Genomic DNA, 57,671 nt, shown 5'->3' with positions numbered 1-57,671 from the left:
GCCGGTGTGCATCCACCCGTCGCGGATCGCCTCGGCGGTGCGTTCGGGATCATTCCAGTAGCCGAGCATCACCGAATAGCCCTTGGTGCACAGTTCGCCGGCGTGCCCGCGGGGTACGACCTTGCCGGTAGCCGGATCGACGACCTTGACCTCGAGATGGGGCAGGACCTGGCCGATCGTGCCTACTCGCACTTCAATGGGATCATCAGTCGCGGTCTGGAAGCTGACGGGGCTGGTTTCGGTCATGCCGTAGGCAATCCCGATGTCCTGCATGTGCATGCGCGCCATGACCTTGCGCATCACTTCCACCGGGCAGGGTGATCCGGCCATGATTCCGGTGCGTAGGCTGCCGAGATCGAAGCGGGAGAACTCGGGATGCTCGAGTTCGGCGATGAACATCGTCGGTACGCCATGCAGCCCCGTGCATCGCTCGGCCTCGACAGTTTCCAGTACCGCCAGCGGTTCGAAGCCCGATGACGGGTAGATCATTGTCGCGCCATGAACGAGGCAGGCCAGATTGCCCAACACCATCCCGAAGCAGTGGTACAGCGGAACCGGGATGCACAAGCGGTCCCCTTCGCGCAGGCCCATGCCAAGGCCTACGAAATAGCCGTTGTTGAGTACGTTGCGATGGGAAAGTGTGGCTCCCTTGGGCGAGCCGGTCGTCCCGCTGGTAAATTGTATGTTGATCGGATCGCGCGGACTTTGGGTGGCCGGCAGGGCCTGCAAAATTTCGTGAGATCTTTCCGTGGCCATAGCCGCGACATGGTTGAAATCGAGCCAGCCGGTTCGCGCGCCTCCCCCGATCTTGATGACGAGAGCCAGATCCGGCACCAGTTCGGAGCGAAACCTGCCATCGTCATGCACGTCGCCCAGCGTTTCCACCATGGCCACGTAGTCGCTGGTCTTGAAGGAACTGGCGCAGATGAGCGCCCTGACCCCCACCTTGCGCAGGGTATATTCCAGTTCCGACGCCCGGTAGGCCGGGTTGATGTTGACCTGGATCATCCCGGCCCGGGCGGTCGCGAACTGGGCGATGGCCCATTCGGCGCAGTTGGGCGCCCAGACGGCCACCCGATCGCCCGGCAGAATCCCGAGAGCCAGCAGTCCTGCGGCAAAGTCGTCAGACATGGCGAGCAATTCGCTCCAGGTCAGCCTGATGCCTTGGTGGCGGGAAACCAGCGCTTCATGACCTGGCCACTTGCGCGCGGCGCTTTCGAGCGCCTCTCCGATCGTGAGGTCAAGCAGGGGCGGATCGACGGGGCCGATCAGTTGGCTCAAGGATGGATCGTTCATTGTGGTACCTGAAGCTCATGGAAACTGTGGATGCGAAGAGCGGGCGGAAGCGGCGCGGCTCGCCCCACGCCATGGTGCGCTAGGCCGACGGGTTCAGTCCCCTTCCCATTGCTCCGGGACGTGCCGATGGCGGACGGCCGAGCGCTGTTTCTCCAGCACGCTCGGGCCGGTGCGGAGTCCACCGAACCGTTCGGCAGACCTGGAAAGGCGCTGCTCCATGGCCTTGAGAATGTCGGGGTGAAGGGATGCGACGCTATATTGCTCGCCGGGACGGGTCATGTCGTAGAGCTGGGGATAGCCGCGATGCTCCAGCAGGATAAAGTAATCCTGGTACATATCCGCGTTTACGTATTTCCATTGTTGGGTGCGGATGCCGACCACTTCCTCGCCTTGGAACAGGACGAGTTCGTCGTGGGGCGATCGGGCACCGTGGAGGAGGACGCCGCTGAGGTCCCTGCCATCGAGTTCGTTCGCCGGAAGCGGTAGTCCGCCCAGAGCGCAGAAGGTGGGGAGGATATCGATACCCATCGCGATCGCGTCGGACCGCCGCCTGGCGGGAATGTGCCGTGGCCACCGTGCGATGAACGGCACTCGGTAACCGCCGTCGAACCCGGCCCCGCCCTTGCGCTGGCGCAGCCCGCCGGTCGATCCTTCGAACCAGGGGCCATTGTCCGAGCTGAAGATGATCAGCGTGTCCTGATCAATTCCGAGCGCCTTGAGCTTCTTCATCAGCCTGCCGACGATGGCATCGATCTCCATCACCGTGTCACCATAGGCACCGGCATTCGCGGATCCATTCTGGAAACCGGGCGCGGGATAGTTCGGCAGGTGCGGTGAACTCAGGGCGAGCTCGAGGAAGAAAGGCCTGTTCGCCTGCTCCTCGATGAATTTTTCCGCGCGGGCATAGAACATCTGCTGCAGGCGCGGGTAGTCCGGCTCCCATTCGCTGCGCGCGCCGCTGCGGTCGAACTCGTAGACCCTTAGGGGCTGGATGTCGTGGCTATAGGGTATGCCGTAGAACAGGTCGAAGCCGTAGTTGGTCGGTGCCCAGGATGGATTGTTGCAGCCCAAATGCCATTTGCCGATTAGGGCAGAGGTGTAGGCGGGCTTGAGCGCGCGCGCGATCGTGATTTCCGTTAGCGGCATCACGTTCGTGTCGGTGGCGTTGAGCACTCGCGACATGCCGGACCTGATCGGATAACGCCCGGTCAGCAGGCCCGCCCGCGATGGAGTGCAGACATTCGCCGGGGCATAGTAGTCGGTGAGCGTGAGCCCTTCCTTGGCCATGCGATCCAGATTGGGCGTGGGAATCTCCCGCCCGCCCATGGGGCCGATGTCGCCGTAGCCCAGGTCGTCGCAGTAGATGACCACGAAATTCGGCGAACGTCGCGCAGGAGGCATTGCGTAGCCGGTGGCTGCGCTCATCGCCGCGAGACTTGCCGCCATGAATTGTCTCCGGTCCATTTTCGTCCTTCCCTTGGCAGTCGCTGGCCGTGACGCCCGGTTGGCTAAGGAAGCTCCACGGCTCACGCCGGCTGGTATCGGAGACATCCAACGTCGCAGTCTGGCGCAGGCAGGTGCCGTCGCCAAGTGCAGCAGAGACGCATCGGGTTTGTGATATCTTGCTGACCGAGACGGCAGTGGCGACGTATGGCGGATCGTAGAAAGCGTAATCAGCAAAAGGGCCTGAGGCCGCCGAGTACCAAGCGGACGAGATCAGCCTGTCCGCGAGTGCCAGTCTCTGCATAAATCTTGTTGGAATATTCGCGGGCGGTTCCGGTTGTGAGGCGGAGCCGCTTCCGCGCCTCGATGATCTTGTCTCCTGGGTTGTGGCAGTACATCCACCTCAACGACATTCCCATCGTCCCGCTCTATCTCGCCGACAAGCGCCCGACGGTGGAGCGCGACGGCATGCTGCTGATGGTCGATGACGATCTCTTCCCGTTGCAGCCTGGCGAGGAACCGGTGATGCGCTCGATCCGCTTCCGCACGCTCGGCTGCTGCCCGCTGACCGGCGCCGTGGAGAGCGAGGCGAAGACGCTGCCCGAAGTGATCCAGGAAACGCTGCTGACCACCACTTCCGAGCGGCAGGGCCGGGCGATCGACAAGGACGCCGGCGGGGCCGGGATGGAAGTGAAGAAGGTCTCACCCGAAGAAGCCGCTCGCCTGATCGTCGACAAGCTGCTGGGAGACGCCTGATGACACTGTCTGACGGCGATCTTGCGGCGCACCTCGCGGATCAGGCGGGCAGGATTCTGCTCCAGGTTCGCGCCTCGGGCATGTTCAGCGGCAAGTCGCTGGGGAAGGTCGGGGACCAGACCGCGAACCAGTTTCTCGTCCATGCGCTGCGCGAGCAGCGCATGGATGACGGGCTGCTCTCCGAAAAGGAAAAGGACAACGCGGCAAGGACCGGGTGTGGATCGTCGATCCGGTCGACGGCACCCGAGAATATGGTGAGGAGCGCACCGACTGGGCAGTTCATGTCGCGATGGCGGTGAACGGTGCGCCGGTGCTGGGTGCCGTGGCGCTGCCCGGCCTCGACCTGGTGCTGCGGTCCGACCAGCCGGGCGAGGTGCCGCCTGCCCCGGAAGTGCTCCGCATGGTCGTCAGCCGCACTCGCCCTGCACCCGAGGCGACCGGCGTTGCCGAGAAGATCGGTGCCGAACTGGTGCCGATGGGCTCGGCCGGAGCCAAGGCGATGGCGATCCTGCGCGGCGAAGCGGATATCTACCTGCATTCGGGCGGCCAGTACGAATGGGACAGTTGCGCCCCGGCAGCGGTGGCGCTGGGCTGGGGGCTTCACGCCAGCCGCATCGATGGCAGCACGCTGGTCTACAACCAGACCGATGTCTACATGCCGGACCTGCTGATCTGCCGCCCGGAGCACGCCGAAATGGTACTGGCCGTGGCGGCAGCGATCACCGCCTGACTAAATTCAGCTCGCAGGAAAGCGAAAGCGATCGGCTATCCCCAAGACGTGCTGGCGCATGATCTGGGCCGCACGTTTTGGCTCGTGCCTGGAAACCGCGTCAAACAGTTCCTCGTGCTCATCGTGGGCGATGCGCAGCCGCTCCCCGAAGATGGGGCGTTTGATCATTGCGACGTAGAAGTCGCTCCTGTCACGCTGTGCTTCAACCACTTCCGCTACGGTGGGTGAACGGGCAATGCGGTGCAATTCGGAATGAAAGCGATTGTTGAGGACGCGATAAAGTCGGCCAAGTTCTTCGGCAGAACATTTCTCCTCACGCAGCTGGCCAATTTGCGCCGATACGATCCGCAAGGCAATGAGGTCGTTGGGCTCTGCCCGTTCGGCTGCGAGTTCGGCGAGAATGGCTTCCCCTTCCGCGAAGATACGATAGAAATCGATTGCGTCCGTTATATCGTATCGCCGGGCGCGGCAGCCTACTTGTGGGACAATGGTCACCAGCCCTTCCACTGACAGGCGCTTTAGAGCCCCCATGACCGGTTGCCGGCTGACTCCCAGCAGCTTGCTGATCTCTTCGATCGGGATCCAGGTGTCAGGATCGTAGCGGCCCTCGAGCAGCTGATCCTTGATGAAGCCATAAACGTGATCTGAAAGCGGTGCCTTCACAGACGTATTGCCAAGTATCATGCGGTTGCCGGCCATGATGTCCCCATATCATTGTTCGTAATGCAGGAATACGCTGGAGCGCATTGATCGGCGCAGGCGCAAGCGACGGATCACATCGCGATGCCCGTTGCCCTCCAGCGGGCGTTCCAGGGACTGAGTTGTTCGGCCTCATCTACCGCGTACGCGGACGTAGCCATCGCCGAACGGCGCATCGCGATTCGCAAGAGCGACTTTCAGGCCGTGTTCGGCCATGTCGCTCTTGAACTGGGTACGACGCGGTCCCTTGGAGAGATGGGCCCTTGCGTCCATTTCCGCAGCGACCCGTTGCATTGTGCGGGCACCCATCTGTTCGAGTGCGAGATTGATCACGCGTTTGTGAACCGATAGCAACTCGTTGTCGATCGCACCGATCCGGCGGGCCAGCGCCATGGCTTCGACGTCGAGATCTTCCGCAGGGACGCAATCCAGCGCCAGGCCAATCTTGACAGCATCAGCGCCTGTCATCTTGTCGCCGGTCATCAGGAGGCGCTTCGCCCACTGCGGACCAACGTGATATAGCCACATGTTGCTGGGCGGCGTGCCATTGGCGCGAGTTGCGGGAAAGCCGATACGGGCGGTTTCCGAGACGATGACCATGTCGCAGGCAAGCGCGAGGTCCGTGCCGCCGGCCAGGCAGTTGCCCTGAACCTTGGCAATAACCGGCTTGTGCATGTCAAAGATTATGTTGGTCAACTTTTGAGACTGTTCCAGATTCCACACGTCGTCATCATGGCAGCTGATAACGCTGCGATATGTGACGAGCGGCTGGTGTGGATCGTTTTGAGCGGCGGCATCGGCGGTGCGCCCCGCGTAAGTGCCGTCCAGGTCGTAGCCAGCGCAGAAGTCCTTCCCCGCGCCGGAGAGCAGCACGCAATTTACGTCAACCCGGTCATCCGCCTCGAGCAGCGCGTCGTGCATTTCTTGGAGCATGGCGGGGCTGAGGGCATTGCGTTTGTCCGGGCGGTTAAGCCTGACCAGCGCCACATTGTCCACGACCTCGAACTCGACAAATTTCGGCTCGCGGAGCCATTTTCCGCGGTAATTCTGAGTCATGTGATTTCTCCTGGAGGGGAAGGGGCATATGAGGCACGGTTCATGGCAGAATGCATTCGCGTTAAGAGTTTGCTCAATTTACGGCGGGCTGGTTTTGGGTCGTGCGAGCCAGGGACCGATGGAGCGCCCGCCCGCCGTCACGGTTCATAAACGGAAAGCCACCTCGATCCCGTATGTCCGCGGCTCACCGAAAGTGGCGGCGCTGTAGCCTGGACCGCCGCCGGGGTTTATGTCGTTGATGACCGGGCCGTTGCTGACCAGCGAGATGACGCCTTGCATGTAATAGGTGTTTGTCAGGTTGTTCGCGAAGACCGCAAGGCTTAGGCCTGTGTCTGAGATGTTGGACAGGGCCAGCCGCGCGTTAAGCAGACCATACCCCTTCTGAACGGCTATCGCATCGTATTCGTCGAGCGGGACGGAACTGCGGTAGGTGCCGTTGACGTTAGCCGACAGGTCGCCGAACCCCTTAAGGCTCGCGGCATACGTGATCGCGCCGCCAAGCTGGTGACGCGGCACACCCTGCATCGGGTATGCGCCGGTGCCTCCCTTCACCACCTTGTTGCGGGCGTAGGAATAATAGGCGTTCATGGACAGGCCGCTATCAAATGCAAGGTTCGCCTCGATTTCGCCGCCGTAATCGTGCTGGACGGCTGTGTTGGTGATGATCGTCGCTACCGAACCGTTGTTGATCACGGTTGTCGATTTCTGAACGTCGCTATAGTTCTGATAATAGACCGCTGCGCTCGTGTTCAATCGTGCACCATCCAGATCGAGGCGGTTCTTGATGCCGACCTCATACTCTCGCACCTTCTGGTTGAAACGGGCTGAAGGTCAGGTCGTCCTGAGCGCGCAAGCTGAAGCCACCCGCACGATAGCCTTGGCGGACCGAGGCATAGGCGGTGATGTCGGACCCGGGTTCATATTGGACCGTGGCGTCCCACGTCACGGAGTTGTTCTTGAGTACGCGGCTCTGGGCGCAGGATGACAGTGGCAGGGCACCGAAGGTGCCATATGCGCAAAAGCCGGTGCCAAAGCCCGGAATGGCGAGATCGGCGTAATACGGACGTACCGTCGCTTTGCGCCGATCATCGTTGTAGCGGATGCCACCGGAAAGCTTGACCGTATCGCTTAGCGAATAAGTTCCCGCGCCGTAGAAGGCATAGCTGCGGGCGACGCCGTGCCCGATGTTCGTCAGCCGGTAGGCTGACGCGGGAAGGGTCAGGAAATAGCCGGCGGTGCTGGGCGACGACTCAAGGTAGGGAGAGGCGAACCCGATCGAGGTCAACTGCGGGAACGTGCTCTGTATCGTGCCGTCGTCGCCGGATTCGCGAAAGAAGTACCCCCCGAGCGTAAGCTGGAAGCCCGAGCCAAAGGGCGTTCCCTGCATTTGGAACTCTTCGCTGACGTCTTTGGTTTTCGACAGTTGAATCGGCAAGATGAATGCGGCGGAACTACCATCGTAGTCGCCGTGGTTGACGTAATCGATCTTTCGGTATCCGAAGATGTTCTTGAAGGTGACGGGGCCGGCCGTGAACGTCGTCTTGTTCGTGATTCCCCAGTTCGTGATTCGCATGTACGGTGCCCCTGGATTGCCGTCCAGTGGTCCAAAGCCTACGTAGCCGTAATTGACCAAGCGTCTGCCCAAGGCCGCGTCACGAGCGAGGATTTCCGGCAGGTTTTGCAGCGGTTGGCCGGCCGCGATCGGGAAGAATCCCGAGTCGGTGGCACCGATCTGGCTGCCGATGACCGTGGGTGAGTTGTTTAGCGGATCGATGCTGGTGTAGCCGATCAGCTTGGCACCCGAGCCGTGCTCGTCCTCCTTCAGATAGTCGAACACCGTGTAGCTCGTGAAATTGGGCAGCTTTATTTCGATCGATGGCCGGAAGGCGTAATAATGCTGGTCGTCATAGTCCCGGCCGGTGCTGATGTCCTTGGTGAAGCCGTCGCGGTCGCGGTACTTCCCCGCGACGCGGAAGGCGAGGACGTCGGGGATGAGCGGGACGTTCACGGCACCATAGACATCCTTCAAGTTGTAGCTGCCGTATTGCAGCGCGCCCTCGACACGGAAGCTGCCGAGGTCAGGATGGTTGGGCTCGACCAGGACTGCGCCGCCTGTCATGTTGCGACCAAACAGGGTGCCTTGCACACCCTTCAGCACTTGAATGTTCTGAATGTCATAGAATGCCGTGCCGAAGCCATAGGTCCGAGGCATTACAACTTCGGCGAAATAGGCACCAACCGGGGGATCGGTCAGCAGTTGCGCTTCGTTCGTGCGCTGTCCGCGAATGGCGTAGGACACGCTGCTGCGACTTGGGGTGTTGGTGGTTATCGCCAGCGACGGCACCTGGCCTTGGAGATCGTAGGCATCCCGAACTCCACGGGTGGCCAGCGCGGTGCCACCAAGGGCGGTGATCGCGATCGGCACGTCCTGAAGGTTCTCATTCCTGCGGCGGGCTGTCACGATGATGTCGCCGCGCTCGGGGGCCTCTTGCGCTGAAACCGAGCCATCCTGTTCGGACTGGTTCGCTGCCGGGGTCTGCGCATTGGCCGGTGACGCCATGGTGATGAGAGTGACTATGCTCAGTGGCGTGGCTCGGCGAGACATGGACGAAATTCCTTCCTCAACGTTCTGTTCTATGCCTCCGTTTAAAGTTTCCCGATTGCGAGGGGAACGCTGCCGCTAACGCATCCGCTATCTGATGAGAGCGATAGACTGGGCCGGTCGATGACACGCAAAAGGCCGGCACTGTTGGGTGCCGGCCCTATTTTCGACCATGAGTGGGAAAGTCAGGGGTTGGTTGGGCAGCGCAGCATCTGTGCATTGTTGTTTTTGTCCCGCACTACCAATAGCCGCATTCCAGGGACCGTATATTCGGTGAATTTGGTGAAGTCCTCACGGATGCCCGGATCACGCACGCGAATGAAGGTCTCCGCGCTGACGGCCAGTGTCACTTCTCCGACCACCTCGTTGTCCGCGATTACGGTGAGACTCGTTGGAGTCACCGCCTTCACTACGGCCGAAAAGGCGTTCGGATGCTTGGCCGACTGCACCCGCGTGTCGAAGGTGACACGCAGACGATCGGATCGATTGGGCGTTCCGGCATGCGGCGTGTGCGGGTGTACGACCAGCACGTCGCCTGCCGTGAAGTCGGTGGTGGCCCAGCTGTCAGGTGTGATCACGCCTTCCGGAATGGCAAAGGTCTTCGTGCGGGCAAGGTTATGGAAGAATCCCCGCTTGTGTTCGCCTACCGCGATCATGAGGCCACCCACTTCCCGCGGACAATCGACCAGCGCGGTCCAGACAGGGCGGTAACCTTCGATGCCGGGGCTGTAGAAGCCGTCCTGATGGACAGGGGTTATCGGGCCGTTCGGCGGATAGAGCCGATACTGTACCAGCGGTACCATCGCGGCCGGCTCTCCCAATACCTTAGCCAGAAAATCCTGGTTGCTCGGATCTTCGATCATGCGCCGCGAAATGCCGGAGAAGATCTCGCTGTCTTCCGAAAAGTTCTCCAACGGCTTGCCCGTCCATTTGGCGTCATTGTCCCCCTTGCGGGTGATGCCGAAGCAATCGGCAGCGATCGCGAGCATTTCATCGCGAGCACGTTCTACCGAATGCTGGCTCAGCGCACGGCGAAAAAGCAGGTAACCATGCTCGCCATAGAAGGCGTTGAGTGCCTCGAAATCGTCGAGGAGATGGGTGCAATCCTGCAGGTCTTGCTGCGGGACAATTGCTCGAACATCGATGTCAATCGCGTCCGGGATGTTCAATGCATGCGTAGCCATCGTCGCCTCCGCTCAAATCGGCTGCCGCTCGGCGTGGTCCGCCGCCAGCTTGCCTGTGGGTGCAAATGAATGCTGTGATCCGGAACTTTCCATATGCCAAAGCACCTTCTGTCCGGCACGACTAGCCGCCAGCACAGCGCCCTCCGTCGATGATGTAACTTCCGCCATTGATATGACGCGCCTCATCTGATGCGAGGAACGCTACAAGAGATGCCACTTCCTCGGGTTCTCCAAGACGGCCCTGGGGTGCGCGCGCTTCGAGCATCGCCAGGACCTCCGGCGTGGACCCGTCGAGCAGTGCAGTCCGGATGGTGCCCGGACAGACGATATTGGTGCGAATATTATCCCGGGCGTAGTCCACGGCCGCGGCACGCGTCATCATCAGGACCGCACCCTTGGAAGTGGCATAGGCGCTCGACGTAACCGTGGCACGAAAGCTGCCGACGGACCCGATGTTGACGATCGCGCCACCGCCCTGCGCAAGCATGTGCGGAATGACCGACCGCATCATGAGAAATGCGCCGCGAGCGTTGACGGTCTGAATGGCGTCCCAGTCGGCGACGGGCACCTCATGCAGTTTCCATTTCTCGCGATTGACGATCCCGGCGCTGTTCACCAGCACATCGATCGAGCCGAAATGAGCGACAGCCGCTGTGACGGCTTCTTCAATGGCGCTCTCGCTCGAAACGTCGCACGACAGGGCGATGCCATTGTCCCCCGCGACGGCGCGGACGGCATCGCTGACCTTTTCCTGATCGCGGTCGATGCCGACTACCCGAGCCCCTTCTTGCGCCAGGCGGGTCAGTACTGCGAGCCCAATGCCCGAAGCCGCGCCGGTTACCAGCGCAACTTTGTTATCGAAGCGTTGATTCATCGTATTTCCTTTCGCAGCCGAGCCGGCCGAGGACTGTCGCCCGCAGCATGATCTTGGATGTCAACTGCCAACTGAGGCATCCAAACTGTACTCACTGATATATTCAGCGAAGGCGGCGCGCACATCACTGTCGGAAATGCCGAATTCCCCGGACGAGTAGCTGTGTTTCCCGTGCTTGCCCTGTGGGTTTTGATCCAGCCAATGCTGCATCGCCGTCTCGGTTGCGGCGTTCAGATCGAGACCGTAGTGCGCATAAATCCGGCGGACCGTGCCAAGCGGATCGCGGACCATATCCCGGTAATAGACGTCGAGGCAGCGGCTGGGGTGCCGTTCGCGCGCGGCCGCCATCCGCTTTACTGCGCGGGAATAGACATCGAGACGGATCGGACCGACCTCGTGCTTTTCCCAAAAGTCGGCGCCCCGATAAGTCAGACTGGCCCCAGAGGCGATCGTCTCCACCGGGTGACGGTGGAGGACCACGACGCGAGCGTCGGGGAAGGTGGTCAGCAACGGTTCCATGCCGATCGTGTGCGATGGATTTTTGAGCAGCCAGGTCTTGTTTGGCGTATCGGCCCCCATAAGCCGCAGGTTGTCCTTGTAACGGACGTACGACGGCGTTTCATCGGTTTCGAAGAACCATTGCCGGTATTCCGGCAGCGGTAGCATCGAGATGAACATGTTGCTGATAAAGCTTTGCACCATCACGGTGATGCACTCATCCGCGAGCCCGGCCCCCATTTCGTGCGCGGCGCGCAAGCCCGGGTTTGCCTCGAACAGGGCCTCCAACCGTTCATGGACGGCTTTGTATTGGGGGTGCTGCTCCCACTGGTCCCGCGCGGGCCGCACCAGCGGTGCCTCGCCCACCCAGCGCGGCGTCCACTGGAACTGGGGATCGAGTGACATGAGGAAGTGCAACAGGGTGGTGCCGCTGCGAGGCAGGCCAGTAATGACCAGCGGTGCCGTGACCGGAAGGGCCAGCGTCTCGGGCCTGGCATTCCATCCGGCCTGCGATGCAAGCCTGCCAGCAAGGACATCGACGACCAGCGATGACATCCGCGGGGCGATCTTTTCCAGACGCGAATTTCGGCTTGCGGAATCCAGCAAGACGCCGAGACCCTCGCGATAGTCATCCGTGCCGAAATCGGAGCTGCCGGCCCGCGCGATCGCACGTTCGTGCAACGTATCTTCGTTGATCAGGTCAAGCGCTTTGCTACGGCTTATCAATGCTTCGGCCTTCCATAGTCGTGATTGCGGACAATTACTCACCCAGGGCTATCTGACGGGCGATACCGCCCAGGTCAGAAGATTTGCCCGCCCTTCATGATGACGAGCAGGTTTTCCTTGTCGGCAACGAGATTCGGCTGGACCGTGGGGTCGCCCTTTACCAGCAGGATGTCCGCAAGTGCGCCCTCGCGAATTTCGCCAGCGCCAAGGCCCATCGCCTGGCCGCCGTTGAACGTCGCCGCGCGCAGAGCTTCCACCGGAGAGAAGCCCAGATAATCGATAAAGTGCTGGATATCGTTCGCGTTGGTGCCGTTCGGCATGAAGGCGATGCCGTAGTCGCCGCCAATCAGCATCCGTACCCCGCGCTTACGCAACTCGGTATGCGTTTTGATGTTCGCGGCCATCGCTTCACGCACGATCATTCTCTCGAGCAAGGCTTCGGGAAAGCCGCTGAGGTGCAGGAGGCCATGATACAGCCCGACCGTGGGGGTGATGAAGAGCCGGTCCTTGGCGTCTTCGATCATGTCGAGCGCCTCGTCGTCGCAGAAGTCAGCGTGGTGGATGATGTTAACGCCGCAACGGACCGCACGTTTGACGGATTCGGCAGAGCGGGCATGAGCCACGACCTTCAGCCCCAGTTCGGCGGCTGTTTCACAAGCGATGCGCACCTCTTCCTCGGCCAAGGTGGTGATCCGGCCGTGGGGGCGGGGAAAAAAGTCGTCGCCGGAGATGTTGAGCTTCACCACGTCGACGCCTTCTCGGTAACCGAGTCGGATCGCCTTGCGAACTTCTTCGCGACCGTCGACGACGATGGCTGCCACGGCCCGCTGCTGGTGCATTTGACTCGTGTCGTTCAGGCCGCCTGTGGCGGTGAGCGTGGGAGTGGAGGCCATCAGGCGAGGGCCCGGGATACGGCCGGATTCAATCTCGTTGCGCACGACCGCCTCAGTTCGCAGGCGCGGTGATCCCGCGCCGATCACGCCGGTGAAGCCGGCCTGCAGCATGGTCCGGGCAGAATGCAAGGTGATGAGGATCGCTTCCTCGGGCGGCGTATCTTCGATTTCGGTGGGATAGGTGGTGACCGGAAAGCTCAGGTGGCCGTGGGCTTCGATCAAACCTGGGATGATCGTGGCACCGGCGGCATCGATCTTTTGCGCATCGTCAGCCGTGATCTGTCCATGCGGTGCGATGGCAACAATTCGATCTTCTTCGATCAGGACATCCTGCTGCGACCTGTGGTCATCACGCCCGGTCCATACGTGGCCGCCATGAAAGAGTGTACGTTGGACCTGTGACATTGCCTTCACTCCGCTCAAATGTCGCCGTCGGTCGGATCGAAATGGACGATTTCCTGCAGCTCGATTACGTTGCCAAAAGGGTCCCGGCCATAGATCGTGCGCACGCCCGCCTTGTCCACGGGCTTGCTGTGGAAGGTCATCCCTACAGCCATGAGCCGGGTGTGGACCGCCTCGACGTCAGTCACGTCAAGGCAGATATGGGTATAGCCATGCAGATGGACCGGCCGCTTGGCCGTGTCCGTGTCAGGCGCTTGCTCCGGTGCGGCGAATTCGAACATCTCGATCTTGAAGTCGCCAAATTCGAGGAAAGCGACTTGCGCCTTCGCTCCGTCAAGTCCCAGGATCGTGTCGATGTCCGGGTCCCGGTCGAACCCGCCCCCGCCAAGTTCAGTGAACCCGAGGCCCTCGACATAAAAGCGCCGCCCCACTTCCAGGGAAGGGACAGACATGCCCAAGTGGTGGAGCCGGTTAATCTTTGCCATCGCCTCTCTCCCCAGGCTGCATTGCACTGGCCATGGCCAGCACGGTGACTGAAACAAGGGATGCCGGGCGCCAAGGCCTCGTTTGGATCTCAAAAGGAGCCTCCCGCAAAAGCAGGTGCTCCATTCGGGTCCGACATTCTCTCTTGCGTTATCTTATAACTTGCGGCGCGAGCGGATTGAGTGAATCGGTTCCGCCCGCAAGCACGGTGTCATTTCTCTGCAGGGGAATCCGGCCGAATGCTTGATGATTGTTTGTCGCAAGGCTTTTGCGACAGGTGCATCATCACGCCTGATGCGCGTTCCAATCGATCGCGTCGTCCCCCCGATCGTCGATCAGAAAATCGACAAATGCCCTCACCCGAGGAGCAATCTGGTCCCGGTGAGGAAAAAAGACATGGATGTCGCGAAGGGCTGCTTCGGATTCGATGCGGAAATCCGGCAGCAGCACTTTCAGCATTCCGCTGCGCAGGTGGGATAGGGCGGCGCGAGCATGAACCACGGTGAGCCCCAGGCCGCCAACGGCGGCATGCACTACGCCGTCGATCTGGTCGGAAAGGAATACGCGACCTTGCGGCGAAATGACGATCGGTTGTTCCTCGGGCTTCTTGAAGACCCATACGCCAGCACCCTTGCTGGCCCAACTCACGTTGACGCATTCATGTTCGGCAAGGTCCGAGGGATGCCGCGGAATCCCGTGGCAGGCCAAGTAGGCCGGTGACCCGACGAGGAGTAGGCGCGGCTGACAGACGACCCTCGAGATATAGGCGAGCTGGTCCGGCACACCGTAACAGGTACCGACGTCGAAACCGCCCTCGATCAAAGTCTTGCGGTTGTCATTCAGCCCGATTTCCAACTGAATCTGGGGGTATTGCTCAAGAAATCGCGGTAGGCGGGGCATCACGTAGTGCTTGCCATAACTGTTGGTCAACGAAACCCTCAGCAGGCCTCGTGGCTCGCTGTTCTCGGAATGGAATTCGGTGAGGGCGTGGTCCAGCAACTCGAGCTTGTCCAGCACGAGAGAGGCCAACCGCTGTCCTTCAGCGGTAAGGCTGAACTCAGTCGTCGTGCGGTTGAACAGGCGAACGCCAATCGTGCCTTCGAGCTGGGCAATGGATCGGCTAATCGCACCCGGTGTCAGGCCGAGCTGTCGTGCTGCAGCACTGAAACGCCCTTCTCGGACCACCGCCTGGAAGGTCAGAAGCGCATTCAGATCCCGGTTCTTTGACGGCCGCGTCATTGTATCCTGTCCGATCCGCAGTTCGTCTCCGCCAGGCCTGTGAAGACGATGTGCCGTGCGCAACATCAACGATCGACACATCGCCCGGATAATCGGGAGCGCTGCATATGGGGACGTACCTTCCTTTGATGCGATACACCAGAACCGCTGGATCGCAGGCCCCGCAATCTTGTGCGGTCAGCGAGGGCGGACCGGTTGAACTTGTCTGTGGGATATAGAGTCTCACTCGACGGAACGCTCGTTCTGCCATTCCGACCCGCTGGCCCAGGTTAATCATAAACGCGTCCGGCGCGAAGAAGCGCCTGCCCGACCGCCGCCCCGCCATGGAAACTGAGGCTGAAAACTCTAGCTCAAAACGATCCAGTTTTCAGGTGGCAGAGCATCTGGACCACCCCGGGCAAGAGTTTCCCGGCCAGGGTCACGGTGACGGGCTGGGTGATTGCGGAGCCGGCGCCGATCTTGTCGATCATGCTGCTGATGATGATTTTCGTCGTTATGCCGGTCCGCCAGTTTCACCAATGGCGGTCGTACTGCAGACCTTAGGCCTCGTCGTACTGTGGAGGCACAGGTCAGCTATCCAGGCTGGCCGAGGGATAGCGGCCCATAAGCAGATACGTGAAAGCCGCCAGGCCAAAGCTGCCGGCTGCGATCGTCATGGCGAGATCATAATTGCCAAAATGGTCAAACAGCAAGCCAATGGCGGAAATGCCGAGCGACGCCATAATTCCGATCGTAAGGACGCTAAGGCCGTAGATTGTGGCATAAGTCCGCAAGCCGAAGTAGCGGGCAACCATGTAGGCAACGAGGTCGAGTTCCGCTCCCTGCCCAAGTCCGATGAGCAAGGCTGCAGCGTAGAGGTTCGCGGCGTGGACCTGGTCGGGGAGAAGCAGGAGGCAGCCCGCTGCGGGAAGGATATTGAGGATAAAGGCCACGCCCGGTGCCCAGAACCGATCAACCAGCAGGCCGCTCAACAGGGCGCCGCCCAGTGCGGCCAGGCCAACCAGGCTCACGGCGCCGACACCGGCCGCCGCCGACAGGCCCTTGGCCGCTGCAATTGGCACCATTTGAGACAGAATGGCCACCACCGGCGCATAATTGAGCGCTCCGGCAACACACAGCACCAGGACCTTGGGGCTGCGGAGCATGGCCCACCGGCTCTCCGGCGTGATCGCTGCACCGGCGACGGGCAAGGGCGGTGACTTGGCTGGGACCCATGCCCAGGCGAGGGGCAGGGAGATGAACAGGATCAGTGCGGCAAGAGTGAGATAGCCGCCGACATAGCCCCAGCGGGAAATCGAGAGGAAGACAATCCCGGGCAGCAACGCCCCGGAAAAGGCCAGTCCCGATCGCACGATGGCCAAAGCGGATCCGCGCGTCTTGTGGAAGGCTCCGATTACGATGCGGGAGTAGGTGATGCCCGTCGTCGTCGTGCCGCAGAGGATAAACGCCAGGTAGAGGGCGTAGTACACCCACAATGAACCGCTCATCAGCGTGAACAGGCCATAGCAGATCGAGGTCAGCACGAGGCCGGTGAGCAGGACCGGGCGAACGCCCAGGCGATCTACCAGCCTGCCCAGCATCGGGGCGGCGAAGGCCGACACCAGCCCGGCGTTGCCGGCCAGGGCAATGTCGCCTCGCGACCAGCCGAACGCGTCCTGGAGCGGCTGGACAAACAGGCTCGCCATGGACGCCCAGACCGAATAGCCGAGCGCGCCGCCGATCCAGGCCGCAACCCCCGGCCGCCACGCCACCTTCCACTCCCGCACGATATCCGCGAGATGTCCTTCCGAAGCTTGCGATTGCCCTAACGCTTCACCGGTGTCGATAACCTGTTCTTCCACCGCCGAACTCCTGCAAACGACGTGCGCAGACGTTTGTCCTGGCCACATCTCGGTTCCCGGGCGGGCCAGCCGCCACGTCGCTGTATCTGCGCGTGTGACCGGCGGCAGGGCGTGGTTGCAGGTTGCGCTGAGGGGCACCAACTTCCCCGGTATCATACCCATGTGACGATGGCAGGCAATCAAGCCGGCCAGGCATCACGGATCCGATGATGCGGAATCAGGCTCTTGCGGGCGGGGCAGGCTTACGGTCGAGCATGCGGAATGCCTGTGGCGATTGCCCGAAGCTGCGTCTGAACAGGCTGCGGAAAAAGCCTATGTCGCGATATCCTACGAGATGGGCGATCTGTTCAACCGAGAAGTTGGTGCGCTGCAGCATCGAGCGGGCCGCTTCCATGCGCGCGTCGCGGATGAAGCTGGCCGGTGTGGTGCCGGTGGAACGCTCGAACCTGCGTGAAAGCGTGCGCGAGCTGACGTTGAACCGAGCGGCAATGGCGGCGCTATCGATCTGCTCGTGCATGTGCGCCAGGATCCAGGCGCGCGCTTCGGCCACCAGAATATCGTGATTGGTGCGCGCAGGAAGCATGGGCTCACCCATAATTCCGGCAGCCTCCACGCCGAACGTGCGGCGGTATCTTTCTGCCAGTCCATGCGAATGAAGGCGGGCCGCGAGCGCGACGACAACGGCGAAGATTGAGCTGGGCTCCGCTGCGGTTATGATCCGACCGCTCTCTGCCAGTGCCGCGGCATGGGCCAGCTTCACGCCGGGAAAGCGCACACGAATTAGCCGGCTGTAACGGGGGGGCACGGACACCGGACCCGTGGAGAGCAGTCCTGAAGCGATCAGCCCGGGGACACCCGAGCCGATGGCCGCAAGTCTGGCACCGCCTGCGTACTGCCGAGCCAGCCACTCGTGCCGGAATTGCTGCGCATCCATCCATCGTTGCGGGCTGGCACCCGATGGCAACACGACTGCGGAATGGATTTTGGTCGCCTGCTCGAAGCTCAGCGGGCGGCTCCCTCCGACCGGCGCCGCGCCAACAGCGGGATCGTGCAGGAGTTCGATCTCCAGCGTCACTTTGCCTGATACGCTCGTCAATTCGGCCGTGAGCTGCCGACTCATGGCCGATAAGTCCGCGAACGGAGCCAGCCCGGCCAAGTGGGTATCGGGGTCGCAGAACAGGGCAATGGAAATTGGTGCCGATGGTGTCATGATCACCCGCTTTAATGTCTGAATCACCACTGGTCCAGAACGTCACTGATCGCCACGATGCGGGCAAGAGGAGAGGTATGATGAGCATCGGCGAACATGAGCGGCTGGCGCTCCGGCAGGCATGGCAGAACCATTGCACTGCGCTGAACGCGGTGGTGTCCGATGCGATCGACGGAAAGCTGGGCGATGCGAGGGACGGGAACGAACTGGCCGAATTGGTGCGTTCGATCGGTCGAATTAGTGCGATGAGCCTGCAGCATCGCATGGACTTCAACGATCCGAATTTTCCGCTTTTCTTGCGCCAGATGGATGATCGCTTCCGCTATGGCGGTCCCGATAACAACATCGCCTACTTTCAGGCTTCGCTGAACGGGGGGGCTACATACCGGATTCGCGGCAACAATGGCGGCCGGACGATGAACATCGGGATGTTGTGGGACGAGAATATAACCGCCGATGATGACGGGACTTTCGAGGTTACCGTCTCGGCCAAGGAACAGCCCGGCAACTGGACGCCGATCCCTGCAGATCTCAGGGGTGATACACATATCCCGGAGATTTACCCCGCAGCCGGCAGCTTCAATATTCGCCGGTACGACTGGGACTGGGATAGCGACTTGGCCCCGGGCTGGTTGAGCATCGAACGGGTCGACGAACAGGCGCCGGCTTATCCTGCCGCGCTCGAGGCCGGGCAGTTCGCAGCCCAGATCGAAAATGCCACCCGTCTTTTCAGGGCAGCCGCGCGGTGGTGGAACCAGCGCGCGGCCGATGTGCGTGCGCACAATCCCGTCAACGAGATAACGCCGCCCAGCACGCTCCCGCCCGGCGTGAAGAACTATAAGCCACCGGTCAACGCCGGCCGGCCCTGGCTATTTTACGGGATCGTCTGCCTCGACCTGGGCGATGACGAGGCGATCGTCATCGAGACAGACCTTCCCGATGGTGCCTATTGGAGCTTCACCCTTTACAACATGTGGTGGGAATCCCCGGACATCATGAACCGGCAGACTTCGCTCAACCAGAACCAGACTCACATCGACGCCGACGGCAAGGCGCGGTTCGTCATTTCTGCCAAGGATCCGGGCGTGCCCAACTGGCTGGACAGCGGCGGCCCCCGGCGGGGCTTCCTGCACTACCGCTGGTTCAGACCTGACGTGAAGGTACCGGTTCCGACCTCGCGGTTGGTCAAGTTCGATGACATCGCGGCGGCAATGCCATCCGATCACCCGCGTATCGACCTGGCCGGGCGCAAGGCGATCCTGTCCAAGCGCAGGGAGCAACTGGCCAAGCGCTTCCAGCGCTAGGCTCCCCCGTTACGAAGCATCCAGAATGCGCCCAAGGAGAGAGATGATGAAGCTGGCAATGCAGTGGCGGTGGAGCACCGCAGCGATCATGGTGGCGGCAGGAATTGCTACCCTTTCGTCGCCGAGCCACGCGGCTCCGACCAGAAATGCTTGTGACGTCGCCAAGGAGTACCTGCGCCTTACGGAAATGCAGCAGTATGACCGGATCGGCGATCTGTGGGCCGACGATGCGGTGTTTTATGCGCCCAACGGGCAAACCATACGCGGTCGGCACGCGATCGGCGATTTCTACTCTGCGTTTCTCAAGAAGATTACGCCGGTGAACCGGATCGGCAGCCTGACCTTCGATCGGCGCGCGCGCAGATGTGCGCTAGAAATCGAGACGCGGGTCGTGCGCGGGCCGTCGGGGGAATGGGTGCCGGATGCGAAGGGAGAGTTCGTGGGCACGGTGATTGATCTGTTCACGGTCAACCGGAAGGGCAAGATCACGCGGATGAAGGTTTATCTGGCACCGCTGCCGAAGGACTGAGTGCCTCCTTTCGCCGCTGCTTCGTTTCTACCGCCTTGCCGGTCCTCTCTGGGTTCGGCAAGGCGGGCTGCGTGCCTACAGAAGGCCTTTTTCCTCGGACGTCTGGACGGACGGATCGATCCCGGCCTCGCGCAGCGCTTCGATGATTACCGTGGTGGCCGAAGCGATGGCCGGGAAACCCGCATAGGGCGTCAACTGGACCAGGATTCCTTCGAACTCCGGCATGGTTAGCCCGTTTGCCAGCCCGATCTTGATATGGTTCTTCAACTCTTTCGGCTGGTTTGCCGCAATCAAGGCGCTGATCACGGCGAGGCTCTTGCTTCGACGATCAAGCCCATCATGTTGCCAGGCGTCGCCGAAGGCGTGGGACAGGGCCATGCGCCCGATGTGCGAGCCGAAGCCGTGCGAGAGGGCGGCGCTGCGCATCATATCGGCGAATTTTTCGCCCATCACTTCCGCCGCAAATTGAACGCCGCGCAGTTGCTTGTCGTCAAGGGATTGCACGTTCTCTCTCCTGTCTCCCGGCGAACTCCGCGAAGGACTGAGGCCCGCGTTACACGCGCGATCATCAGGCTGCGCGGTGGCCTCATGTAAACTGCCCCGTGGGTGCCTGCTCGCTTGTTTCGCGTCAATTCCTGTGCGGTCGGCATGGCCCGATCACGTGGTGCCATCAGCAGGGTGATCGATAATGCGATCCCGCGAATAGCCGTGGCGCCTGTCAAGCCACTTGGTTACGGAAATGATGCCGGGAAGGCCTGTCGACGAGGCGCGAATGGCCGCCAGTCCGCCACCCTCTGGCGACCCGCCGTGGCGGCGAAAAAGATCAAGAAGTGGAGCTTTTAGACATGGACGCCAAGAAGATCCTGGTAACGGGTGCCACCGGTGCCCAGGGCGGGGCAGTGGTTGACGCCTTCCTTGCTGCTGGCTGGTCCGTGCGGGCGCTGGTGCGTTCGCCTGATAGCGCCGCGTCCTCGGCCCTGCGCGAGCGCGGCGTCGAACTCGCCAAGGGCGATCTTCTGGATATCGCATCACTGGAAACCGCATGTCGCGGCTGCCATGCAGCGTTTTCGGTGCAGATGCCCGTCGTGAATGAAGTGGAAGGCGCTCGGAACCTGGCCCAGGCGGCGCGCGCCGCTGGCGTTAAGACCATGATTCATACGTCGGTTTCGTCCACCGGATGGCGCGTCGGTCTGTCGCCCGAGAAGGCCAATTTTCTCAAGATGTACTGGGACTGCAAGGAAGGTGCGGAGCAGGTGATGCGGGATGCCGGGTTTGCGTCCTGTACCATTCTCAAGCCCGCGTTTCTGATGGAGAACTTTCTCCTGCCCAAGTCGCCCGGCATGTTCCCTGATCTTGCCAACCGTCAGATCGTGATGGCTCTGGCAACGGACAAGCCGTTCCCGTCGGTGGCGACAAGTGACGTCGGCGCAGCGGCGCTCGCCGCTGCTACGCGGCCGGACGACTTCAATGGCGTGGACGTCGAACTGGCAGGAGATCTGTCCAGCGTCGGCGATTATGCCGAAGTGATCGGCGAGGTTGTAGGAGTGCCGGTCAGCGCACAATTCCTGCCAGCGGACGAAGTGATTGCGCGCGGCCAGGCTGCGGGCTGGGTGGAGAGCCAGCGCTGGTCGGGGGAAGTGGGCTACATCGCGAAGCCGGAACACCAGTTGGCTTTCGGACTGCACCCGACTTCGTTCCGCACTTGGGCGCAAGCTCATGCCGAGGGGCTGCGCCAGGCTACCGGGTCGGAATAGCACGAGCGGCTACCTGTCCGGCCAAGGGCAGCAAGCGACGAGATGACGGCCCGCCCAGTCCGGGTGGCCAGCAAACATTGACGCCTAATACAGGAGTGAAACGGCAATGACTTCCCGCCAGATGGTAACATCGCTGATCCTTGATGCGTTCGGTGGCCACCAAGCCGCCTGGCTTACCGCCCCCCGATCGTCGGCCAACCCGTCTACGGACATCGCCCATTTCGTGGACATCGCCCAGCGCGCTGAGAAGGCAAAACTGGACTTTGTCTTCGTGGCTGATTTTCCCGCGATCCCCGACGGCAGCCTTGAGCAACTGAGCCGTTCGGCTGTGAGTATGAGCGTGCTCGAGCCGGCAACCCTGCTGACAGCGCTCGCCATGTCCACCAAGCATATCGGCGTGCTCGGTACGGCCTCGACCAGCTATTACGAGCCGTACAACGTTGCGCGCCTGTGGGGATCGCTCGATCATATCAGTGGTGGCCGTGCCGGGCTGAATGTGGTTACGACCCGCAGCAGGTCTGCGTCCTTCAATTTCGGCAAGGACGATCTTGACGAGCACGACACGCGCTATGAACGCGCTGACGAATTCGTCGAAGTGCTCAACGGGCTGTGGGACAGCTGGGACGACGATGCCTTCATCCGCGATTACGATGAAGTTCGCTTCTTCGATCCGACCAAGCTCCACACGCTTGACCACAAGGGCAAGTTCTTCAACGTCCGGGGACCGTTGAACCTCTCCCGGTCGGCGCAGGGGCGCCCGGTGATCAGCCAGGCTGGCGGTTCGGAAGCAGGCAAGGAACTGGCTGCCAAGACCGCCGACGTGGTCTTCATCAATGCGCCGACCCTGGAATTCGCTCAGAACTTCTACGCCGACCTGAAGGGCCGGCTGGCCAAGTTCGGCCGCCAGCAGGATGAGTTGAAGATCGTCAGCGGGCTCACCATCGTGACCGGCAGCACGCAAGAAGAGGCCGAGCGGCGCACGGCCGACGTTTCGCGCCATATTCATCCGGAAATCGGTCGGCAGATGATCTCCGGCGTGCTCGACACCGATCTGTCCGACGTGGATTATGACAGCCGGATTCCCCAGTCCAAGATCCTCGACAATGTGAACAAGGGCCAGACCTATTTCGGCCTTATCCGGAAGTTTGTGGAGGAAGGACGAACCCTGCGCGAAATCGCAGCCCATTTCGCCGAGGCCCGCGTGGGCAGCATCGTCAAGGGCACGCCAGAGCAGATCGCCGACAAGATGCAGGCATGGTTCGAGGCGCGCGGATCGGACGGCTTCATGATGCGGGCGATGACCGTACCGGGCAATTTGGATGACATTTGCGAGGAGGTTATCCCAGAACTCCGTCGCCGGGGCCTCGTGCGCACCGAGTACACGGGAGATACCCTGCGCGAAAACCTCGGCCTCGACGTCGCCCCCAGTCGCTATCTCGGGCGGATCGGAGCCTGAAATCAGGTCCGCCGTTCGGCGATGGGTAGTGACGTCTGGTTGGGCAACTACCGGCCTATCGCAGCCGGACCGCAGGGTTCCCCGCGGTCCGGCTTGTCAGAGCCAATCGCTGCCGGGATGCAAGATTGCGGGAGACGGCGTTCATGTTGAAGGTTGACGCCCAAAATGGCCGCCTTGCCGGCAAGATCGCGGTCATTTCAGGAGCGGGATCGCAGGGAGACGGTATCGGGATCGGCAAGGCCGTTTCCCTTCTTTTTGCGCAGCATGGCGCGCGCCTTTGCCTCATCGACATGATCCATGACAGGGCTGAAGACACGCGACGGCGGGTGGCCGAGATCGGCGGGGACGCCTTCATCTGCGCGGGGGACGTCACGGACGACGCCTTTTGCGAGTGCGCGGTCGCGGAGACTGTCAAGCGCTTCGGCCGTGTCGATCTCCTGGTCAACAATGTTGGCATAGTTGGTCCTACAGGCAGGCTTGACGCGCTGGACATGGATTTATGGGATCGCGTCATAGACGTGAATCTCCGGAGCGCGCTGCTCATGGCCCGTCACGCAATTCCGGCCATGCAGGCTGGTGGCAAGGGCGCGATCGTGAACATATCATCGATAGCAGGCATTCGTGCCCATGGTTCGTTGGCTTATGGCCCGTCAAAGGCCGCCCTTAGCCATCTCTCGGCCGAACTGGCCGTTTTGTACGGGCCGGATGGCATCCGGGTTAATGCAGTCGTACCCGGACACATCCACACCCCCATGACCGCCGGGCTCCTTTCGCAAGAGGCACGGGACATCCGGTGCCGCGTCAGTCCGCTCGACAGCGAGGGCGATGGCTGGGATGTGGCTTTTGCAGTCCTGTTTCTTGCGAGTGACGAAGCCCGTTTCGTTACAGGTCAGCAGATCATCGTGGATGGCGGAGTTACCGCGACCGGCCCTATGGTCGCCGTGCAACTCGCAAACCGATGAGGACGCTTTCGGTCCGAGATTGACGCGGCATATCTCCGCTTCTGGAGGCTGGGCCGTATTGGCGAGGGGCCGGCGCAGTCCTGACGGCCAGAGCGTGAGCAGGTGCCCGTTGAGAAAGATCGGGCCGGCGCTGCTGCTTAAATGTGTAGCCGCGCCGGCCCGGTTGGGTGCGCCGATCAGTTCGTGGCCGGATCGTCCTGCACGAATTCGTATAGCGCGCGATGCATGTTGGGGATTTCGCGCTCCTGGATCGGATTGGTTCTTGAACCACTGAACCCGCGCGACTTCATGCCCTTCTGGGTCTGCCCGAAATTCGAGAAGTCCTGGGCCAGAATCTTGCCGAAGCGCGCTTCGGTGTCGACTGTCCAGTCCTCGTAGAATTCCCGCTCCAGCGGCGGCTGTTCGCCGGATCCGTAGCGGACGAGCGACCAGATATCGAAAATGCACTTGTCCGGGTCATCGCCATAGGGACGGGAACGGTAGGCAATCGAGCCGTCCAGCAAGGGCAGGAACACATGGTTTGGGAACATATGCCAGTTCTGGCCCATGTTACCCACTTCCGCGTTGGTCATCTGAGCCAGATCCACGCCCTCGCGGGCTGCTTCCTCGAGATGGAGGCGCGAATGTTCCATGATGACCGTCATCGGATCAGAACCGGCTGGAACCTCCTCGAGCAGGCGCTCGCTGGCCTTGATCGCACGCGGCGAGAACATGGCGTTCAGCGTCTTGTCCATCAGGCCGTAGAATTCCGCGAAAGTTACTCGCAGGTCGTCGGGAATCGGCCGGCCGGTGCGGGGAGCTGGAGCACCGGGAGGGGTGCTCGTTTCGGGCGGGTAGAAATACATGCCGTGCCGTCCGAAGGTGCGGGCGATCGTGTAGTCAGAGCTGTATTCGAGCAACTGGGGATGCGTCGCGGCGATGTGATAGGCTTCATTGAAGCCTTCAAGCGCGGTCTTCCAGTTGCACGGCAGGATGACCGTTTTGTACCAGCGATAGCGCCATTCCTCGAACTTCAGGAAGTCCAGATACTGGGGAATCGGATGAAGGAAATCCGCTAGTGGCTCGGGATTCTCGCTCATGTTGATGAACACGAACCCGCCCCACGTGTCCACGTGAACCTCCTGGAGCCTCAGGTCCTGCTTGCTAAAGGTCGGGCAGCCATCCCAGTCGCTTTCGTCGTGGACCTTCTGCAGTGTGCCGTCGAGGCCCCAGCGCCAGCCATGGTACTTGCAGAACACAAACTTGGTCCGGCCGTGCTTCTGGTCCATCAGGATCCGTCCGCGATGCTGGCACACGTTGTAGAAGGCCTTCAGTTCGCCAGGCGCGCTGCGCAGCAGGAGAATGGACTCGTCGGCGATATCGTAGACGACGAAATCTCCGACATTCTTGAGTTCTTCCTCGCGACACGCGATCTGCCATACGCGCGGCCACAGACGCTCCTTTTCGAGTTCATGGAACTCGCGCGAGAGGAACGGGGCCTTGGGAACGAAATCGTCCCTGATCTCCCCGGCATCGGGGATATCGTGCGCATTAGACATCTGTTCTTGCTCCTCGGACGTTCATCCGTCGGCTATCCGACCACCCAATTGCCGGAGTGCCACGACACATCGGCCGGCGCGCCCTCTCTGTTGGGACTGTGCCGCCGAAACCAGCATCACTCCACCTACACCGCCGCTCCCAGACCTTGGCTCTCAAATTCAGGAAACAGCCCTTTGCGAGTTCATCAACAGTCCGGCCCGGAATGGCCAATCAGCCCTTCCGGACGGGGGCGTCCTTGATGATAGAACCAGTTGCCGTCATCGACGATGTGGGCACGACATATCCGGTCCGGTCGGCAATCTCGGCGAAATGGTCGCGGATATCCTCAATGGTGTGCCCCCGCGAATTCCACCCTTGGGTGAGGCCGAAGAAGATTTCGCTCACGTGCCCGAGACCCACGAGAAAAGCCCGACCCGTCGGTTCGCAATCCGCGTGGGAAAGGTAACCCACCATCGGTGCCACATATTCGGGGCGCGCGCGGTCGTCGAACCAGCGGTTGAACTCTTCGTCAGTCGTGAATCCGGCAAACAGGCGCGTTGAACCCAAGGGGCACAGCGCATTGACCTTGATCCCGAACGCCTCGCCGTCCAGGGTCAGGGACCGGAGCAGGCCGATCACACCACCCTTGGCCGCGCAATAATAAGGGTTTGCCTGAAGGCCGAAGATGCCGCCGGACGACGAGGTGAGGACTATGCGGCCTGCTCTTGAAGCCTTGAGATAGGGCCAGGCAGCTGCGACGAGCAGCCCGAGGCCGGAAACCATGAGGTCAAGATACTTGTCGAACACCTCCGGAACGAGGTTTTCCGGGGCGGTGCCGTGCATCGTAATTCCGGCATTGCCGACCAGGATGTCCACCCCGCCGAAAGCCTTGACCGCGTCGGCAACAAGATTGCGTACCCCCTCATTCGTGGACACATCGGAAAAGTTCGCAATGGCTTTACCCCCTTCCGAGCGGATCAGGTCGACCACTTCCTGTGCCGGGTCAGACGAGGGAAACGCGCCGTTAATCGCCACGCCGAGATCGTTTACGACGACACTGGCTCCGCACCGCGCCAGTAGAAGCGCTTGTTCGCGTCCAAGGCCGCGCCCTGCGCCCGTGACGATTGCCACCTTCCCATCGAACCGCATCGTCATATCCAATTCTCCCACGAGCATTCATTCACCTGCCCAACCCGGCACAAGGCGATCGGCGGAGCACGACCGGGCTGGTCCGCCGGCACTTCGTCACCCCTGTCGAGGTGACCCATGATCTGGATAAGCTCTCAATTCCGCCTTCTGGACCTTGCCCACGGCATTGCGGGGAAGTTCGTCGATGAAGGTCACGAATCGCGGCACCTTGTAATTCGCCAGGTTGTCCTTGCAGAACGCGACGACCGCTGCAGCCGTCACCAGGTCTGGCCCGCGCGGCACGACGAAGGCGCGACCGACCTGCCCGAGGCGACTATCGGCAACGCCGACGACCGCGACGTCCGCGACGCCTGCGATCCCTCGCATCACGCGCTCGACTTCGGCGGGGTAGACGTTAAAGCCGCCGCACAGGTACATATCCTTCAGGCGATCCGTGATCCTGAGATTTCCCGCGTCGTCCAGAATGCCGACGTCGCCGGTCAGAAAGAAGCCATCCGCAGTGAATGACGCAGCGGTCGCTGCGTCATCGCTGTAATACGCCTTGAGGACCTGGGGACCGCGTACCGCGATCTGGCCCTGAACATTGCGTGCAACCGGGCGCAATTCGTCATCCAGGCAAACCACCTCCAGATTGGAAAGCGGCGATCCGGCAGTGTTGGCCACTACATCGGGAGGATCACCGGCGCGGCAGGAAGTGATCGATCCGGCTGCCTCGGTCATGCCATAGCCCGCCACCACCGCCTGCACTCCCAGACGGGACTGCATGGCGCGAACCAGTTCCACAGGGACGTCGGTCCCGCCCACGGCGGCGAGCCGTATGCTGGAAAGATCGAATTCAGGCAGGCGGGGATTGTCGATTATCGATTGGAAAACCGTGGGGACGGCCGGGACGTAAGTCGCCCTGACCTCGCTGAACAAATCGAGCAGTTCGGCCGGGTCCGATGCGCGCACCGGCACGACGGTGACGCCATAAAGCAGCGACGCCTGCCAACCGGCGCGGTATCCGGCATTGTGCGCAAAAGGAAAGATGACCGGAAATACGTCTCCGGGTTCGAAATGGCATATGTCCACCTGCTGCTGATGGCAGGCAATCAGGCTTTGGCGCTGGGTCATCGGCACGCCCTTGGGCAGTCCTGTCGTTCCCGAGGTGAACAGCATGTCGGCCCAATCGTCGGGCAAGATGGACGCGATGCGGGCATCGAGCGCCTCATCCAACACCGGTGCGGCCTGGCTGGCGAAGGTATCCAGCGAGATCACTTCGCGCACGCCGGATTTTGCTGCCGCAACCGGCGCAAACGTGATGATTTGCCCTAGTTCCGGAAGATCGCACTCCGCGAGCGAGGCGGGGAAGTCATAGGGACCGAAACCGGCGTCGCAGAACAGCAACCGTGCCTCGCTGCGCTCAAGAACGGCCGCCACTTCACCGCCACGCAAGCGTGTGCTGAGCGGCACCAGGACTCCGCCTGCGGCCTGGATAGCGAGGGCCGTCTCGATCCACGGGGCGTGATTGACGGCCCAGATCGCGATGCGATCGCCCTTGGCTATTCCCTGCGCCATCAGGGCGCGGGCAAGCACCCTCACGCGCGCCAGAAGCGAGCCGTAAGTCACGCGCGTTGCGCCGTCGCGGATGGCCAGCAACTCTCCATGCTGCGCGGCCGAGCGCTGGAACGCTGAAAACAGGCTCGATTCGACCATTATTACTCCTCTTGTGCGCCCAATTTGCGGCGGCGGAGCCAGCGACGGCATCGCCGCACATTTCCGATACGCGGTTCGCGGGACGGAGCGAAGGGGATCGAGGACTATTACGCATCGAGATCGGCAGTGTGATCTCGGCCGGATGCTAGTGACGGGGGCAAGGTCACCGGACTATTGTTGATTTCGAGTCTCGGGCAAGGTTGCGCGCTCAAGGAGAGCCCGCTGTGCATCTCCCGATGATCAAGGAAGGCGACCATGTTGAAGTTCGAGGACTATTCCCAGCGGTACGAAACCATCGCCATGTCTCGGGCTGACGGCATCCTTGAGGTGACCTTTCACACGATGGGAGATTCTCTGCGCTGGAACCTGACGGCGCATCGGGAAATGGCAGAGGCCTTTCGTTTCATCGCGACCGACCGCGAAAACCGGGTCGTCGTTATGACTGGTACCGGGCAGGAGTTCTGCGGCCCACGCGCGCTGGCCGGGTCCACTGCCTACAGTTCGCGCCCGGACGGTGACGCCTGGGAGGCGACAGCCTTCACCGAGGCGCGCGAACTGATCGGTGCGCTTCTGGATATTGCGGTGCCGGTCATCGGTGTCGTCAATGGCCCGGCGCTGCGCCATAGCGAAGTGGCCCTGCTCTCCGACATCGTGATCGCTTCGGAAGATGCGACCTTCGAGGACACTGCGCATTTTCAGTTGCAGGACTTTGTCCCAGGCGATGGCGTGCACGTGGTGTACACCATGCTGCTCGGCATCAATCGAGCTCGATCATTCCTTCTCATGGGCGAGGTGATCGATGCCGAGGAAGCCAAGCGGCTCGGCATGGTCGCCGAGGTACAGCCCAAGGACAAGGCGCTTGAGCGGGCCCGTGAACTGGCGCGGATGCTTGCCGCCAAGCCCGACCGGCTCCTGCGCTACACCCGAGCATTGCTGGTCCATCCGATCAAGAAGCAGATGCACGAACATCTGGCGCTCGGCCTTGCGGTAGAGGGATTGGCTGCCCTTGCCTGAAGCATCAGCCCTATCCGGTGAGGCACCGCCCCTTCGCCGCACCAGTTCGAAGTTGCCTGGTTACACACGGGACAGCGCAGCGTTCTGGACCGGGGGCGAGCGCGGCGAACTGCTCATCAATCGCTGCTCGGCGTGCGGCATATATCACCATCCGCCGGCTCCCGTCTGTCATGCATGCCGCAGCCGGGATGTGAAGCCTGCCGTGGTGTCCGGGGGTGGGGCGATCGTTTCGTTCACCGTGAATTACCAACCGTGGCTTCCCGGTCTCGAGGTCCCGTTCGTCGTCGCCTATGTGGCGCTGGACGAGCAGAGCGACGTCTGGCTGATGACCAACATAGTCGGCTGTTCGGTCGAAGAGGTCGCCATCGGCGCTCGCGTGCGGGTCGTATTTGAACAGCAGGAAGAAGTGTGGGTGCCCCTGTTCGAACTGGAGCGGAGGAAAGATGTCGCGGTTCGGTGAGAAGCAGACTGCCATCACCGGTATCGGCATGTCCGAAGTCCGGCGTCCGTCGCTCAAGTCAGGGCTGGAACTCACGGTAGATGCCTCGCTCGCTGCGATCAAGGCAGCGGGCCTTACCGTCGATCAGATCGATGGGATCGCATCATACCCGGGGGCCGTCTGGGACAGCTCTGGCTTCTCACCCACCGGGGTGCCGGAGCTGCGGTTGGCCCTGGGCCTGAAGCCTTCTTGGTTTTCCGCCAGCAAGGAATTGGCGGGCCAGCTCGGCTGCGTCTTTTCAGCTGTCGCGGCGATCAGTGCGGGCCTGGCCAACCACGTGCTCGTGTTCCGCACAATCGGGGAGGCCTCTGCCCGCAGGGCTGCGGCCGGAGCGATGGCGCACGGTGCCGGTTCGCCTCGCGTAATGGGCGTCCATGAATGGACCGCGCCCTACGGCGCGCTCACTGGCGCACCATTTTTCGCGCTCCACGCTCAGCGCCATTTTCATGACTACGGGACGACACCCGAACATCTCGGCCGTATCGCGCTGAACGCCCGGGCCAACGCGATGCGAAATCCGGAGGCGATCTATCGCACCGCGTTGACCATGGATGATTACCTGGCGTCGCGCATGATTTCCTCACCGTTGCGCATGCTGGATTGCGATGTGCCGGTGGACGGATCGGTAGCCATCATTGTTTCCAGAATGGATCAGGCCCGCGACTTGTGCCAGCCGCCTCTGCGCATCGAGGCCATAGGTTCGGCCTTGCACGCGCGCGATACCTGGTTCCGCTCGGAGGACCTCACCCAGACCGGGGCGGTCGATGCGGCGCGGATGATGTGGAGCCGTACTGACCTTGGCCCGGCTGACGTGGACACGGCGCAGCTCTATGACGGCTTCTCCATTCTGACCTTGCTTTGGCTCGAAGCGCTCGGATTTTGTGGTCGGGGCGAGGGTGGAGGCTACATCGACGAGGGTCGTCGCATCGCGCTCGATGGTGAACTGCCGGTCAACACCGGTGGTGGCCAGTTGTCGGCCGGCCGGCTGCACGGTCTTGGACACCTTCACGAAGCGTGTCTCCAACTGTGGGGCGGGGGCGGTGAGCGGCAGGTGGCTCCCAATCCGAAGGTCGCGGTGGTCTCGGCAGGCTACGGCGGCGGCTTCAACGGATGCATGCTTGTGACAAGGGATTGAATGATGGCCAGAAGGCTCCACACTTTTGGATATGAACTCGAACAGATGACCGTGCCTTTCGTGGTCGCCGACAAGGCGGAGCGGAACGGCGACAAGCATTTCCTCGAGTATCTGGCAGATGGCCGGCGGTTCACCTACCGCGAGGTCCACCTCATCACCAACCGCATCGCCAACGCCATGCGCCATCGGGGGCTCGGGTCGGGCGATCACGTTGCGGTGATGATGGACAACTGTCCCGAGCAGTTCTTCACTTACATCGCCTTGGCAAAGATCGGCGCAGTTTCCGTTCCGCTTAATTCCGCCGCCAAGGGTGTTCTGCTAACCTATTTGCTGGCTCACTCCGATACCGTAATGGTGGTTCTCGAGAGCAACTACCTCGGGCGCCTGACGGAGATTGCGGACACGGTTCCCGCGATCCGCGGCATTTTCGTTTTGCCAGATGGGACAGACCGCGCGGATACCAGTGGCAACTCGTGGGTGATCGAACCCTACGACGCTCTCCTTACAGGCAGCGAGGCAGGGCCGGAAACGGCACCCGCCGTTGGTGATCTCGCGATGCTGGCTTACACTTCAGGCACGACGGGCCCGTCCAAGGGCAATTCGCTCGCGCAAGGCACGGTGATTTCCTACGGCTGCACCACGGCGGAAAGCAATGGCTATCGGGATGACGACACCGTTTATGTCTGTCTGCCGCTCAATCACGCCAACGCCCTGCTGTGCTCCGTGTTCGGGGCATGGATGGCAAATGCCGCAGTGGCCCTCTCGCGCCGTTTTTCCGTCAGTGGGTACTGGGGTGAGGTAAAGCGTTCCGGTGCCACGGTCACGAACGTACTGGGTTCGATGATGAACTTCCTGTGGTCCAGCCCAGCTTCCCCCGAAGATCGCGAGAATCCCCTGCGGGTGTGCAACGTCGTGCCGATGCCTGCCTTTGCTCGTGATTACGAACAACGCTTCGGCCTGCGCCTGATCAGCGGATATGGGCTGACCGACTATTGTCTTGCGACGGTCTACTCGACGCTTGCGCCTACGTCCAAGTTGGGCTCTTCGGGCACACCGCGCTCAGGCGTCGAAGTGCGGATAGTGAACGAAGCAGACGCAGAGATTCCGACTGGAGAAGTTGGTGAGATTGTCCTGCGATCAAACAACCCCTGGGGTACTTCGCAAGGTTATTACAAGAACGCCGAAGCGACGCTGGCGGCAAATCGCAACGGCTGGTGGCACACCGGCGATCGCGGCTATCTGGATGCGGATGGTTATCTGTGGTTTGCCGACCGCAAGAAGGATGCCATACGCCGTCGCGGCGAGAACATTTCCTCGTTCGAAGTCGAAACAGTGCTGCTGCGCCACCCTGCCATCGCCGACGTGGCGGCCTATCCGCTCAAGGCTGAGCATGCCGAGGATGAAGTGGCGGTGTCAGTGGTCCTGGTTGAGGGGCAGCAGCTCAGCGAAGCCGAACTGATCGCCTTCGCCAGTGCCAATATGGCCTATTACATGGTGCCCCGATTTGTGCGTTTCATGGCCGACATGCCGCGGACCCAGAACCAGAAGGTCGAGAAATACCGATTGCGGCAAGAGGCGGAGGCAGACACATCGTTGATGTGGGACCGCGAAGCGGCAGGGATCGAGGTCAAGCGTTGATCAGGCGAAACAGGGCGATCGCCTGTGGCTAATGGTGCGAGCCTTCGCGAAGGCTCGCACCATTAGCCCGCTGATTTGCTGCCTACCAGCCTGCAGCGGTCCGCAATACCTTCGCAGCATCCGCCTCGTCACCGGGCATTCCGCGCCAGGCGATGTGCGTGTCGGGGCGGACCAGCAGAGTACGGCCACCATGGATCTGGCGGGCAAGGGGAGAACCCTGAAGGTCCAGCAACGACAGGGGCAGATTCATCTCCCGGGCTGCGTCCGCAAAGGCTTGCGCTACCGGATCGCCGTAGTGGATCAACGTGAACCACTGGCCGAGCCGGTCGTAAAGGCCCACGCCGTCTTCCAGGATCGCGGTCGGCAGCCTGACGCCGGAAACGGTCGTGGGTTCGTAGCGGAGCGGGTCCTGCGGCGCTTCTACTCCGGGTTCATGACAGACGATGGGAGAGTCGGCATACCAGTAGCCGAGTTCGATGCCGTAGCTTTCGTTTTCGGCATTGCCGATCGCTGCGATCCGCGCGCCGACCTCCTCTCGCGCGGGCCCCGAACCTGCTCCGCCAAGATCCCGCCCAGCGTAAAGGCTGGCGATCTCGATACGGGTCGCGTTGTGCCTGCCCGATCCCGCCAGGTTTCGCGCTCCCACTGGGCGGCGCTCGGCATCGTAGCTCGCCACCAACCCCGGTCCGCCAAAGCCATGCAACGTTGCCGCCAGTTTCCAGCCTATGTCGACCGCGTCGCCAATTCCCGTATTCATGCCATATCCGCCAGTGGGGATATATTGATGAGCGGCATCCCCGGCGATGAAAGCGCGACCCGCTCCATAGCTGTCAGCCACCAGAAGGTTCGGGGACCACGCATTGCATACCATCACGCTGTGGTCGAAAGGCTCGCCGGCAAAGGTCGCCAGCAAATCGGACGGATTGGCCTGGGCGGCGGTCATCCCCTCGGGCAGGCGTGACAGCAGCGTCCACGTATCCCAGTCGTTCTGCGCCACGAGCGTGCCCAGGCTAGATTGATAATGCCATGACGGGCCCCAGCGTTGAAGCAGGTGGCGCGCGTTGGAGCGGAAGTGGGTGATGAAGCGCTCGGGCAGCCGCGACTGGCCGGAAAGCCCGATGCCCAGATGTCCGCGCACCACGCTGCTTCCACCATCGCAGCCGACCAGGAATTGGCCGCGCACGGCTTCGGTCTTGCCGTCGTGCGCGCGCCGGACATTGATAACGAAGCCTTCGTCCGTCTTGGTGAAATCTTCGCAGCGTACCGCGAAGCGGACGTCGATCAGCGGGTGGCGATCGGCCAGTGCCTTGAGAGCGGGTTCAACCATGATCTGCGATGCGCGGATCGGCGCCAGATGCGGTTGGGAACCATCGTTGTTGCCCTTTATCCGCGCCTCGAACCCCGCCGAACCCGGATAGATGAAGCGAGCCAGTTCATGGCCGTTAAGCGTGGTGATCCATGATACGTCGAACGGCGCATCCGGCGCGGTTGCGACCGACCGCATCACGTCCAGGGCACCGACGCGCTGAAACAGCTCCATGCTGCGCCCGTTGGTGATGTCCATTTTGGGATGTGAAGTGGTGGTCGGATTGCGTTCGAGCAGCACCGACCGAATGCCGAAGTGGGCAAGCGTCAGCGACAGGGTGAGCCCCACCGGGCCGCCGCCCACGATCACTACGGGGTACAACCCGCTCTTGACTGTTTCACTCATTTGGTGAGGAGCTCCAATTCTTCCGGCTAAGCCGTGCAGGCGACGGATCGCTCATATATTCAGCGGGAATTTTCGTCATCTAGCTTGGCCTGCCGCAATGCAGGTATCGTGGCAGATCAGCATGCTGATATGTGATCGTGGGCCTGGTCTCGGATGTGGACGTACCGGACTGTGGGCATAGACTGGCAGTCTGGATGGGCAGAGGATGAATCGATCGCGATCGGTGCTGTGCGCGGTTTGCCGGTGATGAACCTCTGCGTGCAGTGGGTGCCTGCGAACTTGTTGCGGCGCAGTGCGGTCGATCATCCCTGTCTCGGTCGATCGTTCAGGGTTCGGATGCCGGTGGTCGTTGCTGCAGAAGGTTCCTTGACGCACACGGCAAACGCCGGCGGGCAGCAGGCGCTTCATTTCGCCGCAGCCGTCTTGCCACCCGGTTGTCAATGCACAGGAGCGCGCAGGAAGCGCCCTCAAAAAAGAGACAGGCACTATGCAAGACACAAACTCGAAGCAGGCGGTTGCCAATGAGATTACCGTCGATGTGCTGGTGGTGGGTTCCGGGGCGGGGGGGTTGTCTGCGGCGATGTCTGCAAAGCTCGCTCGTCTCGATGTACTGCTCGTGGAAAAGACCGAGACCTTTGGTGGCACTGCAGCGCGGTCGGGCGGAATGCTCTGGATTCCACTGAACCCGCTTTCCCTTGCCGACGGCATCGCGGATAGCAGGGAAGAAGCCAAGGCCTACGTCCAGGCTGAGGCGAGGGACGTCTACAACGAGGAAATCGTCGATTCCTATCTCACCCACGCTCCGCGTATGGTCGAGGCCTATCGGAACGCCTATCCGTCGATGAAGTTCGTCCGCAACGATGCCGTGGCCGACAATCATCCCCATTTGCCGGGTGCCAAGGATAAGGGTCGTACCCTAACCGTCCCGCTTTATGATGCCCGCGAACTGGGCAAAAATGCCTACCATCTCGCCAAACCGATTCCGACTATGACCTTCATGGGCATGATGGTCTCGGCCCGCGAACTGGGCGATTTCTTCAATGTCTGGCGGTCGAAGGCGTCGTTCAAGCTGGTAGCGGGCCGAATGATCGAACATGTGCGTGATATGGTCACGAAGCGTCAGGCGATGCGTCTGGCCAGTGGCAGCGCGCTGGTTGGACGAATGGCGAAGGCGGTGTTCGACAGCGGGACGCCGCTGTGGCGGTCCACCGCAGTCACCTCGCTGATCCAGGAAAACGGCCGCGTGATCGGGGCCATGGCCATGCGCGAAGGACGGCCGGTCCGGATTTTGGCGCGCAAGGGGGTCGTTCTCGCCACCGGCGGTTATCCGCACGACATGGCCCGCCGCAAGGCTCTCGCACCCATCCCCCGCCTTGCCGAGCAGGCATTCCCGATGGCCAAGGAGGGCTGCACCGGGGACGGCATTCGCATGGCTGAAGAGGTCGGCGGGAAGATCGAGGACCGGATGTTCAACACCACCTCGTGGTGGCCGGTGTCCCGGGTTCCGAATCGCCGGGGCGGCCATGATCTCTATGCCCACGGGGTGGACAGGTCCAAGCCGGGCTTCATCATCGTCAACGGCCAGGGCAAGCGCTTCGAGCGGGAAACCGCGATCGGCAACGACCTGGTGCGTGCCATGGCCAAGGCTGCGGGTAATGCCCCAATAGAGGCCTGGCTCATCGCCGACCAGCAGGCCGTCTCGCGCTTTGGCATTGGCGTGGTTCGCCCCTCGCCATTGCCCCACGGCCATCATGTCCGCTCGGGCTATGTTATCAAGGCCGACACACTTGATGAACTGGCACGCAAGTGCGGCATCGATCAGGCGGGTTTCGCCGCTCAGGTCGCCACCTTCAATGCCAACGCCAATCAGGGCGTCGATCCCGAGTTCCACAGGGGCGAAAGCCCGCTGGACAAGCGCAATGGCGATCCTTTGAACAAGCCAAATCCGAGCCTGCGCGCACTGGAGCACGGCCCCTTTTTCGCGGTCAAGATCCTTCCAGGAGATTTCAGTACGCTCGCCGGCCTGCGGACCAATGGGAATGCGCAGGTTCTGGGTGCCGATGGCGGTCCCATTCCCGGGCTCTATGCTGCTGGCAACGATCTCAATACCATGGGCGGAGGTAATTCACCGGCGGGCGGTTTCACGCTGGGGCCGGCCGTTACGTTCGGCTTCATCGCTGGCCAGCACATGGGAGGGGCAATCCCGGACGCGGCCGCCGACTGATCCTGTCGATCGGCTGGGCAGATCGATGCGCTGTACGCCGGTTTCATAAAGTTTGCAGCGTGCGCCCAGTCTTGATGCGCGCACCCAACAGCGGGAAGAAAATCACACCATGGTGCCCAATCCGCCACTCGACAATGAATATGATCTTGTAATCGTGGGGTCTGGTGGCGGCTCCATGGCCGCTGCCCTTGCTGCCCAGGCGATGGGCAAGTCCGTCGTGATCCTGGAAAAGCAGGACACGGTCGGCGGCTCGACCAGCTTCTCGGGAGGCGTTTGGTGGGTCCCCGACAATCACCTGTTGAAGCAGGACGGCATCGAAGACAGCATCGAGAAGGCTCGAACCTATTTCAACAACGTAGTGACCTATCGTGGTCCGGGCGTAACGCCCCGGCGTCGTGACGCATTGCTGGAAGCCGCCCCGCGGGTGATCAAATTCCTGTGCGGCCTCGGCCTCAAGGTCCGCCGCCCGCATGACGACTGGCCCGACTATTACGATGAAGTCCCCGGTGGATTGCCGGAGGGGCGCTCCCTTATGGCCGAGCCGTTCAACATGAAGGAACTGGGGGAGTGGCAGGACCTTCTTTCCATGTATCCGATTTCACTCGGGATGCCGATCGGTGCCGACGAGTTTCCCACCCTGTTCCTGATGAAGCGGACCTGGGCGGGTAAGCTGAAGGCACTCCGGTTCGGTGCCCTGATGATGCGCAACAAGCTGTTGGGCCGTTTGAACGTATGCAACGGCGCGGCCATTCAGGGCCGCATGTTGCAGATTGCGCTGAAGCACGGGATCCAACTTCACCGCAGCACGCCCGTTACCGGGCTGGTGGTGGAGGGTGGCCGGGTTTGCGGCGTCAGGGCCATGCGGGATGGCGAGGAAGTCCTGGTTCGGGTTCGCGCGGGCGTGATCTGCAACGCCGGCGGTTTTTCGCGCGACGATGAATATCGCAGGGATCAGACCGGCGGCCTCGTGGGCAGCGCGTGGACTAACGCCAACCCGGGCGACACGGGAGAGGTTCTTCGGGCCATCATCGATCTTGGCGCCGCGACGGACTGCATGGATACTGCCTGGTGGGTCATCACTTCGCGCGGGCTCGATGGCGTCTGGCCAGAGGGCTCGGTAATGCCCGATGGCAAGGTTCTGCCATTCTTTCATCACATGGACATCGCACTTCCGCACGTCATCATGGTCGACCAGGATGGTCGCCGCGTGGCGAACGAGGCGGGATCGTACATGGAAATCGGCGAGCGGATGCTCGCGCGCAAGCGGGAAAAGGGCATAGGGCTGCCCTGCTGGGCAATCTTTGATCGACGCCATCGCGAACGCTACCCATGGGGCAACCAGCCTCCCGGCAAGAATCCGGACCAGTGGTTCGAATCCGGCTACATGAAGAAAGCGGACACCCTCGGGGAGCTGGCAGCTCAGTGCGGGATCGATCCTGCCGGCCTGAGCGAGGAAGTGAGCCGGTTCAATCGCTTCTGCACATCAGGGGTCGATGAGGACTTTGGGCGCGGCAGCCGGGCCTTCGATCGGGCTCATGGCGACCCTTCGGTTCATCCCAACTCTAACTTGGGCGCTATCGAGCAAGGGCCGTTCTACGCGTGCCCGATCTTCCCGGGCGACGTCGGGACGGCGGGCGGGGTCGTCGCAGACGAATATGCCCGTGTGGTGAAGCCCAGTGGTGAGCCTATCCCAGGACTCTACGCGATCGGAAATTCGACGGCTTCGGTGTTCGGCCGCTGCTATCCCGCAGCGGGGGCTAGCATCATCGCCTCGTTTGCCTTTGGTTACATCGCGGCCCTCCACGCCCTGGACGCGAACGAACTGTTGACGATCGTCCCTGCGACGGGAGCGGATTGAATGGCGGTGCCGGCCTGCCGCTTTGTTGGCAGAGCGGGCTGTCTTACGGGGCACTGCCAACAACGACTGACGACGAGCGCGCGGGCTGGCGGGTGCCTCGTCCCGTTCCCGGCGCGTGGTTTACCCGCGCGGCAAGCCGAGAATGCGCTCGGCAACGACGTTGCGCATGATCTCGTTAGACCCGCCCGAGATGGTCCACGAATAGCTGGAGAGATAGTCCACGAACCGGTTGGCGGTGTGATGCCCCGCACTCCGGATCGCGGGCTTTTCAAATTGAGCGTCAAAACCGCTGACGCGCAGCATGAACTCGTTGTAAGCTTGGAGAAGAACCGCAAAGCCAAGCTTGATATAGGTTGCAGTCTCGGACCCGCCCATGTGCGGGTCGCGCTCCACTTCCTTCAACATGCGTCTGACCAGCAGGCGGATAGACTTCATCTTGACGTACAAAGCGGAAAACTCACGTAGGTAGGCAGTGTCCTTCATCCAGGTTCCACGACCCATTTCCACTTCGCGTTCGAAGGCGATCGCCATGCGTTCGACCGCCTCGAAAATGATCAGGCCCCGCTCAGCCGCCAGGGTGGACTGCGCAATCGACCAGCCCTCGTTTTCTTTCCCGATGAGGTTTTCAGCCGGGATTTCGACGTTATCGAGAAACACCTCCGCGAATTCGGATTCGCCGGTGATCTGCCGGATCGGTCTCACGGTGACGCCGGGCGCGCGCATGTCCATGATGAAGTAGGAGATACCGGCTTGCTTGCGGGCGGTGAGGTCGGTCCTGGCAAGCAACAGGTACCAGTCGGCAAACATGCCAAATGACGACCAGGTCTTCTGGCCATTGACGACATAGACATCGCGCCCGTCGATCGTCTTGCGCTCGGCCCGGGTGCGCAGGGAGGCCAGGTCCGACCCCGCATTCGGTTCGGAAAAGCCTTGTGCCCATACCTCTCCCTGCTCCACGACCCCGTTGAGAAAGCGTTCGCGCTGTGCGGCGGTGCCGTGGGCGAACAGCGTTGCGGGAAGGTGATACAGCGAGATGACGAACATCTCGGCACTGGGCGCTTGCGCTCGGGCCATCTCTTCGAAGATCACGATCCGGTGGGCCAGGGATAGGCCTTCCCCACCCCATTCGACCGGCCAGTGGGAATTTGCCAAGCGGGCAGCGCGCAACTGATCGAACCACCAGCGCTGGAACCGGGCGAATTCTTCAGCGGTCCCCCCGCAGTGTCGTTCGCGCCAATCCTTGGGAACAGTGCGTTCGATCCAACTGCGCAAGGCCAGCCGGAAAGCTCCGAGATCCTCCTTGAAGGCCAGCGGCGATTCCGTCTGCTCGATCGTGGACGGGGCGGGTATGGTGTCAGTCATCCGAGGATACCTATGCGGCAAGTTGCCGGCCGATCTGGTCAAGATGCCATCCGGTTGAGCCGAACAGCGACTGGTTCAGCTTCGCCCGCTTGAGGAAGAGATGGCACACATGCTCCCACGTGAAACCGATACCGCCATGAAGTTGGACCGCATCCTGGGCCAAGGCGGCATAGGCTTCGCTGGCCGCCACCTTTGCGGCGGAAAGGTCCGGCCATGCTTCTTGGTCGGCAGCGGTCGACGAGACGGCATCGTCAAGGATTGCCTCTGCCGCGACCAGTGCCATCTTGTGGTCTGCGCAGCGGTGCTTGAGCGCTTGGAATGAACCGATTAGGCGACCGAACTGCTCGCGCGTCTTGAGGTATTCGACAGTGAGGGCGAGAATGGTATCGGCACCGCCCGTACTGTCCGCCGCAATGGCAAGCGTGCCGTGACAGGCGATCGCATGCTCAAGCTGCGGGCCGCCAAGTACACGCCCGGCGGGGAGTTGGAGGGCGTCCAGTCGAAGCTTGCCGAAGCTGCGCGTGACGTCGACCAACGGTTGCTCGAAAGCAACAACCCCGTCTTCCTGAAGATGGATCATGACCCGCGCAGTTTCACCCTCATCGCTGCGAGCAAGGACCAGGGCGAGGTCAGCGCCTTTAAGCTCGAGGACATGCTCTGCCGTGCCATAAAGTTTGACACTCGAACCGGATCGCACCAAGCGCAGGGGCGTGGCACCCATCTGCATGAGGGCAACCCGACGTTCGCCAGCGGCGATTCCGCCCAACCATTCCGAGCGCTGTTCTGCGTTTCCGAACCGGTACAGCAGTTCGGAGGCGATCAGCGTTGGCAACAAGGGGACGGGGGCAAGCGCGGTGCCAAGTTCGCGATAGAGGAGGGCGAGGGCGTCTGGTCCGAGACCAAGGCCACCATACTCTTCTCCCGCCGACAAGGCGGTCCAGCCAAGATCCTTTACCGTCCGCCACAAGGGTTCGCGCAGGTCTTCACCGTCGACGTGGCGGAGCACCATATCGTGGGGACATTCGCTCTGGAGGACTTCTCGAACGCTGTCCCCCAGCATCGCCAGTTCATTCTCGTCCATATCGGATCCTAGATGTGGTGGGTTCGAGGCCTGAAGATGGGACTGCTGCCCGCATTCATTGCCCGTATGGCCTCGCGGGCATCGCCACCCGCCATGTTCACCATTTCGAATGCGGCGGACAGCTCGAAGATTGCTCGCTTCTCGCGGAGCCAGTGATTGAGCACGTGCTTGGTCATCGCGAGCGCCGTAGGGGCGACTGCGGCCAGTTCCTGAGCGACCTCAAGAGCCGTTGCCTCAAGTTCCGACTTGTCGACCGCCATTGAGATCAGGTTGCAGTTGGCCGCGTCCTCCCCGGTCAGTGGCCGGTTGGTCATCAGGTGCAGCTTCGCCTTTGCCATGCCGCACAGCAGTGGCCAGATGATCGCGGCATGGTCGCCCGCGGTCAGGCCGATGCGGAGGTGCCCATCAAGCAGCTTCGCGTCGCGCGCTGCGATCGAGATATCGGACAGGAGGGCGAGGGCAAGGCCTGCTCCGACGGCAGGCCCGTTGATCGCGGAGACGACCGGCTTGGAGAAGTTGATCAGCACATCGACCAGTTCGCGTGCCGCCCTGAAATTGCTGACGAATACCTGTTCTGAGTCGGTCTCCGCTTCGGCAGCGATGTCGCCCATGTCGCCGCCGGCGCAAAAGGCCCGTCCGGCACCAGTCAGGATGACCACGCGCACGTCCGGGTCGCGATCGATCACGGGCCAGATTTCATGCAATTGTCGATGAAGCTGGGCGTTTACCGCGTTCATGCGCCCGGGACGGTTAAGGATGACCCGGAGGACGTGAGGCGCTGGTTGCTCAAACGCTAGATCGGTAAATTGGTCATAGCGCCCGTTCATCAGTTGCCTTTCCATACCCGCGCCTGGACATTTGCCAAGCTGGGGTCGTCGCGCCGCAGCGCAGGATGCTCAGGCGGGGATCACCTCCACCGCCTGTTCTGCCGCAAGTCTCGTCATCTTCGGCAACGAGAAGCTAACCAGCGTGCGGGCAGGGGTCAAACTACCTCGCACAGGTCACGTCATCAGGTCATTTAATGACTGCAGCCTTTCCCGATTTTTAGGCCACACTGCTCCAGCGCGGGTTTTGCGCTACCGGGAAGGCGGTGCTGAGCCCGATGTCAGTGGAAACCGCTTGTCGCAAGTGCCGCACAATCTGCTCGACCCCGGATGAAGTCGCCGGACCGCGCGCGACGACCCCGAGCGCCAGCGCTTCGCCGTCGCCCGGCGGCAGCAGCACGGCGACCATGTGGTGATCGTCGCCCATCTCCGAAGTCGCGTAGCCGTTGGCACGCACTTCGTCCAGCGTCGCCAGAAAATCGGCCGGCTTTACCGAGACCGCATCTGCCTCGGCGTTCAGACGATGGATGAGCCCACGGACATAAGTCGGATCGATGGTCGATAGCAGGGCCTTGCCCGCAGCGCAGCGCAGAGGGGAATGCGGCGTATTGGTGCGAATGAAGCCAGGCATGGGATCACCCGTCGCATGGACATACCAGAGGCGCACACCGTTGAGCGAGGCTAGGATGACGCTGCCGCTCAGGTTGTTGCTGAGCCGGTCGACCACGGAGTGGACGGCCCCCGACCGGAACCGGGCCGGCTGAACCCAGTCTCCCAACAGTGCGAGGCGAGCCGTGGGCACAAACGCGCGGGTGGGAGCTTCGCGTTGCAGGTAGCCGCGCTGCAGCAGGCAATCGAGCAAACCCGAAGTGCTCGATTGCGGCAGGTCGAGAGCGCGTGCAACCTCCATCACAGTTACCGAAGAGGTGCTTTCATCGAACAATTCGAGGATGTCGAGAACGCGCGCTCCCGACTTTATCAGTGCGTTTCGGTCTCTGGCCACAGCGAAACATCTCCCATTGCGTTTTTTTGACTGAGCTTAAATTCTAGCATTGGCTATTTTCCTGCGCCATCGCGCAATATGCACAAGCCTTTTGAATTTGAGTGCACTCATCCGCACGATGTGAAGCCGCGCCGCAGGATGTGACGTTTCGGCGATATTCTGCGGCATGGGAATAAGAAGGCGGCAGCTCGCTGGAGTTCAAGCTCGCCACGGTGGCATGTCGAGGCCATCGCAAGCGTGATGAAAGCGGCAGCTCGCGGTGGTGAGATTGATGGTACTAAAATTTTAGAATAGTGCCGGAGCTTGGGAAAGCGGGCATGCTGGAGCGCTTTTCGGTATCCAGCGGTTCCCGGTTAATGAGTTGCACGCGCCGGGAAGGCGGGAAAGGTACAACGTGAAATTCGCAACATTTCGCTGGCGCGGAGTCGAGGGTTTTGGGGCCGTCGTGGGTGAAGAAATCGCTCCGCTCGCCGGAGCGATGAGCGGCGTCGCGAACCTGTGTGACCTCATTGCCCATTCTTCGGTCGCCGAGGCCCGTGCCGCCGTCGATGCTGTCCGTGAACGCATCAGCCTCGCCGACATCGAATACCTCCCGGTCATTCCGAACCCGTCGAAGATTTTCTGCATAGGCGTGAACTACGAGACCCACCGCGTCGAAACAAACCGCGAGCGGCTAGGCTACCCGATCGTGTTTCTTCGCGTGGCCGACTCCCAGGTGGGGCATGGAGCCCCTATGGTACGTCCTCGTGTTTCCGAGCGTCTCGATTTCGAGGGTGAAGTCGCGCTGGTCATTGGCAAGGGTGGACGCGACATCAGCGAGGCTGCCGCCTACGAACATGTTTTCGGATACTCCTGCTACAATGACGGGTCAGTGCGGGACTGGCAATTTCACACCTCGCAGTGGGCGCCCGGTAAGAACTTTGCCCGCACGGGTGCATTCGGTCCGTGGCTGGTCACCCCGGACGAGTTGGGCGAGATTGCCGAACTGAAGCTGGAAACCCGTCTCAACGGCGAAATCATGCAATCGGCCACGGTTGATGAGATGATATTCTCGATTCCTGAACAGATTGCCTATCTCTCCACGATTGTGGAACTCCGCCCAGGCGACGTTATCGTTACCGGCACACCGGGCGGCGTCGGCGTCAAGCGTGATCCGCAGGTATTCATGAAAGCCGGCGACATCTGCGAGGTGGAGGTCAGCGGCATCGGTGTCCTTTCCAATCCTATCATCGATCAGGATTGATTCATGGACCCGCGCCCTCGCCTCCAATTCAGCCACGTCGGGCTCTATGTTTCGGACACCGATGCGATCGTTCGCTTCTATACCGAGGTGATGGGGTTCTTCGTCACCGATCGCGGGATGCTCAACGGCTCCTCGATCACCTTTCTCAGTCAAAATCCGTCGGAGCACCACCAGATCGTCTTCATCAGTTCCCCGGAGGCCGAAGGTTCCGCCAAAGTGCTGAATCAGATGTCGTTCCGGCTGGATTCGCTGGCGACCTTGCTGGAATTCGCCAAGCGTTTGGATGGCGAGAAAGTCACTGATCTGGAGCCCGTAATCCACGGGAATGCGTGGTCGCTTTATTTCCGCGACCCGGCGGGCAATCGCGTGGAGGTCTTCACCGATAGTGACTGGTACATCGAACAGCCGATCAAGGAACCTCTCGACTTTTCGCTGAGCGAGGATGAAATTCGCCGGCAGACTCAGGCATTCTGCGAGAGACAGCCCGGCTTCAAGCCGATCGAAGAGTGGCAGGCGGAAATGCAGGTTTTGATGCAGGCCCGGTCTGCGGAAAGGTAGGGAGTACGAGTGGCGTTCCTGATCCTTACGATGGACAAACTCGGCACCGAGCATATCCGTGCCCAATTCCGCGCCCAGCACTACGCCTTCTTGGAGGAACGCGCTGCCAGCCTCGTTGCCAGCGGCGGCCTCCAGGATGACAGCGGCGAGACCTTTATTGGCGCAGCAATCCTGCTGGATTGCGATACCAGGGCCGAGGCGGAAGCCTTTGTCGCGGCGGACCCTTTCACGACGGCCGACCTGTTTGAAAGTGTGAACATCGTGCGCTGGAAGAAGGCCTTCCTCAATGGGGCGCGCGCAACGGATTAAGGTCGGAGCTTGGTGGCTTGAGGTGCAGATTCGCGCACCCCAGGCTTCACTGTGAAGCGTATGGAATGGAGAACCTCGGTGTCAGATGACTTCTTGATCGACGAGCCAATAGACGGCGTTCGGCGCATCACTATCAATCGGCCCGAGGCGATGAATGCCTTCACATATCCGATGTACCAGGAATTGCTGGCAATCCTTGAGGACATCAAGTTCAACCCGCGCGTCCGGGCGGTCATTTTGACCGCGACGGGAAGGGGTTTTTGCACCGGTCACGACCTGCGCGACAAGGGAGCGCCCCAATGGGTGCCAGAGGGCGTCGGCAAGGCATTCTTCACTCGCTACGCCATGGGTGTTATCGCTGCTATCCCATTAGCCTTGAGGAACCTGCCGCAGCCCGTGATTTGCGGGGTGAACGGCGTCGTGGCGGGCATGGCTCTGGCCTATACCTTGGCCTCCGATATCTCGATTGCCGCCCATTCCGCCAAGTTCGTCAACTCCATTCACAATGCCGGCTCCGGAGCGGAACTTGGCATCAGCTATATGCTCCCCCGCGCAATCGGCACCCAGCGAGCAGCGGAACTGTTGCTCACCGCGCGACCGGTTCTGGCAGATGAAGCTGAGCGCATCGGCTTGGTGCTCAAGTCCGTTCCCGACGATGAACTGCAGGAGGCTTGTCTCGAAATAGCCCGGAATATCGTGGTCAACGTGCCGATGGGGATTTGGGTTACCAAGCAGTCCTTATGGGCGAACCAGAACGCGGGAAGCCTTGAACAGGCTATGGAGTTCGAGACCCGGGGGGTGTTCATGGCCCAGTCCACCGAGGACAAGGCTGAGAAGCAGCAGGCATTCTTCGAAAAGCGCCCGCCCAATTTCAGCTTTAGGTGACGACCGATGACCCAGCCATTCGAGCACATTCTTTATGAGGTCGTCGACGGCGTCGCGACGCTCACCCTAAATCGGCCTGACGTGTTCAACGCGATGGGTGCGGCAATGCTCGACGAGATCCTGACCGCATTGGACCTGGTCGATGCCGATGATGGTGTTGGCGCGGTGATCATCACCGGCGCGGGTAAGGGGTTCTGCGGCGGGGCGGACTTGTCGCGCGGCAAGGCCGCGTTCGACAAGGAAGGTGACGGCAAGCAAACGCCGAGCGTCCCTGTCCTGGCCGATGGGTCGATCGACTATTCGACCGAGGCCGCCCGCGATGGCGGCGGCCGTCTCGCGCTGCGGATTTTTGCGAGCCTCAAGCCGGTGATCGGTGCGATCAACGGTGCCGGCGTGGGCATCGGCGCATCCATGCTGCTGCCCATGGACATTCGAATCTGCAGTGACAAGGGGCGTCTGGGCTTTGTCTATGCCCGTCGCGGCATCGTGTTCGAATGCTGTTCCTCATGGTTTCTTCCTCGCGTGGTAGGCATTGCCAAGGCGCTCGAACTCAGCCTTTCCGGCCGGATCCTGTCGGCCGCCGAACTGAAAGAGGTGGGACTGGTCAGCGAAGTGACCTCGGCCGAGGACCTGTTGCCCCGAGCCCGCGAGATCGCTCTCGAGATTGTCCGCAACACGGCACCCGTATCCGTTGCGCTGATGCGGCAGATGGCCTGGCGCAGCCTTGGCATGGCTCACCCGATGGAGGCCCACCGCATCGAAAGCCGAGGGATTCGCACCCGTGCCGCCTCACCGGATGCAAAGGAAGGCGTCACTTCATTCGTGGAGAAGCGAGCGCCGCAGTTCCCGTGCCGGGTGTCGACCGACATGCCAGACTATTTCCCCTGGTGGGAAGATCCAGCCTACTTCTGATTGCCCATCGTTTCTGTTCGTCAAGCAAGAGATCGTCCCATGAAGACCGCGCTTACCGACGCATTCGGCATCCAATATCCCATCCTCAATGCAGGCATGGGGCGCGTGGCGTTGCCCAATATGGTCGCTGCAGTTTCCAATGCAGGCGGGCTGGGGGTCTACGGTGCCGGATCGAATCCACCCGAACAGACCCGGGCCGACATTCACCTGATCCGTTCGATGACAGACAAGCCCTTCGGTGCCAATGCGCCTCTGGCTTTGCCCAATGGCCGGGAAAATGCCCAAGTGCTGCTCGAGGAACAGGTACCTGTCATAAATTACTCGATGGGCAAGGGCGACTGGATCTGCAAGGCGGCCCATGCCTATGGAGGCAAGGTCATGGCCTCGGTGACCGATACCAAGCTGGCCAGGAAAGCCCAGGACCAGGGATGTGACGCGGTGATCGCCGCCGGCCACGAAGCGGCAGGCCACTCTGGCGACATCACCACGTTCACCCTCATTCCGCGCCTTGCCGAAGTGCTGGAAATTCCCGTCATCGCTGCTGGCGGCGTCGCCAACGGGTCGGGCCTCATGGCTGCATTGGCGCTTGGTGCCAGCGGGGTGTCCATGGGCACCCGGTTCTGGACCACCCAGGAAGGGCCCATGCACCAAAACTGGAAACAGAAGGCGATCGACCTGGACGTCGAGGATACCCTTTATTCCGATAGGTTCGACGGTATCCCGAACCGGATCATGCGCACGGTCGCGGCGGAAAAGATGGCCGGCACGCGGATGCTCAACGTCTTCGAAATCTTCATGCACAGCTTCACCATTGCGAAGGAGCTCAACATCCCGTGGCACAAGCTGGCGCTGCAAACACTCTCGCTCGGGCCGAAGCAGATCGAAGGCATGATGCGCATGTCCAAGATGTTGAAGATGCACACCATCACGATCACGACCGGCGAACTGGAGACGGGCATGACAGCATCCGGCATGTCCGTGGGGCTGGTGCACGACATGCCCACGATCGCCGAGTTGATCCCGCGCATTATCGAGGAGGCTCGCGCGTGTGAGGCTCGCCTTGCGGCGAGCCTCACTGCTTGATGCGTGTTCGCGCGAGGTCGGTTTACCGCTCGGCAACCAGCGGCTGCGGAAACGAGGAGCGTGTGGACCAGACAACTGCGCTGTGGCTCGCCGGTTGTCTGCTGGCTGTGCTGCCACACCCGGTCGGCGCTCGTCCCCTCGCAACGATCGTGCAGACGCAAAGCGGTGCGGTACGAGGGGCGGCGGAAGCAGGCGTGATGACCTGGAAAGGCATTCCTTTCGCGGCATCCCCGACCGGCGCATGGCGCTGGCGCGCGCCCCGGCCCCCCAAGCCATGGAAAGGTCTCCGGCCGGCGACAGAATACCGAAGCGATTGCATGCAGCAGGCGGCAGCCGGTGATGCCGCACCGGCGGGGGTGCCCCCGGCCGAGGACTGCCTCTACGCCAACATCTGGCGTCCGGCAGGTGCGGTGGGCAAGTTGCCCGTCATCGTGTGGATCTACGGCGGTGCCTTCGTGAATGGCGGTGCATCGTCGCCGGTGTTCTCTGGCGAAAGCTTGGCGCGAAAGGGCATACTGTTCTTCAGCTTCAACTATCGCGTCGGCCGTTTCGGCACCTTCGCCCACCCGGCCCTGACAAGAGTCGGGGCAGACAAGGGGCAACTGGGCAACTACGGCTACATGGATCAACTCGCCGCGCTGCGATGGGTGAAGCGCAACATCGCGGCCTTCGGTGGCGATCCGGATAATGTCACACTGATGGGCGAGAGTGCGGGCGGTGTTTCCGTGCTCAACTGGCTCACCTCGCCGGCGGGCAAGGGTCTGTTCCACAAGGCAGTTGTCATGTCCGGGGGTGACGGGACCCTCCTCAATGGAGGATATCAGCTGCGCACCGAGGAGCAGGCGGGCCTCGCCTTTGCCGCAACCAAGGGGATCGCAGAGAGAGGTCTCCACGCCCTGACTCGCTTGCGGGCCCTTCCGAGTGAAGCGGTGGTGGACGGTCTCAACATGCACAGCATGCGCGGCATCGTTCCCCGAACCTATTCCCCGCCGTTTTCAGACGGCAAGATCGCCGTGCCTCAACTCGCGGCGCTGAGACGCGGCGCGTTCGCTCGGGTCCCGCTGATCATCGGCGCGACCAGCGCCGACATTGGCGGGCGTACCGGCATCATGATCGCCGGTGCGCGACAGCTTGCCGGCATCATCAGCGGATACGGTGTTCCAGTCTACTACTACCGCTTTTCCTACGTAGCGGCGGCCCAGGGCAAGCCGGAGGATGGCGCGCGCCACGCGACGGACGTCCCCTACTTTCTGGGTAATGTGACGAACCGTTACACCGACAAGACCACACCACGAGACGTTGCGGTGGGCGATCTCATCAGCAGCTACATCGTTAATTTCGGAAAGAGAGCAAGCCCCAATGCACCGGGCTTGCCCCACTGGCCCGCAGTCGATTCCGCCCGCGCGGAAATCATGGACTTTAACGCGCAGGGCGAGGCAGTTCAGGGGAGAGAACCTTGGATCCCCGCCCCCTAGATGTCGAGCTTGACCAAATAGTCGTAGCTGGCCCTGACGGCAGCGATGCCCCCGTGGTCCAGTGGGGGTTCCTGCTCCACGAAGAAGCGGCGAACCCCGGCGCGGTAGGCAGCGGGCAGCACCTGGCGCCATTCGACAATGCCATGCCCCACTTCCGTTGACTGCTGGACCATTGCGAAGTCAGGTTTGGTGATCGGCTTGGTGTCCTTTACATGCATCATCGAAAAGCGCTCCGGATGCTTCCCCAACAGTGCCACAGGGTCCACGCCTGCCGATGCGGCCCAACCCACGTCGAGTTCGAAGGTTACTAGGCGCGGATCGGTGTGTGCGAGCAGGACTTCCATCGGCGTGGTGTCGCCAAGCGCGGCGAACTCGACGTTGTGATTGTGGTACCCGAGCCGAATGCCCTGGGATCGAAGCAGCGCAGCCTTGCTGTTCAGATAGTCTGCGCCCTCCTTCCAGTCGTCCAGGGTCATCTGCTGCAGAATGGCTGGCAGGTCACCGCCCCTCGGCGCTGACGGCCACAGCCGGTCGGGAATATAAGGGATCGAAACCACGGCCGTGTCGGCACCGATCGTGTGAAGGGTGTCGGCCATCAGGGTCAGGTCGCCTGCAAAGCTGAGGTCGGTGCCGCGCGTCCTTGGCTGGAAATGGACGCTGGGGCAGCGTAGACCCGAGCCGTCGAGCGCAGCGCGCACCTCCCTCGCGGTTCGCCCGAGGAGGCCTGCCAGTTCGACCGATCGGTAGCCAATGGTGGCCAAGGCTCCCAAGACACCCGGGAGATCCTTTTCCGCCTCGGCGCGGACCGTATAGAGTTGCACCCCCATAACCAGGTGGTGTCGCCGGAAAAACGGTGCTGCCCCCGCCGGGCGCGTCGTCAGGGATGCCGCCGCTGCGCTGAGGCCGGCGAGAATGCCGCGCCGATCAATCAAGGTTCCGGAAGCTGTCATAATGCGGGCCTGCTGGGTTGACTGTCGGCCAGTGCGACCGGCACTATCTGGTCTTCAGTTTGCTGTCGAAGAAGCGGAAGGTGACCTCGGCGGCGTGGTCCATCGCGGCGATTGTCTTGGCTTCGTCCGGCGACTTCCATCCGTGTCCGACCCCGGGGATGATCTCAAGCTGGACCGGGGCGTCGATGGCCTGGAGCGCGGCCGCCATCTCGCGTGACTGGCTGTCCGGAACGGTATTGTCCTCGGTTCCGGTGATCAGCAGGATCGGCGGATCCTTGGGATTGATATAGGTGATCGCGCTTACCGCGGCGAGCCGCTCGTCCGAGCAGGCCCCGATCGGGCAGTCGAGATAGACATTGCGCGGACCGGGGGCATACTTCGCCGGCCAGGTGCGGAAGTCATAGGGTCCGTACCAGCCGACAGCCGCCGTCACGCAATCGGTCTGCGTCAGGTTTGTCTGATCTTCACCACTCGCCGGCTTGCCGCAGTTGACGGCTTCCATCACGGCGAGTTGGGCACCCGCAGAAGCCCCCCAGATACCGACACGAGAGGTGTCGATCCCATACTTGTTCGCGTTGGCGCGCAGGAAGCGGATCGCCGTCCGGACGTCGTCCTGGGCAGCGGGGAAAGGGGCTTCCTTGCTGAAGCGATAGGAGATCGAGGCGACCACGTAGCCCCGGGCGGATAGATCGGCGAGCACCTTGGTGAAGTCCTGGTTGCGGATCATCGGGGCGCGACGGTGGCCGATCATCCAGCCACCACCATGGACGTAGATGACCAGCGGCCTGGGACCGGACCCGGCACCGCGATAGAGATCGAGCAGCAGCGGGCGGAAGCCGGGGATGGCCGAGAAGGCGATGTCGGTCGTGGCGGTGACGCCATTTGCAAAGTGGAAAACACGTTCGCCGAACGGATCAGGCAACGGGGGCGGGGCGGGCGGTTCGGCGGAACCTGCAACCTGGGCGTGCGCCGCTCCCGCCATCATGAGCAGAGCAGCACTGGCTAGTCCGGTCAACGATCCGAGCATTCCATTTCGCATACCAAGCTCCTAGCGATTGCTGCTGATGGGTGGAAGGTGGGCACGGCAGCACTGCTCCGGGGGCAGGTTGCCTGTGCAGAAGATCACCTGCACGTGTAGTTCAGAGGGCTGGCGGGGTCGGCCCCGCGCTTCAGACTGGCTTGCTTCGGATAGACGCAATGGAGCCGGCTGATCGGCCGAAAGTTCTCCGTCTGGCCGGGCGCAGGACTGCTCGTGCCGATGACGCTCTCCGGCACCCGACCATGTTCAACCCACTGTCGCAGGGCCATGGAAATGTTGGTTTCGGCCTGTGCCTTATCGTCGGCCCCAGTCATTTCGCCGAATATCTCCGACCCGGTTCCCCCGAAGCAATGTTGCATGCCGGGGATCATGAACAGCCGCATGGATTGCCCGGCCCGAGGGCCGGATCGCTTCAGGATGGCCTTGCGCAGCGCTATGGTCTGGGCTGGCGGGATCGCTGCATCAGCCCAGCCGTGGTATATGATCAGCTTGCCGCCCCGTGCAAAGAACTTCTCCAGGTTTGGCGGCACGTTGATATCGGGGCCAAGCTTGGCGGTCAGCAGTGCCGGATCCCGCGTCCAGTCAAAGGCGTCGATAGAGGAGATCGATGGGCTCAGCATGTCTCGGATCATGCCCAGGGCGAGGCCGACCTGCTGGGGCGGTCTTTCGCCTCCCGCTGCAATGAAGCCATCCCAGCCAAGGAACGGGACCGGCCGCCCGGCCTCGGCACCCGAGGCGGGAAAGGCGAATGCAGGGGCCTTGCCCGCGCGCTTCGTCGGACCGGCGTAAAGCCGGTTCAAGGCTTGCACCTGCGCTGCCGAGAAGCACAGAGGCGATTTGCTGTTGGCGCAGGAAAGCTTCGCGGTATTGACCTTGCACGTTCGGGGATCGTCGATCAGATTGTCGGTTCTGCCATCGAGTGCATCACACTGGCGGAGCACCTCATTTTGCAGAAACTTCATCTGCTCGGGCCGGAAGGCGGCGCCAGGCTTCGACTGGGCTTGCTGGCTCCACACGTGGGACATCACCGCCGTGGTCATTTCCGCGGCGGGCGCTCCCGCCAGAATGCCGTCGAAATCGTCGGGGAAGCGCGCCGCCTCCATCAGGCCTTGGCGCCCGCCGTTCGAGCATGACTGAAAATAGGACTTGTCGGCTGGCCGGCCATAGAACGCCGCGACGAGGCGTTTGGCGACCGCGGTGGTCAGATGAACCGCACGCCACCCGTAGTCGCGTACCTTGACCGGATTGCCAGGGGCCCAGGTTGCCATCGGGGTCACGCGCTCGTCGTGCCCAGTGTCGGTCGAGGCCGTGGCGTATCCGGCGCTGATCGTTTCGCCCATTTCCTTGAAGCGTATCGAGCCGGCGAACCCGCCGTTGCCCACCCCCATGTAGCGGCCGTTCCAGCGTTCCGTCGGCAGCCACGCCTCGAACCGGATGTCGGAACCGGGCTCGGGGTGAATGCGTCCAGCTATACGGCAAAAGGCGGGCAGTCCGGAAATCGGCGCGCCGACCTTCGATCGATCGGCCGCCGTGTAACTTGCTGAGGAAACAGGCAGATTTTCCGACTGGAACACTGCGGTGACGATCTCGGTGTCCGGCAAGGCGATCCTTGCAAGAGCATCGCACCGCGAAGCGTCGCCGGGTGCAATTTGTGCAGGTGCCGACAGTGCCTGACCGGACAGGGCCTGACCGGACAGTGCGCCATACCCCGCCAATCCTGCCGCCCAGCCGCATGCGGCAACGATTACGGCGGTGGTCATCAGGCTAGCTGGTTTGGTCGGCATGGTCGCTTACCCTTCGCTCACGGCGTAGTGCCTTGGCTCGCTTCTCCGCGCAGATTCGGAGTTTGTAAGGTGCGTCGTTACTTGGACAGACGTTACGTCGCTACAGAAGTCCCAGGCTGGCTCGCCTTGGGTCATGGTTGCTCCGCTTGCCCGCACGGCAATGTCCAGACAGGCCCTGAATGAGCGCCGCGGAACGAGCCGCTGAAGGCCCTCCATACGATCGAGTATGTACGCACCGTTCCTAATGTCATCAGGGCGCGGGCATGTTCAAATTCTTTCGGAGTTTTCCGTCGTGACATCAGCTACTTGATCTGTAGAGGCGCGGAATTCGTCCGCGCCGCCGGGGGTCAGGACCCATCGATTGCACCAACAAGGGTTGATGCAGAACGGCCCAGCGCATGGAGGCGGGGTCCAGGACGTGCGCAGAAGCGATAGAATCGGGACAGACTCTAATGGCTGGGAACGACGATCCGGTTAGGCCCAGGCCGGAGCGGCCATTTGCGGGCTTGCCATACGAAGGTTCCTGAAAGGCCCGCAGGCAACCGGATGTTGGCGACCAGGCCCGCCGGCAGACGTCGATATGCCACCTGCACGTTGCCGCGGGGGTGCGCCATGGCGGCATCAAGGCTGTTCAGTCGTCCGAGGTGCGGGGAAATGCGAACCCGCGCGAAACCAGCGGTGGCGGGTTGGATCCCGGCGACGTATGTCAGCAGGCCGGAAGTTGGGTGCGCGCTCCATGCATGGCTGTCTGAGCGGCTGGGGTCGGGCCGTTCCGGCCAGGTCGTGAAGTGCTGGCCGAGTAGACCGCGCCAGGTTTCCAGCAAGTCGAGATAGCCACCCGCAAGACCCGCGTGGTCCAGCGCCCGCGCCAGGTAGAAGGAGAAATAGAAAGTGGTCGCGGTGATGCCTGCCGGTGCGTCGATCCCTTTGCCGGGAGCCATTATCCGCGCCATGATATCCTGCTGGCGATCTTTAGGCGCGACGTCGTAAAGCACAGCCAGGACGTTGGCGTGTTGGCTGAAACTGCGGTGGTCCGGATCGTCGGCATAGAGCTGCCGCGATTGGTCCCAGCACCGTGCCTGTACCCCTTGTGCCGCCTTGGCAGCTTCTGCCAGGTTTGCGGTCGACCGTTCCCGGCTCCCCACCGCCCCCTCAATGTCGGCCGCCTCGCGCAAGGCGCCGATCCGTAGCAAGGCGATTATGCAGCTGTCGGGTGACGCACCCGTGCGATCGCGCCCTCCATCAAGCCCGTCGCGCCAGTCGATGAACAGCCAGCCCGGGGTGGCGCGCACCATCCCGTCGTCGCGTACATAAGGCCGGTACCAGTCCAGCACGCTTCGCATGCCGGCCAGGTTTCGCTTGAGCACCGCCGTATCGGGCTGTCTCATCCAGTAGTCATGCAACATGCCGATCCACAGCAGGGCGAATGGCGGGATCGAATTGACACCGGACATGGGCCAGGCCGATTGCGGGAGCCCGTCAATCCGTCTGGATGCTTCAAAGGCGTCTAGGGCCTGCACAGCCAGTCGGGGGTCGCCCGCCACATCGTAGGACAGCATGGCCTGGATGCGCGTATCGCCGATGTACTGCAACTGCTCCCAGTAAGCAGTGTCCATGTAAGTTTCGTGCGCGTCGACCAGCGCCGTGTTCCAGCCGATCTGCCAGATCCGGTTGAGCTGTGGGTCGTCGCTCGCGAACCGGCCGCGCTGCGAAAAAGGATAGCCTGTTTCGCGCATGGCAACCCGATCAATGTTCACCGCAGTCTTTCCGGCTTCGACCCGAACTTCGATATATCGGCCAGCTCGCCACCACAGCGGCTCAAACCGCGCGCTGCTGCGCCCGTCGAGTAGGAAGCGATCGGTCAGACCCAGCGCCAGCCCGTTGTCAATGCGGCCTCGGTCAGCAAACTTCACTGCGGTTTGCGACGGTCCCCGGTCGGCCGGGTCGTACAGCGCCTCGGTGTAGGTCAGGCTCACGTTGCTGCCTTTTCCGCCACTTGTGACGAGCAGCGGGTACCCTGCCTGGACCCGGCCCAGATCAATCAGGATCGAGGCATGCTGGCCCGGTGCGACCGTCACGCGCCCGGATTGCAGGGCGTTTGCGGGGCTGATCCGCACAATTTTGCCGCTCATCGCTGGACCCAATCGCATTTGCGGAAGGAGATCGGGAACTAGCACGCGGCGCTGTTGCCCGGCGGATACGGCCGGCACCGCCGAAATCCAGTCCCGGCCCACCCCCGCGCCTTGCCAGCCAACCAGTTGGCGCGCCGCATCATGGGTCTCTGGCGGGCCTGCGACGTAGTAGACCGGGCCAAGCGATTGGATCAGTTGCCGGCGACCCGAGGAGGGAACACGCGATGGATCAACTCGCACTTGCCAGCTCGCCGAGGTGCCGACGGTACGGTATCGCAGTGCGTCAGATTTCAGCATGAAGCCGGTGTGGCCGGCAGACACCATCGCCGCTGGTGCCAGTTTGCCGTCACTCCAGACTTGCGCGGCCAGTGTATTTCGGCCGGACTTGAGATAGGGTGCCAGGTCGATGCGCTCATAGCGATAGTGCTGCAGGTCACCGCGAGCAGGACCCGCAGCAATGCGTCGGCCATTTGCGTAGAGCACGAAGCGCTGATCCGCGCTCACATGGACCAGCAATCGAGCGGGTCTGCGCTCCAGGATGAAACTTCGGCGGAATTGCAGGGCGAGTGGTTGCTGCTGAAAATCGGCATTATAGGCCGCTGGATGGGTAATCCAGGGATTGGTCGGATCCAGTTTGCTGGCCGTTACCTCTGCTCGGGCCGTTCGCAGCGAGGCGAGCGTCGCGGGAGACGGCGGCAAGGCCCCCAGATCAGCATCGATCGCAGCCAGCACGGCAGGGGTTAGAACCGCGGGAAAGTTGGACTGGAGGTCAGCCAGTGAAGACGATCGTCGCCGACTGAACTCGGGGTTCGGCAGCAGGTCGGGGGCGTGCCGGGCGATCACGGCCCTGGCCGCCGGATCGTCAAGCAGTTCGCCGACAGCGGTTTGTGCCGTGCTCAGTCTTGGCGCTGACAGGCCGTATGTCTGATTTTCGTCGCCCGCCGCAGCCGGAAAAGCGAACAGGAGGGCTTGCAGCAAGCTTGCTGCAAGCAGTAACAGCCGGTTGAGCTTCAGCCTTACGGTGCCACAGTTCGGGTGCGAATATGCTAAGGCATGCGGCGGCACTGTCTGAGGACTCCGTTGAGTTCCGATCACGCCATATGTGGACGCCCCACGCCTCGCAAGGTGGTGCTTCAGTAATAAGGCCTGTGCGCGGAATGGCGTAGACACAGGCTTTGATTGTTGATTTTATGCGCTTTGAACCGCGCCGGGTTTGCCGGAGGCTCCAACTCCTGAGAAGGTGGAGCCATGACGAGCAAGACAACGAACAAGTTTTCGCCGGAGGTCCGCGAGCGTGCGGTGCGGATGGTTTTCGATCACGAGCGGGATTATCCATCGCGCTGGGCAACGGTGGTATCGATCGCCGGGAAGATCGGCTGCTAGGCGGCGTGGACAAATTTGAGCCAGTATCTGGCGGTGGCGAGATGGACCATTCCGAGGAAGCTGTTGGCGAGTTGATCGTATCGGGTGGCGATGGCGCGGTTGATTTTGAGCTGCCCGAACATGCGCTCGATCTGATTGCGCTGCTTGTAGAGCGTCCGATCGTGCTCGATTTTCACGCGGCGGTTTGACCGCCCCGGAATGACGGCCTCGATATTCCGTTTGGCAAGGTCAGCACGGATTGCGTCGGCATCGTAGCCCTTGTCGGCGAGCAAAGCGTCAGGTGCGCGCTCGGGCAGGTCGATCAGGGCGTCATAAGCCTTGCAATCTGCCGCCTCGCCGACTGTCAGATGGAAGGCGAGTGGTCGTCCGAGGGAATCAGCGAGGCAGTGAAGCTTACTGGTGAACCCGCCCCGCGAGCGGCCAAGAGCGCGTCGATGAGTCCCCCTTTTCCGCCCGCTGCCGAGACATGGGCGCGAACGGTAGTGCTATCGATGCTATAGTGACCGCTGTCCGCCATTACCTCAGCCAGCGTCACGGCCACGGTCTCCCAGACCCCGGCTTCGCTCCAGCGCCGGAAGCGACGATAGATGGTATTCCAACTTCCGTCTTTGGGCGGCACGTCGCGCCAAGGAGCACCGCACCGAAGCCGCCAGAGGATGCCGTTGATGATCGAACGGTTCTGTTCAGGACGCCTGCCGCGACCACGGTTCTCAGGCTCAATGGGCAGCAAGCCTTTCAAAATGCGCCATTCCACTTCGTTGAGATCGCCCCTGCTCAAGCCTGCCTCCAAAAAGCAGCCTTGAATCAATGGTCGATTGAAACGTCAACGTGAAAAGGCCTCCCTCGTGCATTCGGGTCCCATCCGCCTGACAGCGCCGACCTTACGGCAGCCTCCAACTCTGCTTTATGTACTTGCGGGCGATGTCGGTTGCCTCGGGCTCGCTGTGCGGCCTTCTGGGGCATTGGAAATTGGAGGAGCGCCTCTCGGCCACTCGCCTTTGCGGCACGAACTGCGATCTGCATACCCTGCCAACCGTCGGCAGTGCACCACTGCGGCTCACGGCGAAGTTCCCACTCGTAATCATCCCCGTCGATGACAAGTGATCCGGTCAAGGTGCGGGTCGGTAGCATATCCGTAGTCTATCAAAGCCCTGGCATCTCGCCAGCCCCAATTGCCACGGGCCCAAGAGCAGTGAATTTGTCCACGCCGCCTAGGGGTTGTGGGGATTTATCGTGAATTGATGACGGCTGCGGCGAGGTAGATCATGGC

The 57,671-nt window shown here is 61.8% G+C and carries 46 protein-coding genes and 4 pseudogenes (1 of these 50 running past the window's edge); 22 read left to right on the top strand and 28 right to left on the bottom strand.

What is annotated here, in order from left to right:
• Window positions 1-1,296, bottom strand: the 5' portion of a protein-coding gene (locus IE122_RS14200) for an AMP-binding protein (protein ID WP_189621857.1). It extends 399 nt beyond the left edge of the window; the window shows 1,296 of its 1,695 coding nt (coding positions 1-1,296); it begins with the start codon at window positions 1,294-1,296; its stop codon lies off the left edge, out of view.
• A gap of 93 nt (window positions 1,297-1,389) precedes the next feature.
• Entirely contained in the window at window positions 1,390-2,742 is a 1,353-nt protein-coding gene (locus IE122_RS14195; RefSeq protein WP_229814193.1) for a sulfatase family protein, read from the bottom strand.
• Between the two features lie 381 nt (window positions 2,743-3,123).
• Between IE122_RS14195 and IE122_RS14190 the strand changes: the two are divergent.
• Both IE122_RS14190 and IE122_RS14185 read left to right on the top strand, forming a co-directional pair.
• A pseudogene (locus IE122_RS14190) lies at window positions 3,124-3,495 on the top strand (hypothetical protein); the annotation flags it as partial.
• A pseudogene (locus IE122_RS14185) lies at window positions 3,495-4,225 on the top strand (3'(2'),5'-bisphosphate nucleotidase CysQ). The pseudogenes IE122_RS14190 and IE122_RS14185, both read left to right, overlap by 1 nt.
• Before the next feature lie 6 nt (window positions 4,226-4,231).
• On the opposite strand, the gene IE122_RS14180 reads toward IE122_RS14185, so the two are convergent.
• The 12 genes from IE122_RS14180 to IE122_RS14125 all read right to left on the bottom strand — a co-directional run bounded on the left by IE122_RS14180 (window position 4,232) and on the right by IE122_RS14125 (window position 17,962).
• Window positions 4,232-4,924: a GntR family transcriptional regulator gene (locus IE122_RS14180; protein WP_189621855.1), complete on the bottom strand. Its 693-nt coding sequence runs from the start codon at window positions 4,922-4,924 to the stop codon at window positions 4,232-4,234.
• A gap of 132 nt (window positions 4,925-5,056) precedes the next feature.
• Window positions 5,057-5,980 (bottom strand): crotonase/enoyl-CoA hydratase family protein, encoded by a 924-nt coding sequence (locus tag IE122_RS14175; protein ID WP_189621853.1) that lies wholly within the window; start codon window positions 5,978-5,980, stop codon window positions 5,057-5,059.
• Between the two features lie 144 nt (window positions 5,981-6,124).
• Window positions 6,125-6,787: a TonB-dependent receptor domain-containing protein gene (locus IE122_RS18505; protein WP_189621851.1), complete on the bottom strand. Its 663-nt coding sequence runs from the start codon at window positions 6,785-6,787 to the stop codon at window positions 6,125-6,127.
• A complete protein-coding gene (locus tag IE122_RS14165) occupies window positions 6,774-8,585 on the bottom strand; it encodes a TonB-dependent receptor domain-containing protein (protein ID WP_189621850.1) in 1,812 nt (603 codons plus the stop codon). The genes IE122_RS18505 and IE122_RS14165 overlap by 14 nt, the downstream gene beginning before the upstream one ends.
• A gap of 182 nt (window positions 8,586-8,767) precedes the next feature.
• A complete protein-coding gene (locus tag IE122_RS14160) occupies window positions 8,768-9,766 on the bottom strand; it encodes a phytanoyl-CoA dioxygenase family protein (protein WP_189621848.1) in 999 nt (332 codons plus the stop codon).
• 121 nt (window positions 9,767-9,887) lie between these two features.
• A complete protein-coding gene (locus IE122_RS14155) occupies window positions 9,888-10,640 on the bottom strand; it encodes an SDR family NAD(P)-dependent oxidoreductase (protein ID WP_189621846.1) in 753 nt (250 codons plus the stop codon).
• Window positions 10,641-10,700: 60 nt separating this feature from the next.
• Window positions 10,701-11,864 (bottom strand): sulfotransferase family protein, encoded by a 1,164-nt coding sequence (locus IE122_RS14150; RefSeq protein ID WP_229814192.1) that lies wholly within the window; start codon window positions 11,862-11,864, stop codon window positions 10,701-10,703.
• Window positions 11,865-11,938: 74 nt separating this feature from the next.
• Window positions 11,939-13,162 (bottom strand): metal-dependent hydrolase family protein, encoded by a 1,224-nt coding sequence (locus IE122_RS14145; protein ID WP_189621845.1) that lies wholly within the window; start codon window positions 13,160-13,162, stop codon window positions 11,939-11,941.
• Window positions 13,163-13,176: 14 nt separating this feature from the next.
• A complete protein-coding gene (locus IE122_RS14140; protein ID WP_229814191.1) occupies window positions 13,177-13,644 on the bottom strand; it encodes a VOC family protein in 468 nt (155 codons plus the stop codon).
• A 283-nt stretch (window positions 13,645-13,927) separates the two neighbouring features.
• Window positions 13,928-14,881, bottom strand: coding sequence for a LysR family transcriptional regulator (locus IE122_RS14135; RefSeq protein ID WP_189621840.1), 954 nt, complete (start codon window positions 14,879-14,881; stop codon window positions 13,928-13,930).
• A 569-nt stretch (window positions 14,882-15,450) separates the two neighbouring features.
• Entirely contained in the window at window positions 15,451-16,722 is a 1,272-nt protein-coding gene (locus tag IE122_RS14130; protein WP_229814189.1) for an MFS transporter, read from the bottom strand.
• 217 nt (window positions 16,723-16,939) lie between these two features.
• Entirely contained in the window at window positions 16,940-17,962 is a 1,023-nt protein-coding gene (locus IE122_RS14125) for a GlxA family transcriptional regulator (protein ID WP_229814187.1), read from the bottom strand.
• On the opposite strand from IE122_RS14125, the gene IE122_RS14120 reads away from it, so the two are divergent.
• Together IE122_RS14120 and IE122_RS14115 are read left to right on the top strand one after the other, a co-directional pair.
• Window positions 17,947-19,236, top strand: a complete 1,290-nt coding sequence (locus IE122_RS14120) for a DUF1214 domain-containing protein (protein ID WP_229814185.1) — start codon at window positions 17,947-17,949, stop codon at window positions 19,234-19,236. The genes IE122_RS14125 and IE122_RS14120 overlap by 16 nt on opposite strands.
• A 43-nt stretch (window positions 19,237-19,279) precedes the next feature.
• Complete coding sequence (locus IE122_RS14115; protein WP_189621838.1) at window positions 19,280-19,765, top strand: nuclear transport factor 2 family protein; 486 nt, start codon at window positions 19,280-19,282, stop codon at window positions 19,763-19,765.
• Window positions 19,766-19,840: 75 nt separating this feature from the next.
• Here the strand turns inward: IE122_RS14115 and IE122_RS14110 are convergent, their stop codons facing one another.
• Window positions 19,841-20,269: a carboxymuconolactone decarboxylase family protein gene (locus IE122_RS14110; RefSeq protein WP_189621837.1), complete on the bottom strand. Its 429-nt coding sequence runs from the start codon at window positions 20,267-20,269 to the stop codon at window positions 19,841-19,843.
• Window positions 20,270-20,610: 341 nt separating this feature from the next.
• Here IE122_RS14110 and IE122_RS14105 point away from each other — a divergent pair, with 341 nt between their 5' ends.
• The 3 genes from IE122_RS14105 to IE122_RS14095 all read left to right on the top strand — a co-directional run bounded on the left by IE122_RS14105 (window position 20,611) and on the right by IE122_RS14095 (window position 23,937).
• Entirely contained in the window at window positions 20,611-21,519 is a 909-nt protein-coding gene (locus tag IE122_RS14105; protein WP_189621834.1) for an NmrA/HSCARG family protein, read from the top strand.
• 106 nt (window positions 21,520-21,625) lie between these two features.
• The gene (locus IE122_RS14100; RefSeq protein ID WP_189621832.1) at window positions 21,626-22,975 is read left to right on the top strand and encodes an LLM class flavin-dependent oxidoreductase; all 1,350 of its coding nucleotides are present in this window, start codon (window positions 21,626-21,628) and stop codon (window positions 22,973-22,975) included.
• Window positions 22,976-23,118: 143 nt separating this feature from the next.
• Window positions 23,119-23,937 carry an SDR family NAD(P)-dependent oxidoreductase gene (locus IE122_RS14095; RefSeq protein WP_189621830.1) on the top strand — a complete coding sequence of 273 codons (819 nt, stop codon included), beginning with the start codon at window positions 23,119-23,121 and terminating at the stop codon, window positions 23,935-23,937.
• Window positions 23,938-24,113: 176 nt separating this feature from the next.
• On the opposite strand, the gene IE122_RS14090 is transcribed toward IE122_RS14095, so the two are convergent.
• The 3 genes from IE122_RS14090 to IE122_RS14080 form a co-directional block, all read right to left on the bottom strand.
• On the bottom strand, window positions 24,114-25,475 hold the full coding sequence (locus IE122_RS14090; protein ID WP_189621828.1) for an aromatic ring-hydroxylating oxygenase subunit alpha: 1,362 nt from the start codon (window positions 25,473-25,475) through the stop codon (window positions 24,114-24,116).
• Between the two features lie 211 nt (window positions 25,476-25,686).
• A complete protein-coding gene (locus IE122_RS14085) occupies window positions 25,687-26,610 on the bottom strand; it encodes an SDR family NAD(P)-dependent oxidoreductase (protein ID WP_189621827.1) in 924 nt (307 codons plus the stop codon).
• Between the two features lie 90 nt (window positions 26,611-26,700).
• Window positions 26,701-28,299 carry an AMP-binding protein gene (locus IE122_RS14080; protein WP_189621826.1) on the bottom strand — a complete coding sequence of 533 codons (1,599 nt, stop codon included), beginning with the start codon at window positions 28,297-28,299 and terminating at the stop codon, window positions 26,701-26,703.
• Between the two features lie 255 nt (window positions 28,300-28,554).
• Here IE122_RS14080 and IE122_RS14075 point away from each other — a divergent pair, with 255 nt between their 5' ends.
• The 5 genes and pseudogenes from IE122_RS14075 (at window position 28,555) to IE122_RS14060 (ending at window position 32,585) form a co-directional block, all read left to right on the top strand.
• Window positions 28,555-29,313: an enoyl-CoA hydratase/isomerase family protein gene (locus tag IE122_RS14075; RefSeq protein WP_189621825.1), complete on the top strand. Its 759-nt coding sequence runs from the start codon at window positions 28,555-28,557 to the stop codon at window positions 29,311-29,313.
• Window positions 29,306-29,494: pseudogene (locus IE122_RS18400) on the top strand (zinc ribbon domain-containing protein); the annotation flags it as partial. The gene IE122_RS14075 and the pseudogene IE122_RS18400, both read left to right, overlap by 8 nt.
• Window positions 29,495-29,503: 9 nt before the next feature.
• Window positions 29,504-29,773: a Zn-ribbon domain-containing OB-fold protein gene (locus IE122_RS14070; RefSeq protein ID WP_229814203.1), complete on the top strand. Its 270-nt coding sequence runs from the start codon at window positions 29,504-29,506 to the stop codon at window positions 29,771-29,773.
• A complete protein-coding gene (locus tag IE122_RS14065) occupies window positions 29,757-30,947 on the top strand; it encodes a thiolase family protein (RefSeq protein ID WP_189621824.1) in 1,191 nt (396 codons plus the stop codon). Before IE122_RS14070 ends, IE122_RS14065 begins: the two co-directional genes overlap by 17 nt.
• 3 nt (window positions 30,948-30,950) lie before the next feature.
• A complete protein-coding gene (locus IE122_RS14060) occupies window positions 30,951-32,585 on the top strand; it encodes an AMP-binding protein (protein WP_229814183.1) in 1,635 nt (544 codons plus the stop codon).
• Between the two features lie 82 nt (window positions 32,586-32,667).
• Here the strand turns inward: IE122_RS14060 and IE122_RS14055 are convergent, their stop codons facing one another.
• Window positions 32,668-34,296 carry an FAD-dependent monooxygenase gene (locus tag IE122_RS14055; protein ID WP_189621822.1) on the bottom strand — a complete coding sequence of 543 codons (1,629 nt, stop codon included), beginning with the start codon at window positions 34,294-34,296 and terminating at the stop codon, window positions 32,668-32,670.
• A 487-nt stretch (window positions 34,297-34,783) separates the two neighbouring features.
• Here IE122_RS14055 and IE122_RS14050 point away from each other — a divergent pair, with 487 nt between their 5' ends.
• On the top strand, window positions 34,784-36,520 hold the full coding sequence (locus tag IE122_RS14050) for an FAD-dependent oxidoreductase (protein ID WP_189621821.1): 1,737 nt from the start codon (window positions 34,784-34,786) through the stop codon (window positions 36,518-36,520).
• A 52-nt stretch (window positions 36,521-36,572) separates the two neighbouring features.
• Window positions 36,573-38,378: an FAD-binding protein gene (locus IE122_RS14045; protein WP_229814181.1), complete on the top strand. Its 1,806-nt coding sequence runs from the start codon at window positions 36,573-36,575 to the stop codon at window positions 38,376-38,378.
• Between the two features lie 120 nt (window positions 38,379-38,498).
• Here IE122_RS14045 and IE122_RS14040 read toward each other — a convergent pair whose 3' ends face one another.
• The 4 genes from IE122_RS14040 to IE122_RS14025 all read right to left on the bottom strand — a co-directional run bounded on the left by IE122_RS14040 (window position 38,499) and on the right by IE122_RS14025 (window position 42,648).
• Window positions 38,499-39,782: an acyl-CoA dehydrogenase family protein gene (locus tag IE122_RS14040; protein WP_189621819.1), complete on the bottom strand. Its 1,284-nt coding sequence runs from the start codon at window positions 39,780-39,782 to the stop codon at window positions 38,499-38,501.
• Window positions 39,751-40,821 carry an acyl-CoA dehydrogenase family protein gene (locus tag IE122_RS14035; RefSeq protein WP_189621817.1) on the bottom strand — a complete coding sequence of 357 codons (1,071 nt, stop codon included), beginning with the start codon at window positions 40,819-40,821 and terminating at the stop codon, window positions 39,751-39,753. The genes IE122_RS14040 and IE122_RS14035 overlap by 32 nt, the downstream gene beginning before the upstream one ends.
• Before the next feature lie 8 nt (window positions 40,822-40,829).
• The gene (locus IE122_RS14030; RefSeq protein ID WP_189621815.1) at window positions 40,830-41,648 is read right to left on the bottom strand and encodes an enoyl-CoA hydratase/isomerase family protein; all 819 of its coding nucleotides are present in this window, start codon (window positions 41,646-41,648) and stop codon (window positions 40,830-40,832) included.
• A 217-nt stretch (window positions 41,649-41,865) separates the two neighbouring features.
• Window positions 41,866-42,648: an IclR family transcriptional regulator gene (locus IE122_RS14025; RefSeq protein ID WP_268249021.1), complete on the bottom strand. Its 783-nt coding sequence runs from the start codon at window positions 42,646-42,648 to the stop codon at window positions 41,866-41,868.
• Window positions 42,649-43,093: 445 nt separating this feature from the next.
• Here IE122_RS14025 and IE122_RS14020 point away from each other — a divergent pair, with 445 nt between their 5' ends.
• From IE122_RS14020 to IE122_RS13990, 7 genes are all read left to right on the top strand, one after another.
• Window positions 43,094-43,891, top strand: coding sequence for a fumarylacetoacetate hydrolase family protein (locus IE122_RS14020; protein ID WP_229814177.1), 798 nt, complete (start codon window positions 43,094-43,096; stop codon window positions 43,889-43,891).
• A gap of 3 nt (window positions 43,892-43,894) precedes the next feature.
• Window positions 43,895-44,449 carry a VOC family protein gene (locus IE122_RS14015; protein WP_189621810.1) on the top strand — a complete coding sequence of 185 codons (555 nt, stop codon included), beginning with the start codon at window positions 43,895-43,897 and terminating at the stop codon, window positions 44,447-44,449.
• A gap of 9 nt (window positions 44,450-44,458) precedes the next feature.
• A complete protein-coding gene (locus IE122_RS14010) occupies window positions 44,459-44,758 on the top strand; it encodes a YciI family protein (RefSeq protein WP_189621808.1) in 300 nt (99 codons plus the stop codon).
• Between the two features lie 78 nt (window positions 44,759-44,836).
• Entirely contained in the window at window positions 44,837-45,643 is an 807-nt protein-coding gene (locus IE122_RS14005; RefSeq protein ID WP_229814175.1) for an enoyl-CoA hydratase-related protein, read from the top strand.
• Between the two features lie 6 nt (window positions 45,644-45,649).
• Window positions 45,650-46,555 (top strand): crotonase/enoyl-CoA hydratase family protein, encoded by a 906-nt coding sequence (locus tag IE122_RS14000; RefSeq protein WP_189621803.1) that lies wholly within the window; start codon window positions 45,650-45,652, stop codon window positions 46,553-46,555.
• A complete protein-coding gene (locus IE122_RS13995) occupies window positions 46,556-47,638 on the top strand; it encodes an NAD(P)H-dependent flavin oxidoreductase (RefSeq protein WP_268249020.1) in 1,083 nt (360 codons plus the stop codon).
• Window positions 47,639-47,700: 62 nt separating this feature from the next.
• Window positions 47,701-49,113: a carboxylesterase/lipase family protein gene (locus IE122_RS13990; protein ID WP_229814173.1), complete on the top strand. Its 1,413-nt coding sequence runs from the start codon at window positions 47,701-47,703 to the stop codon at window positions 49,111-49,113.
• Here IE122_RS13990 and IE122_RS13985 read toward each other — a convergent pair.
• The 4 genes from IE122_RS13985 to IE122_RS13970 form a co-directional block, all read right to left on the bottom strand.
• Window positions 49,110-50,063: a sugar phosphate isomerase/epimerase family protein gene (locus IE122_RS13985; RefSeq protein WP_189621800.1), complete on the bottom strand. Its 954-nt coding sequence runs from the start codon at window positions 50,061-50,063 to the stop codon at window positions 49,110-49,112. The two genes, IE122_RS13990 and IE122_RS13985, sit on opposite strands and share 4 nt — an antisense overlap.
• Before the next feature lie 43 nt (window positions 50,064-50,106).
• Window positions 50,107-50,985, bottom strand: coding sequence for an alpha/beta hydrolase (locus IE122_RS13980; RefSeq protein WP_189621799.1), 879 nt, complete (start codon window positions 50,983-50,985; stop codon window positions 50,107-50,109).
• Window positions 50,986-51,185: 200 nt separating this feature from the next.
• Window positions 51,186-52,862 carry a tannase/feruloyl esterase family alpha/beta hydrolase gene (locus IE122_RS13975; RefSeq protein ID WP_189621798.1) on the bottom strand — a complete coding sequence of 559 codons (1,677 nt, stop codon included), beginning with the start codon at window positions 52,860-52,862 and terminating at the stop codon, window positions 51,186-51,188.
• A gap of 473 nt (window positions 52,863-53,335) precedes the next feature.
• Window positions 53,336-55,996, bottom strand: a complete 2,661-nt coding sequence (locus IE122_RS13970) for a family 78 glycoside hydrolase catalytic domain (protein WP_189621797.1) — start codon at window positions 55,994-55,996, stop codon at window positions 53,336-53,338.
• Between the two features lie 270 nt (window positions 55,997-56,266).
• On the opposite strand from IE122_RS13970, the pseudogene IE122_RS13965 reads away from it, so the two are divergent.
• Window positions 56,267-56,398: pseudogene (locus tag IE122_RS13965) on the top strand (IS3 family transposase); the annotation flags it as partial.
• Here IE122_RS13965 and IE122_RS13960 read toward each other — a convergent pair.
• A protein-coding gene (locus IE122_RS13960; protein ID WP_373299140.1) for an IS5 family transposase occupies window positions 56,398-57,155 on the bottom strand; the annotation gives its coding sequence in 2 pieces (ribosomal slippage) (window positions 56,398-56,840 and window positions 56,840-57,155; 759 coding nt in all). The pseudogene IE122_RS13965 and the gene IE122_RS13960 overlap by 1 nt on opposite strands.
• Window positions 57,156-57,671: the final 516 nt, after the last annotated feature.

The organism is Novosphingobium colocasiae (assembly GCF_014652555.1).
Lineage (GTDB): Bacteria > Pseudomonadota > Alphaproteobacteria > Sphingomonadales > Sphingomonadaceae > Novosphingobium > Novosphingobium colocasiae.
The sequence above is the reverse complement of the archived record's forward strand: the minus strand, read 5'-3'. Positions and strand labels throughout refer to the sequence as shown.

Excerpts from the sequence above, each read along its gene's own strand:
- IE122_RS14165 (WP_189621850.1), bottom strand. The coding sequence starts at position 8,585 with ATGTCTCGCCGAGCCACGCCACTGAGCATAGTCACTCTCATCACCATG.
- IE122_RS14015 (WP_189621810.1), top strand. The coding sequence starts at position 43,895 with ATGGACCCGCGCCCTCGCCTCCAATTCAGCCACGTCGGGCTCTATGTT.
- IE122_RS13985 (WP_189621800.1), bottom strand. The coding sequence starts at position 50,063 with ATGACAGCTTCCGGAACCTTGATTGATCGGCGCGGCATTCTCGCCGGC.
- IE122_RS14085 (WP_189621827.1), bottom strand. The coding sequence starts at position 26,610 with ATGACGATGCGGTTCGATGGGAAGGTGGCAATCGTCACGGGCGCAGGG.
- IE122_RS14095 (WP_189621830.1), top strand. The coding sequence starts at position 23,119 with ATGTTGAAGGTTGACGCCCAAAATGGCCGCCTTGCCGGCAAGATCGCG.
- IE122_RS14035 (WP_189621817.1), bottom strand. The coding sequence starts at position 40,821 with ATGGACGAGAATGAACTGGCGATGCTGGGGGACAGCGTTCGAGAAGTC.
- IE122_RS14050 (WP_189621821.1), top strand. The coding sequence starts at position 34,784 with ATGCAAGACACAAACTCGAAGCAGGCGGTTGCCAATGAGATTACCGTC.
- IE122_RS14065 (WP_189621824.1), top strand. The coding sequence starts at position 29,757 with ATGTCGCGGTTCGGTGAGAAGCAGACTGCCATCACCGGTATCGGCATG.
- IE122_RS14145 (WP_189621845.1), bottom strand. The coding sequence starts at position 13,162 with ATGTCACAGGTCCAACGTACACTCTTTCATGGCGGCCACGTATGGACC.
- IE122_RS14160 (WP_189621848.1), bottom strand. The coding sequence starts at position 9,766 with ATGGCTACGCATGCATTGAACATCCCGGACGCGATTGACATCGATGTT.
- IE122_RS14135 (WP_189621840.1), bottom strand. The coding sequence starts at position 14,881 with ATGACGCGGCCGTCAAAGAACCGGGATCTGAATGCGCTTCTGACCTTC.
- IE122_RS14030 (WP_189621815.1), bottom strand. The coding sequence starts at position 41,648 with ATGAACGGGCGCTATGACCAATTTACCGATCTAGCGTTTGAGCAACCA.
- IE122_RS14060 (WP_229814183.1), top strand. The coding sequence starts at position 30,951 with ATGGCCAGAAGGCTCCACACTTTTGGATATGAACTCGAACAGATGACC.
- IE122_RS14105 (WP_189621834.1), top strand. The coding sequence starts at position 20,611 with ATGGACGCCAAGAAGATCCTGGTAACGGGTGCCACCGGTGCCCAGGGC.
- IE122_RS14100 (WP_189621832.1), top strand. The coding sequence starts at position 21,626 with ATGACTTCCCGCCAGATGGTAACATCGCTGATCCTTGATGCGTTCGGT.
- IE122_RS14195 (WP_229814193.1), bottom strand. The coding sequence starts at position 2,742 with ATGGCGGCAAGTCTCGCGGCGATGAGCGCAGCCACCGGCTACGCAATG.
- IE122_RS14075 (WP_189621825.1), top strand. The coding sequence starts at position 28,555 with ATGTTGAAGTTCGAGGACTATTCCCAGCGGTACGAAACCATCGCCATG.
- IE122_RS14120 (WP_229814185.1), top strand. The coding sequence starts at position 17,947 with ATGTCTGAATCACCACTGGTCCAGAACGTCACTGATCGCCACGATGCG.
- IE122_RS14115 (WP_189621838.1), top strand. The coding sequence starts at position 19,280 with ATGATGAAGCTGGCAATGCAGTGGCGGTGGAGCACCGCAGCGATCATG.
- IE122_RS14055 (WP_189621822.1), bottom strand. The coding sequence starts at position 34,296 with ATGAGTGAAACAGTCAAGAGCGGGTTGTACCCCGTAGTGATCGTGGGC.
- IE122_RS14175 (WP_189621853.1), bottom strand. The coding sequence starts at position 5,980 with ATGACTCAGAATTACCGCGGAAAATGGCTCCGCGAGCCGAAATTTGTC.
- IE122_RS14080 (WP_189621826.1), bottom strand. The coding sequence starts at position 28,299 with ATGGTCGAATCGAGCCTGTTTTCAGCGTTCCAGCGCTCGGCCGCGCAG.
- IE122_RS13975 (WP_189621798.1), bottom strand. The coding sequence starts at position 52,862 with ATGACCACCGCCGTAATCGTTGCCGCATGCGGCTGGGCGGCAGGATTG.
- IE122_RS14140 (WP_229814191.1), bottom strand. The coding sequence starts at position 13,644 with ATGGCAAAGATTAACCGGCTCCACCACTTGGGCATGTCTGTCCCTTCC.
- IE122_RS14155 (WP_189621846.1), bottom strand. The coding sequence starts at position 10,640 with ATGAATCAACGCTTCGATAACAAAGTTGCGCTGGTAACCGGCGCGGCT.
- IE122_RS14180 (WP_189621855.1), bottom strand. The coding sequence starts at position 4,924 with ATGGCCGGCAACCGCATGATACTTGGCAATACGTCTGTGAAGGCACCG.
- IE122_RS14000 (WP_189621803.1), top strand. The coding sequence starts at position 45,650 with ATGACCCAGCCATTCGAGCACATTCTTTATGAGGTCGTCGACGGCGTC.
- IE122_RS14090 (WP_189621828.1), bottom strand. The coding sequence starts at position 25,475 with ATGTCTAATGCGCACGATATCCCCGATGCCGGGGAGATCAGGGACGAT.